The sequence below is a fragment of the Streptomyces sp. NPDC008163 genome (assembly GCF_042956885.1).
Lineage (GTDB): Bacteria > Actinomycetota > Actinomycetes > Streptomycetales > Streptomycetaceae > Streptomyces > Streptomyces drozdowiczii_A.
Genome location: NZ_JBIBHG010000017.1, coordinates 54,597 through 108,704, shown reverse-complemented (window position 1 = coordinate 108,704; position 54,108 = coordinate 54,597). Strand labels below are relative to the sequence as shown.

The window sequence follows — 54,108 nt, the reverse complement described above, 5'->3', positions numbered from 1 at the left end:
CGGCGGACCCGGTGTTCCGGGCGGCGCGGCGGGCGTGGTGCCCGGACGTGTTCTGAGGCGAGTCGGGCGGGACTTCCAGGCCCTAGGGGGCGTCTAGGGGACGGCGGGCAGGTCGTCGCCGTTCCGGAGCCGGTCGAGTTGCAGGCGGTGGGCGAGCGTGCGGCGTACGGACGCGGAGCCGGGGGGCGTGCCGCCGCCCCGTGACGGCACGTCGAGCGCGCGGCTGACCTCGTCGTACGCGGCCCGGTGCGCGGCCAGTTCGCCCCCGTACCGCCGCAGGTCCTCCTCGACGAGCCGGCGCAGCGCGTCGACGTTCTCGGGCGTGAAGCGCTGCCTGCCGCGTGCGAGGGCGTCGACGGTGGGGCGGCAGCGCGCGGCGGAGCCGTACGTCTCCGCGATGTCCTCGGCCACGCCCCACAGCCGCCCCTCCAGCCACGGGGGATCGGCCTGGCCGAGTGCCAGGCCGAGCGGCTGGGGCGGTCCGGCGTCGCGGTGCTTGATCACCTGCTTGGAGACGGCGGGCTGGCTCATGCCGGTGAGGCGGGCGATGCGCTCCTGGGTCCAGCCGAGGTCCGCGAGCACCTTGATCATCTCGGTGCGCAGCCGCCGCATCTCCTCACCGGCGCGGATGGCCTCGTTCATCCCGGCGAGCAAGCGCGCGGCCTGCGCCTCGGAGAGCGCTGGAGTGCCGCTGCCGTGTCTCTGCCTCTGGTCGCCTGCCACGGCCCAGTTATATACCAAGTGCTACAACCTGGTTGTACAACCAGGTTGTAGCTGTCACTCTGCCCTCATGACCACCCACACCTTCACCGCGCCCGACGGCACCCCGCTCGCCTACCGCGTGTACGGGGACGGTCCCGGCGACCCGGTCCTCTGCGTGCCGGGCGGCCCGGCCGACTCCCGGTATCTGGGCGACCTCGGCGGGCTGTCGGCCCACCGCCGCCTGGTCGTCCCCGATCTGCGGGGCAACGGCGCCTCGGCGGTCCCGGAGGACGTCTCCACGTACCGCTGCGACCGCCTGGCCGAGGACGTGGAGGCGCTGCGCCGCCACCTCGGGCTCGCCCGGGTCGACCTGCTCGGCCACTCCGCCGGGGCGAACATCGCGGTGCGGTACGCGGAGCGCCACCCGGACCGGATCGGCGGGCTCGTCCTGATCACCCCGAGTACGCGGGCCGTCGGCATCGACATCACCGGGGACGAGCGGCGGGCGCTCGCGCGGCTGAGGAGCGGTGAGCCGTGGTTCCCGGCGGCCTTCCCCGCGCTGGAGGCGATCACACGCGGGAACGGCACCGACTGGGCGGCCGTCGAACCGTTCTTCCACGGCCGCTGGGACGACGCGGCCCGCCTCCTGCGGGAGCTGGGCCGCCCCGGCGATCCGGAGTCCGTCGCCCTCTTCGGCGCCGAGGGGGCGTTCGACCCACCGGCCACCCGCAAGGCCCTCGCCTCCCTCGCGGCGCCCGTCCTGCTGCTGGCGGGTGCGTACGACCTGAACAGCCCGCCGAGCGCGGTGACCGCCTTCGGCGAGCTGTTCCGGGACGCCGCGCTCGTCGTGCAGCCGGGGGCGGGGCACTACCCGTGGGCGGACGACGCGGAGGCGTTCGGGGCGGCGGTGGCGGGGTTCCTCGGGGGGCGCGGCTGAGGGGAGGGCCGCCCGGGCCGTCGGGGTGCTCACGTTCCGGATGCGGCGGTCGGCACCCCGGGCCACCGTAAGGCAGAACACTTTTGCAAGCGGCTGCTTGCAAAAGTTAGCAAGAGGGGGCAGCATCGAGGCATGGCCTCACTCAACGTCGGCAATCTCGGCGAGTACCTGCGGGAGCAGCGCCGCAGCGCGCAGCTGTCCCTGCGGCAGCTCGCCGATGCCGCCGGGGTGTCCAACCCCTACCTGAGCCAGATCGAGCGCGGGCTGCGCAAGCCCAGCGCCGAGGTGCTGCAGCAGGTCGCCAAGGCGCTGCGCATCTCCGCCGAGACCCTGTACGTACGGGCCGGGATTCTGGACGAGCGGCAGCAGGACGAGCTGGAGACGCGGGCGGTGATCCTCGCCGATCCGTCGATCAACGAGCGTCAGAAGAGCGTGCTGCTCCAGATCTACGCGTCCTTCCGCAAGGAGAACGGGTTGGACGACGAGCCCGAGGCCGGAGCTCCCTTCAATGCCGACGGCAGTGCTGCCGATACAGCTTGAGAGCTCCCTCACCCTCACACCCAGTCTGATGATCCGGGAGGACCACAGTCATGGCCATCACCGATGACCTGCGCAAGACCCTCACCGACCCGACCCCCCTCTACTTCGCCGCCGGCACCGCCGACCTGGCCGTCCGCCAGGCCCGCAAGGTCCCGGCGCTGCTCGAACAGCTGCGGGCCGAGGCGCCCGACCGCATCGAGGCCGTGCGCAACACCGACCCCAAGGCCGTGCAGGAGAAGGTCGCCGAGCAGGCCCGTGAGGCGCAGGCGACGCTCCAGGCCAAGGTCACCGAGGTGATCGGCGCCTTCGACACCGACCTGAAGAAGCTCGGCGAGAACGCCCAGGACCTGGCGCTGCGCGGAGTGGGCGTGGCCGCCGAGTACGCCGTACGGGCCCGGGAGACGTACGAGAAGGTCGCCGAGCGCGGCGAGCGCACCGTGCGGACGTGGCGGGGCGAGACCGCCGACGAGATCGTGGAGATCGCCGTCGTCGTGGAGCCGCGCAAGGAGTCCGAGCCCGCCGCCGCCCCGAAGCCGGCCGCCCCCGCGAAGGCCGCTCCCGCCGCGAAGCCGGCCGCCGCCAAGCCCGCGACCACGGCCAAGCCGGCCGCCGCCGCGAAGCCGAAGCCCGCCGCCGCCAAGCCCGCCGCCGCCAGGAAGACGCCGGTCCGGAAGCCCGCCGCGAAGAAGACCACCCCGCCCTCCGGCAAGTAGCACCGGTGTCCCCGGCAGGTGTGCCGGGGCGGCGGGCGGGCACATTCCGGGTGGCCCGTTCGTTGTCCCGGTACCTTGGCCGCGAGGCGCTTTCCACCTGACTAGGCGGTGCACATCATGTTGCTCGACGGCTTCAACTCGTTCCTCGGGCTGCTCTCCGCGGCCATGCTCGTCCTCGCGGTGGTCGCGCTGGTCATGGCTCTGATGGCACGCGAGGACGCCTACCGCGCCGCGGACAAGCAGAAGAAGTCCTTCTGGCTGATCATTCTCGGCCTCGTGGTCGCGGTGAACCTCTGGCCGATCTTCATCTTCCTGCAGATCGCCGGCCTGATCGCCACGATCGTCTTCCTCGTGGACGTACGGCCCGCCCTCAAGGCCGTCAGCGGCGGGGGCCGCCGACGCGGCGGCTCCAGCAGCGACGGCCCGTACGGCCCCTACAACGGCGGGCGCTGAGCCCTCGCCGGTGAGGCCGGGCGCGGGCGCGGGATGTTCACGCTCCGCGCGCCGCCCGGGGCCGCCCGGTGCCGGGCAATCTCCTGGTCGCGGTCGAGCAGCAGGACCGCGACGTCGTCCGTCAGCTCGCCGCCGTTCAGCTCCCGCACCTGGGTGACCGCCGCCTCCAGCAGCGCCTCGCCGGTCAGCCCCTCGGCGAGCTGCCGGTTGACCATCGCCACCATGCCGTCCTGGCCGAGCCGCTGCGTACCGTCGCCGACGCGGCCCTCGATCAGCCCGTCCGTGTACATCATCAGGCTCCACGACCCGCCCAGCTCCACCTGCCGGCGCGGCCACCGCGCTCGCGGCAGCAGGCCCAGGGCCGGTCCGCCGTCCTCGTACGGGAGCAGTTGCGCCGCCCGTCCGTGGCGGGCGATCAGCGGCGCGGGGTGCCCGGCCAGGCAGAGGCCGGCGCGGCGGCCGTCCGGGGCGATGTCCACCGTGCAGAGCGTCGCGAAGATCTCCTCGCTCTCCCGCTCGTGCTCCAGGACCTCCTGGAGCGTGGACAGCAGCTCGTCGCCGCACAGCCCCGCCAGCGTCAACGCGCGCCACGCGATGCGCAGTTCCACGCCGAGCGCCGCCTCGTCCGGGCCGTGGCCGCAGACGTCGCCGATCATCGCGTGCACCGTGCCGTCCGGGGTGCGGACCGTGTCGTAGAAGTCCCCGCCGAGCAGCGCGCGGCTGCGGCCCGGGCGGTAGCGCGCCGCGAAGCGCAGGTCGGAGCCGTCGAGGAGCGGGGTCGGGAGCAGTCCGCGTTCCAGCCGGGCGTTCTCCTGGGCGCGCAGCCGGGACTCGGTGAGCTGGTTCTGCGCGACGTCGGCCCGTTTGCGTTCGACGGCGTAGCGGACGGCCCGGCTGAGCAGCCTGCTGTCCAGTTCGCCGCGGAAGAGGTAGTCCTGCGCGCCGACCCGGACCGCCTCGGCGGCCAGCTCGGCGTCGTCCTCCGCGGTGAGGGCGAGCACGGCGTGCCGGGGCGCGATCCGCAGGACGTGCTTGAGGGTGGCGAGCCGGTCCTCCTCGCCCTCCCCGTCGCCCCGCGCCTCGGCGCCGGCCGGCAGGGCCAGGTCCAGCAGGATGCAGTCCACGTCGTCGGTGAGGAGCCGGCCGGCCTCGGTGAGGTTCCGGGCGGAGCGGATACGGACCCGGGCACCGGCCGCGGCGGAGAGCTCCGGGGCGGTGAAGGTGCCCGCGGGATCGTCCTCGATGACGAGGAGGGTGAGGCCGGCGCCGGAGCTGGTCTCCGCGGCGGGCGCGGAACACGGCTGCGGTACGGGTACGGGCATCGGTTCGGGTTTCCTTCCCTCCCCCCGAGGGCGCGGCGGAGCGACGAACGACGTCCCGCCAGACGGGGACCATAGCGGTACGGACCAGGGGAACGGAATGCCGACCCGCCCGCCGCGCCTGGCATATGCACCGCCATAAGCCGCGTCCCACCACGGATCAGGCACGGTGGGCCGCGCGTTGGCGGCCGATCCCGACATGACAAAGGTCACGCCACGGTGGCCGTCCCGGGCCGCGCACGCCGACGCCTCCCGGCGCCGGCGCCGCGCCGCCACCGGAGCCAACGCGTCCGGCGCGGCGACGCCCCACCGCATCCGCACCCGCCCTGCCGGGCCGACGGCGTCCGACGCGACGGCGCACCGCTGTATCCGCACCCGCACACGGGCCCACCGGGGCCAACGGCCCCGGCGCCACGGCGCACCGCTGTATCCGCGCCGGGCTCCGCAGCCGCACCCCGCCCCGCCGGGGCCGACGGCGTTCGGTGCGGTCCCGCGTCGCCGGGCCCCGCCGTCCGCCCAAGGACTACGCGTCGGGGCGGACCACGCCGAGTATCTGCATGGAGCCCGCGCCCGCCAGGGTGACGTCGCGGCCGGGGCGGGGGGCGTGGATGATCTGGCCGTTGCCCACGTACATGCCGACGTGGGTGGCGTCGGCGTGGTAGATGATCAGGTCGCCGGGGCGCATGTCCTCGATCGCGATGTGCGGCAGCAGCCGCCACTGCTCCTGCGAGGTCCGCGGGATCGGGCGGCCCGCCGCCGCCCACGCCTGGGACGTCAGTCCGGAGCAGTCGTACGACTTGGGGCCCTCCGCGCCCCACACGTACGGCTTGCCGATCTGCGCGGTCGCGAAGGCCACCGCCTTCTTGCCGAGCGGGCTCGCGTCCCGGTTGATCTCCTTCAGCGCGCCGGAGTCGAGCCACGCGGTCTGCGCCTGCCGCGCAGCTTCCCGCTCCAGTTCGAGGAGGCGGGCCCGCTCCTCCTTCTCCAGCCGCGATTCCAGCTTCTTCGCCGCCGCTATCTGCGAGTTGATCTTCTTCTTGGCCTTGGCCTGCTTGACCCGGTTGGCTTCCAGCTTGGTCCAGTTGGTGCTGGCGTCCTTGGTGTAGGTCTCCAAGTCCTGCTGGGTCCTGGTCAGTTCCTCCAGGAGCCCCTTGGTGGCCTGCTGGCCCTGGTGGGTGCGGCTGATGCCGTCGAGGAAGAGCTGCGGGTCGCCGCTGAGCATGAGGCGCGCGCCCGGTGGGAGCCCGGCGTTGCGGTACTCCTCGCGGGCCTGGGCGCCGGCCCGGTTCTTGAGGGCGGTGATCTTCGCCTGGCCCTCGACTATCGACTGCGCCAGCTCGACCAGCTCGCCCGACTGCTTCTTGGCCTTCTCCTCGGCGAGGTTGTACGCGTCCGTGGCGGCGCCCGCTTCGAGGTACAGCTCATCGATCTCCGCGCGCACCTGTTCCAGGCTCTTCCCGCCGCCGTCGGCGGACCCCGGCGGTGTCGGTGCCGCGAATGCCTGGACCGGCGAGGCGAGGACCGCCAGCGCGCAGACCAGGGTCATCGCGGCGGCGGCACAGTGGCGTCGGTACACGAGCTCCCCCTCCGAGCAGTTCCCAACTGTCCGAGTAGTCCAAAAACTGATCAACCGTCAGTAACATGTGGTGTCGACCAGATCGTGCCATGCCGTACTGAAAAGCAACAGAGGCAGACACACTCCGGCCCTCGGGCGGCACTTCGCTATTCCGTCACTCCCCGCCATCCCCACCCCCACGCCCCCGACGTCCCACCCATTCCGACGAACGATGACCGCCGGCCGTTCCCGCCGCAGGGGTGAATCCCTGACGCGATGACGACGCGCCCTCGCGCATCCCGAGTGCGCCCCCTCACCACCCCACGGGCTCCAGCGCCTCCCACGCCACCGTGACCTCGCCCTGGCGCCACCGCCGCACCCCGTCCGTCAGCGGCCAGTCGCCCGAGAGTGCCCGCACCGCCGTGATCCAGCGCTGCCGGGCCCCCAGCGACGCGTAGGGCGCCGCGGCCGCCCACGCCCGGTCGAAGTCGCGCAGGAAGGCGTGCACCCGCTCACCCGGGACATTGCGGTGGATCAGTGCCTTCGGCAGCCGTTCGGCGAGATCGGACGGCCGGTCCAGCGAGCCCAGCCGGGTCGCGAAGGTCACCGTGCGCGGCCCCTCCGGCCCCAGCGCCACCCACACGTGCCGGCGCCCGATCTCGTCGCAGGTGCCCTCCACCAGCAGCCCGTCCGGCGCCAGCCGCTCGCACAGCCGCCGCCAGACGCCGGCCACCTCGCCCTCGTCGTACTGGCGCAGCACGTTCGCCGCCCGGATCAGGGAGGGCCGCTCCGGCAACGGGATCTCGAAGCCGCCGTGCCGGAAGGTGAGGCCCTCGCGCGCGTACGGCTGCGCGGCGGCGACCCGCTCCGGGGAGATCTCGATGCCGACCACCGCCGTGCGCGGTTCGGCGGTGCGCAGGCGCTCCAGCAGCTCGACGGCGGTCCAGGGCGCGGCCCCGTAACCGAGGTCGACGGCGACAGGGGTCCCGGCGCGGCGCAGGGCGGGGCCGTGCGTGGCGGCGATCCAGCGGTCCATGCGGCGCAGCCGGTTCGGGTTGGTGGTGCCGCGCGTCGCGGTGCCGATCGGGCGCATGACACAGAGCGTAACGATCCGGGCGGATGCGGACGCCGGGCGGGCGGGAGACCACCGGGGCGCCCCGCGTCACCCCCGTAATGATTTGGCAAAGCGGAAATGAAAGGAGGGATTCCGCTGTTCCCCACCTTCGAAGGGACCGTGTGCCCCTTCGGTGCCATGCCGTGAACCGCGTCGGCACCGGGGCCCAGCGAGGAGGACGGACGACGTGACCCAGTACGTCTCTCGGCTCGGCAGCAGCCGTGGCGCACCGCGTCGCAGGTTCCCCGCAGGTCTCACCGGCTCCTTCACCGCCGGTCACCGCAGGCCCCGCCGCATCGCCATGCTCTCCGTGCACACCTCCCCGCTGCACCAGCCGGGGACGGGCGACGCCGGTGGCATGAACGTGTACATCGTGGAGCTGGCCAAGCGGCTCGCCGCGATCAACATCGAGGTCGAGATCTTCACCCGTTCCACCACGGGTGGGCTGCCCTCCGCCGTGGACCTGGCGCCCGGTGTCCTCGTCCGGCACGTCGACGCGGGGCCGTACGAGGGTCTGGCCAAGGAGGAGCTGCCCGCGCAGCTCTGTGCCTTCACGCACGGTGTGATGCAGGCATGGGCCGGTCAGCGCCCCGGTTATTACGACCTCGTCCATTCCCACTACTGGCTCTCCGGACACGTCGGCTGGCTGGCCGCGCAGCGCTGGGGTGTTCCCCTCGTGCACGCCATGCACACCATGGCGAAGGTGAAGAACGCCGCGCTCGCCGAGGGCGACACCCCCGAGCCCGCCGCCCGGGTCATCGGCGAGACCCAGATCGTGGACGCCGCCGACCGGCTGATCGCCAACACCGCCGAGGAGGCGGGGGAGCTGGTCCGGTTCTACGACGCCGATCCGCAGGCCGTGGCCGTCGTCCACCCCGGCGTCAACCTCGACCGCTTCCGTCCCGCTGACGGCCGGGCCGCCGCCCGCGCCCGCCTCGGCCTTCCGCAGGACGCCCTGATCCCCCTCTTCGCGGGCCGCATTCAGCCGCTGAAGGCCCCCGACGTGCTGCTGCGCGCGGTCGCCGTGCTGCTCGACCGGGACCCGTCGCTGCGGTCCCGGATCGTGGTGCCCGTCGTCGGCGGCCCCAGCGGCAGCGGGCTCGCGAAGCCGGAGGGGCTGCAGAAGCTCGCGGCCCGGCTGGGCATCGCGGACGTCGTACGGTTCCACCCGCCGGTCGGGCAGGACCAGCTCGCCGACTGGTTCCGGGCCGCGTCCGTGCTGGTCATGCCCTCGTACAGCGAGTCCTTCGGGCTCGTCGCGGTCGAGGCCCAGGCGGCCGGGACGCCGGTCGTCGCCGCGGCCGTGGGCGGCCTCCCGGTGGCCGTGCGCGACGAGGTCAGCGGCTTCCTGATACCGGGGCACGATCCGGCCGCGTACGCGCGGGCGCTGGAGCGGTTCGCGCAGGCGCCGGAGCTGGTCGACCGGATGGGCGACGCGGCGGCGGAGCACGCCCAGCGGTTCGGCTGGGACACGGCGGCGGCCGCCACGGCGGAGGTGTACACGGCGGCCGTTCAGGAACACCGCAGGCGGACGCGCACCCGCGGGTGACCCCGCACGCCCCCGACCGCGTGCCTTTGCCGCCTGACGTACGCTCGAAACATGGCTGACGCACCCGTACCGGCGAAGAACGAGGCCACCCGGGCCGCCCAGGTCCTCGAAGCGAGCTTCGCCGACGCCGGGCTCGACTGGGAGAGCCCCGCACCGGGCAACTACGTCGTCCAGCTCCCCGGCACCCGCAAGCTGGCGACCACCTGCTCACTGATCGTCGGCGCGCACAGCCTCTCCCTCAACGCCTTCGTCATCCGGCACCCCGACGAGAACGACGCGGCGGTGCACCGCTGGCTGCTGGAACGGAACCTGCGCCTGTTCGCCGTGAGTTACGCGATCGACCAGCTCGGGGACATCTACCTCACCGGCAAGCTGCCGCTGTCCGTGGTGACGCCCGAGGAGGTGGACCGGCTGCTCGGCTCCGTGCTGGAGGCGGCGGACGGAGCCTTCAACTCCCTGCTGGAGATCGGTTTCGCGACCGCGATCCGCAAGGAGTACGCCTGGCGGGTTTCGCGCGGCGAGTCCACCCTTAATCTCGACGCCTTCGCGCACCTCACCCGGCGCCCCGCGGACTGACCTCGCGTCACCCCCGTACGCGCGTCGCGGACTCGATCTCCTCAAGCGTGTCCTCCAGGCGCGGCGCGACCTCGCGCCAGGTCCACTCAAGCTGCTCGCCGGAGGTGCCGCGCGGCACGGTCTCCACCAGCATGATCAGGTACAGATAAGCCCGGTACAGCGCGAGCCGCAGCCGCAGTGAACCGTCGAACTCCACGGGCCCGCCCGGCGCCTCTTCCCCGTAACCGGCGAGGAAATCCTTGTCGTCCGCGATGTCACCCAGCAGGGCGAGCGACACGAAGTCGGCGACCGGGTCGCCCCAGAACATCCGCTCCCCGTCGATGACCCCGCCCACCCGCCGGGCGCCCGGCTCGCCCGTGACCAGGATGTTCCCCTGCCACAGGTCGAAGTGGACCAGGGCGGGCCGCGTCACGTCGTCCAGTACATATGAGGCCGAGGCGAGCGTCGAACGGATCTCCGTGACCGTACGGGGGAGCCGGGCGGCATACGTCCGCGCGTCGGCCAGGACCGCGTCCGTCATCGTGGTGAACGCCTGCCGCCAGGTGGGCGCGAGCGGGCCGAGCGCCTGCGAGGGATAGCCGAAGCCGCCCGGTGCGGGCACACCGTGCAGCCGGCCGACGATCCGCCCGAGCCCGGTGCGCAGCCGCGCCTCCTCGCCGTCGGCCATGGCGCCGGTGAGCTCGTGCCAGGGGCGGCCGGGGCGGGCGGACATGACCACGTACGGGCCGGTGGGAGCGGCCGGATCGAGCTCGGCGCGTACGACGAGGGGCACGGTGGGCTCGTCGGCGGCGGCCCGGTAGAACGTCACCTCGTTGACCAGCAGGCCGTGTTCGTACGACAGGCGGTCCCCGGCGCCCGGCGGCGGCACCTTCACCACCCAGTCCCGCCCGTCCGTCAGCCGGACGCGGCTCACGGCGTTGTACGTGCCCCCGGTGAGCGGTTCACGGGAGGCGACCAGGCCGGGCGGTATGTCCAGCGCGCCGAGGACATCGGAGAGAACGGAATCGATCGGCACGGTGAGCTCCCCCTGAACGGTGTGCGCGAAGTGATCACGACGTCGTCACGATCACGTGCGATGCCCAAGGTAAAGGATTGCCAAACCACAGCGGGCTCATAGAGTTGGCTCACCCCCACGCACCCCCATTTCAGCCGTGCCGAACCCGGCGGGGCTGCTCGCGTGCGGGCGAACACCTTGAGCAGAAGGACGGGCCATGCGACCCACTGTCATACGCCGTACCGCCGTTGCCGCCACCGTGATGTCCCTGGCGCTGTTCACCGCCGCCTGCGGTTCGGACAGCGACGACAAGGGCGCCGACAAGGCGGCCGGCTCCTCGGCCAAGCCCTCGGGGAAGGGCGCCGACAAGGGCGCGGAGGCCCCCGCGAAGGCCCTGTCCGCCGCCGAACTGGAGCAGGTCTCGCTGGCGCAGGGCGACGTCGAGAACCACAAGATCACCAAGGCCGGTCCGGCCGACCTGATCGACGCCAAGGACGTGACGGCGGACAAGGAGTCCTGCGACGTCTTCGGTGACGCGCTGATGGGCGCCAAGGCCGGTACGCCCGTCGCCACCACGCAGCGCAAGGTGGCCAGCGTGCCGAAGAAGGGCGCGGACAAGGACATCGCCGACCCGGAGGAGGCGTTCAAGGCCGCCTTCGACATCACGACCACGATGACGACGCTCGCGTCGTACGACGGCAAGGGCGCCGAGGAGACGCTCGCCGCGCTGCGCACCGCCGCGACGGACTGCGCGGGCGGCTTCACGCTCACCGTCGGCGGGGACAAGCAGAAGGTCGCCAGGATCACGGAGGAGCAGGTCAAGGGCGGCGAGGAGGCGGCGGCCTGGACGGTGACGGTGGAGTCGGACGGCGAGAAGAACTCCCTGAAGCTCACCGCGCTGCGTCAGGGCGCGACGCTCGCCACGCTCAGCTCGATGAACCTCGCGGCGGCGGGCTCCGGCGAGGACTTCGACCTGCCGACCGCGGTGATCGACGCCCAGGCGAAGAAGCTCGCCTGATCGCCCGTCAAGGAAGCGGAACGAGCCGTACGACGGTCACGGTGAGGACCGAACCGGAGACGTAATAGAGCACGATCGCCCCGGCGACCGTCGCCTCCCGGCGATCGTGCTCCCCCTTGACGGCGGTCGACCCGTGACCGTACGGCTCACGCCCCAGGGTCGCCGCCATCTCGTCCCGGAATGTTTCACCGTCCGTCATCTTGGCAAGGGTGTCGTCGGCGGGCGGCGCGTAGGAGATCCGGAAGCTCAAGCGACGCTCCGCCTCTCGGCCTCGTCCCGCGCCAGCCGGTCGAGAATCCGCTCGGCCTCCGGATCGGGCACGGCCTCCAGCATCCAGTGCCGCATCACGGCCTGGATCTCATGCACCCCGGCCTCGTTGATGGCCCGTTCGAACTCCGCCCGCCGCCCCTCCGGCAACGCGTCCCGGATCGCCGGAATGCTGTTGGGCACCTCGACCTCGGCACCCCCGACAAAGGTCTTCAACGGCTCACCCATAACCGCCCTCCCGCTCTTCCCCGCATGGGCCCAGCGTACGGGGCGGGGTGACGCGCGTCACTTCCGGCTGGGGGCTCCGGAGCGCGAAGAAGCCCCCGCCTGACCAAGCAGGGCGGGGGCCTTCGTGAGGGCTGTCGTTACTTCTTGCCCTGGTTCTTCACGGCCTCGATGGCCGCCTTCGCCGCGTCCGGGTCGAGGTACGTGCCGCCCGGGTTCAGGGGGCGGAAGTCCGCGTCGAGTTCGTAGCTGAGCGGGATGCCCGTGGGGATGTTCAGGCCCGCGATGTCGGCGTCGGAGATGCCGTCGAGGTGCTTGACCAGGGCGCGCAGGCTGTTGCCGTGGGCGGCGACCAGGACCGTGCGGCCGGTCAGGAGGTCCGGGACGATGCCGTCGTACCAGTACGGCAGCATGCGCGTGACGACGTCCTTCAGGCACTCCGTGCGCGGGCGCAGCTCCGGCGGGATCGTCGCGTAGCGCGCGTCGCCGCTCTGGGAGAACTCGGTGCCGTCCTCGAGCGCGGGCGGCGGGGTGTCGTACGAGCGGCGCCAGAGCATGAACTGCTCCTCGCCGAACTCGGCGAGCGTCTGCGCCTTGTCCTTGCCCTGGAGCGCGCCGTAGTGGCGCTCGTTCAGGCGCCAGGAGCGGTGGACGGGGATCCAGTGGCGGTCCGCGGACTCCAGCGCGAGCTGGGCGGTGCGGATGGCGCGCTTCTGGAGGGAGGTGTGCAGTACGTCGGGGAGCAGGCCGGCGTCCTTCAGCAGCTCACCGCCGCGGACCGCCTCCTTCTCGCCCTTCTCGGTGAGGTTGACGTCCACCCATCCGGTGAACAGGTTCTTCGCGTTCCACTCGCTCTCGCCGTGGCGGAGGAGGATCAGCTTGTACGGTGCGTCGGCCATGAGTCCGAGCGTAATCGAACCCGTCCGAGCCGCGCGCGGCCGGTCACAGAGCGGACAGCGCCGTCGTTTGACGGTGCGCGTCAATTGAGTGGCAGCCGCGCCCAGCGGGTTCGTAATGTTCGGACCGTCGGTGGACCACTTACTCCCCCGGCCTCATCCGTCGTACGTCCCTGGGGGGAACCCGTATGTCTGCCACCGGTCTCGGACGGGCCACCCGTGCCACCCGGGAAACCGTCTCCGGGCTCCCCAGGGAGTTCTGGTGGCTGTGGACCAGCACCCTGGTCAACCGCCTGGGCGCGTTCGTCGCCACCTTCATGGCCCTGTATCTGACCCTGGACCGCGGCTACTCCGCCTCGTACGCGGGTCTCGTCGCCGCCCTCCACGGGCTCGGCGGGGTCGTCTCCTCGCTCGGAGCCGGGGTGCTGACCGACCGCATCGGGCGACGGCCCACCATGCTCGCCGCCCAGCTCTCCACCGCCGCCGCGGTCGCGGTGCTCGGCTTCATGACGCATCCGGCGGCCATCGCCGGGGTCGCCTTCCTCGTCGGTATGGCGAGCAACGCCTCCCGCCCGGCGGTCCAGGCGATGATCGCGGACATCGTCCCCGCGAAGGACCGGGTGCGGGCCTTCTCCCTCAACTACTGGGCCATCAACCTCGGCTTCGCGGTCTCCTCCGCAGGCGCCGGGTTCGTCGCCGAGTACAGCTACCGCGCGGGCTTCCTCGGCGAGGCCGCGATGACCCTCGTCTGCGCGATCGTCGTCTTCCTGAAGGTGCCGGAGTCCCGCCCGGAGCGCTCCGCACCGGCCGTGCCCGGCGGTGTGCCGGCCGACGACGGCGTACGGCTCTCCACCGTGCTGCGCGACGGACGGTTCATGGGCGTCGTCGGGCTGTCGTTCGTGATCGCGCTGATCTTCCAGCAGGGTTACGTGGGTCTGCCGGTGGCCATGGGCGGGGACGGCCTCAGCAGCTCCGACTTCGGTACGGCGATCGCCGTCAACGGTGTCCTGATCGTCGTGCTCCAGATCCCCGTCACCCGGTTCATCCAGAGCCGCGCCCCGCGCCGGCTGCTCGTCGCCTCCTCGCTGCTCGCGGGGTACGGGTTCGGGCTGACGGCCTTCGCCGGTTCCGTCGGGGTGTACGCGCTGACCATCGGCGTGTGGACGGTCGCCGAGATCATCAACGCGCCCGTGCAGAACGGCCTGGTCGTCCAGCTGTCCCCGGCCCACGGCAGGGGCCGCTACCAGGGGATGTACACCCTGTCCTGGTCGGCCGCAGCGCTCATCGCCCCGCTGATGTCCGGTGTGGTCATCGACCACTTCGGCGCCGGCTGGCTGTGGGGGACCACGGCCCTCCTGGGCACCGTGGCCTCCATCGGCTACTGGCTGCTCATGCGCGGCCTGCCGACGGCGGAGACCGCGGTGGCAGAGACCGCCGTACCGGCGCGGCCGGCCGGGGCACGGGTCACGAAGGCGGAGGCGTCACCTTCGTAACCCGTGCGTCACCCGTACGGACCAGCGGCCGGCGGGGTCAGCCGGAGCAGCCCCCGCACTGGCACGGCGCTCCGGACTGGCAGCCGCACCCGCAGCCCGAGCCGCACCCGCAGGCGCCGAGGACGGTCAGCGGCACCACCTCGGCGGGGGCATCGCGCTCCGGTTCGGTCATGGGGGAATCGGCCATGGTTCCTCCTCAAGGCATACGACAGGGCCGCACGCCCCCGAAGGGACCCGCGACCGGGGCGTACGGACACGTCGTGCCGCCCCGACCCATTGCATGCCCACCCGGACGGGCGCATCAACGGCGCACATGTGCAGGAACGCGTGTGCGAGCCGTGCGCGCGGGCGTGCGCCCGTCCGCCGAGCGCCCCGCCCTTCCCGCGCCGGGGCCCTCCTAAGCCCCTTCGACCGGAGCGGACTGCTGGATCTCGTCCGCGTGCTCACCCGTCACCAGGTAGACGACACGCTTCGCCACCGACACCGCGTGGTCCGCGAACCGCTCGTAGTAGCGGCCGAGCAGCGTCACGTCGACGGCCGTCTCGATGCCGTGCTTCCAGCGGTCGTCCATCAGGTGCTGGAACAGCGCGCGGTGCAGCAGGTCCATCTCGTCGTCGTCCTGCTCCAGCTGGAGCGCGAGGTCGACGTCCTTGGTGACGATCACCTCGGCCGCCTTCGCCATCAGACGCTGCGCGAGCTGGCCCATCTCCAGGATGGTGGCGTGCAGGTCGTGCGGGACCGCGGACTGCGGGAAGCGCAGCCGGGCCAGCTTGGCGACGTGCTGGGCGAGGTCGCCCGAGCGCTCCAGGTCCGCGCTCATCCGCAGCGACGTCACCACGATCCGCAGATCGGTCGCCACCGGCTGCTGGCGGGCCAGGAGCGCGATGGCCCGTGCCTCCAGCTCGTGCTGGAGGTCGTCCACCTTCTGGTCGGCGGCGATCACCGTCTCCGCCAGTTTCAGATCGGCGTCGAGCATCGCCGTCGTCGCCCGGCCTATCGCCGAGCCGACGAGCCGGGCCATCTCGACCAGGCCCTCGCCGATCGAGTCGAGTTCCTCGTGGTACGCGTCACGCATGGGTGTCCCTCTCCAGTCCTTGACCGAGGCCGGGGCCCGCCGACGACCGGCTCCGAACCCCACGGCACCACCGTGACGGGCGTACGCGTCGGATTCCGACCGGCCAAGTGAACCGGCCCTAGCCCCTCGGTGAACTCTGGGCGACGAGTGGCCGAGGAGGCCCCCGGACGGCTGGGAGAGTGTCCGAGGTGCCGCATAACCTGGAGACATGGACGTGAACGCGGCGGTCGCCGCAGCTGCCGCGATCGCCGGTGTCGGTACCGGTGTGATCGCCATGCTGGCGTTCCGCTGGAGCGAGCGCGACCAGAAGAAGCCGACGCGCACCACCCTGCGGTCCGAGAGCGGCGCCCCGCTTCCTCCGGGCGTCGACACGGTCCTGTCGGTGCTCTCCTCCTCCGCGGTGGTGCTGGACGAGAGCGACGGCGTCGTCAAGGCCAGCTCCGCCGCGTATGCGCTGGGGCTCGTCCGGGGCGGCCGCCTCGCCGTCGAGCCGATGCTCAACATGGCGCGGGACACCCGCCGCGACGGCGAGATACGCCAGGTCGAACTGGACCTCCCGCGCCGCGGCACGGGCCGGGGCGAGGCCCTGGCGGTCTCCGCGCGGGTCGCCCCGCTGGGCTCCCGCCTCGTGCTCCTGCTCGTGGAGGACCTGACCGAGGCCCGCCGCATCGAGGCGGTCCGGCGCGACTTCGTCGCCAACGTCAGCCATGAGCTCAAGACCCCGACCGGCGCCCTGTCCCTGCTCTCGGAGGCCGTCCTCGACGCCTCCGACGACCAGGAGGCCGTCGAGCACTTCGCCCGCCGCATGCAGATCGAGGCGACCCGGCTCACCAATCTCGTCCAGGAACTGATCGACCTCTCCCGGGTGCAGAACGACGACCCGCTGGAGGACGCCGAGCCGGTCCGGGTGGACGAGCTGGTCGCCGAGGCCATCGACCGCTGCCGCCAGCAGGCCGGCTCCAAGCAGATCACCATGGCCGCCGGCGGCACCGCCGACCTGCGGATATGGGGGAACCGGGGCCAGCTCGCCGCCGCTCTCGGCAATCTGGTCGAGAACGCCGTCAACTACAGCCCCGCCCGCACCCGCGTCGGCATCGCCGCCCGCCGCGTGGTCGTGCCCGGCGGGGACGAGATCGAGATCGCCGTCACCGACCAGGGCATCGGCATCTCCGAGAAGGACCGGGAACGGGTCTTCGAACGCTTCTACCGCGTCGACCCGGCCCGCTCACGCGCCACCGGTGGTACGGGCCTCGGCCTGGCCATCGTCAAACACGTGGCCGCCTCGCACGGCGGGGAGGTCACCGTGTGGAGCTCGGAGGGACAGGGCTCCACCTTCACCCTGCGGCTGCCCGAAGCGGGCTCCGCACGCGGCCGGGACCGCGCGTCCGGCGGCCCGCTCATCGTCAACGGCGACGCGGCGTCCCATCCGGACGCCGCCCCCGACTCCTTCGATTCCTTCCCTTCCCCGGAGGCCCTTCCGTGACCCGAGTGCTTGTCGTCGAGGATGAGGAATCCTTCAGCGACGTCCTGTCCTACATGCTCCGCAAGGAAGGCTTCGAGGTCGCCATCGCGACCACCGGACCCGACGGCCTGGACGAGTTCGAGCGCAACGGCGCCGACCTCGTGCTGCTCGACCTGATGCTGCCCGGACTCCCCGGCACCGAGGTCTGCCGCCAGCTGCGCAGCCGCTCCAACGTGCCCGTGATCATGGTGACCGCCAAGGACAGCGAGATCGACAAGGTCGTGGGCCTGGAGATAGGGGCCGACGACTACGTCACCAAGCCCTTCTCCTCCCGCGAGCTCGTCGCCCGCATCCGTGCGGTGCTGCGCCGGCGCGGCGAGCCCGAGGAGGTCGCCCCCGCCGCCCTGGAGGCCGGACCGGTCCGCATGGACGTCGACCGGCACGTCGTCACGGTCTCCGGCGGCAAGGTCGACCTGCCGCTGAAGGAGTTCGACCTCCTGGAGATGCTGCTGCGCAACGCGGGCCGGGTGCTGACCCGGATGCAGCTCATCGACCGGGTCTGGGGCGCGGACTACGTGGGCGACACCAAGACCCTCGACGTCCACGTGAAGCGGCTGCGCGCCAAGATCGAGCCGGACCCGGGCGCGCCCAGGTTCCTGGTGACGGTGCGGGGCCTCGGGTACAAGTTCGAGCCGTAGGCCGGCCCGTACGCATGACATGGCCGAGGCGCCTCCCCCCGGTGGGGAAGGCGCCTCGGCCATGTGCGGTGCGGGGTGCGGCTCAGCCGGGCTGGCCGGACTCGGAGGCCGAGGACGAGGCCGACGCCTCGCCGGACGGGCTCCCGGACGCGTCCGGCGACGCGGAGCCGCTCGGGGAGCCCGAGGGGGAACCGGACGGCGAGGCGTCCGGCGTCTCCGAGGGCTTGGGCAGCGCGCTCGGGCCGAAGCCCTTGAAGTAGTGGGACGCCGGGACGACGGAGGCGCTCAGCGAGATGTCGCCGGAGCGGCTGAACTTGAAGACCAGCGGCTGCATGTTGCCGTTCTCCGTGGCCTCGTCGCCGTTCTCGATCACGGCGGAGGCGTTGCCCTGGCCACCCAGGATCACCCGGCCGCCGGCCGGGACGACGACCGGACCCGAGCCCTTGGCGGGGTGCAGCTGCACGGTGCCGCTGCCGCCCTTCAGGGTGATGGAGTCCAGGGTCTCCGGCTTGGAGCCGTTGTTGAACAGCGTGGCGGTGACGACCGCCGGGCCCTTGGCGTCGCGCTCGGGCTGCGTGATGACGTTGGCGTTCTGGATCTTGATGGCGCCGGACCGGGTGGAGGCGTTGTCCGGCCGCACGCCGAGCGTCTGCGCGTTGTTGCCCGCACCGCATGCGGTGAGCGCGGTGATCGAGAACGCGATGGCAGTGGCGGCGAGGGCGCCGTGTCGAAGGCTGCGGCTCACGGCGGCGGCAACTCCTTGAACGAGCGGACGGGTACGGACGGGTCGGGCGCCTGGGGTAAAGCCGCCCTAAGGGTCTGTCAGCCGTCAGGTTACCGAGCCCTTCTCGCCGCCCCGCACCCGACCCGCCCCTGACGCGCCCGTGATCGCCGGGCCCGGACACGTACGGACATTCGCTGTCTCTTCACATAAGGCGCTTGATCAAATTCCGGCCAGGGGTTCGCCCGGGGCTTCCTGGCTGTTCACGGACGGTGGCGCATTCATTGCGCATAATCCCCGCCGGGGCCGTAGGTTGATCAATTTCATTGGCCATCGGTACTTACGTCCGAACGAGTGATCCATCACCGAACGGACTACGGAAAGTTCAGCAAGCGGAACCCGACAAAACGGGACGTTCGGCCCCTTCGGAGGGGCCCGGGGTGCGTGTAACGTCCGCGTTTCTCCGTTGCCGGACAGCCGCTCCGACCTGCGAATACCCCCTCCCGAGGGCCCTTCGCAGCACGTCCCTGTCTCTCTTGTCAAGCCCCGAGATATGCTCTGACCTGCGAAAACGCCATTCAGGAGTGGCGATTCTCGTGTTACGCTTGATAGCCACGGAAGGGGTACCTGTCACATGACGTTCAAGGTTGGCGACACCGTGGTCTATCCCCATCACGGGGCCGCGCTGATCGAGGCTATCGAAACTCGCCAGATCAAAGGCGTGGACAAGACCTACTTGGTGCTCAAGGTCGCTCAGGGCGACTTGACGGTGCGTGTGCCGGCGGACAATGCGGAGTTCGTGGGTGTGCGCGACGTAGTCGGGCAGGAAGGGCTGGACCGCGTCTTCGAGGTGCTGCGCGCACCGTATGCCGAGGAGCCGACGAACTGGTCCCGGCGCTACAAGGCAAACCTCGAGAAGCTCGCGTCCGGCGATGTCATCAAGGTTGCCGAAGTCGTTCGCGACCTGTGGCGTCGTGAGCGTGAGCGCGGACTTTCCGCAGGTGAGAAGCGCATGCTCGCCAAGGCTCGCCAGATCCTGGTGAGCGAGCTCGCCCTCGCGGAGAACACCAACGAGGACAAGGCCGAGGCTCTCCTCGACGAGGTCCTCGCATCCTGAACCGGATGGCGCCGGTCATGACGACCGGCTCGCACCGGCCGTAGATAATGTGCCGCGGTGCCCGCTGACCAGCTGTATCAACGCTGTGTCGTCGGGCGCTGCGGCATGTCCGGACCGCAATCCAACGGCGAATTCCGGCCACGTGCCGATGATCCCCCGGTACGCGTCCCTGGTGCACACGTCCTTGGTACGTTGCTCGCGATCTTGCTGAACCGGCGTGCGAGACCGACCCCGAACGGCCGCGGCGTGTCCCGGCTCGCCCGGGGTCACGGAAAGGGTCCCGGTCGAGTCATGGCGCAGCGCCCCGGCTCGCTTGTGGCCATACCCACGTCGGCCGTGGACACAAACATGCCGAAGCCTCGGAGTGCAACCGATGTCTGAAGAACCGCGTCCTTACCGCACGGCCGCCGTGATCCCCGCGGCCGGCCGCGGCGTACGGCTCGGCCCCGGCGCCCCCAAGGCGCTCCGCGCGCTCGGCGGGACGCCCATGCTCGTCCATGCCGTCCGCGCCATGGCAGCCTCCCGGCACGTGTCCCTGGTTGTCGTCGTCGCCCCGCCCGAGGGCGTCGCCGGGGTCCGCAGCCTGCTGGACGAGTACGCCCTGCCGGAGCGCACCGACTTCCTCGTCGTGCCCGGCGCCGACACCCGCCAGGAGTCCGTGCGCCGCGGCCTGGACGCGCTCCCCGACAACATCTCCGCCGTCCTGGTGCACGACGCGGCGCGGCCCCTCGTCCCGGTGGACACCGTCGACGCGGTCGTCGAGGCCGTACGCGACGGCGCCCCCGCCGTCGTTCCCGCCCTGCCGCTCGCCGACACCGTCAAGGAGGTCGAGCCCGGGGCCCCCGGCGCGCCCGAGCCGGTGCTCTCCACTCCGGTCCGCGCCCGGCTCAGGGCCGTACAGACCCCGCAGGGCTTCGACCGCGCCACCCTGCTCCGCGCCCATGAGCAGGTCGCCGTCAGCGGCGAGGGCGCGACCGACGACGCCGGCATGGTCGAACAGCTCGGCGCGCCGGTCGTCGTCGTCCCCGGGCACGAAGAGGCGTTCAAGGTCACCCGCCCCCTGGACCTGGTCCTGGCCGAGGCGGTTCTCGCACGCAGGAGGGCCAACGATGGCTTCTGAGACCCCCGGGCCCGGCCGGGCCCCCGCGCCGGTGATCCCGCTCGTCGGCATCGGCACCGACATCCACGCCTTCGAAGAGGGCCGCGAGCTGTGGTGCGCCGGGCTGCGCTGGGACGGCGAGGGCCCCGGCCTGGCCGGCCACTCCGACGCGGACGTCGTCGCCCACGCCGCCTGCAACGCGCTCTTCTCGGCCGCCGGCCTCGGCGACCTCGGACAGCACTTCGGCACGGGGCGGCCGGAGTGGTCCGGCGCCGCCGGGGTCACGCTGCTCACCGAGGCCGCCCGCATCGTCCGCGCCGCCGGGTTCGAGATCGGCAACGTGGCCGTCCAGGTCGTCGGCGTACGACCGAAGATCGGCAAGCGGCGCGAGGAGGCGCAGCGGGTGCTGTCCGACGCCGTCGGCGCGCCCGTCTCGCTGTCCGCCGCCACCTCCGACGGGCTCGGTTTCACCGGGCGCGGCGAGGGCATCGCGGGCCTCGCGACCGCCCTCGTCTACCGCACCGGCTGACCCGCGCGGGGAGCGCCCGCACCGGCCCTCGTAACAACTGCGCCCGCAATATCCACAGGGGCGCGGGGCACTGGTGCGGGCCCACTACCCTTGAGGGGTGACTATTCGCCTGTACGACACCAGCGCCCGGCAGATCCGTGACTTCGTCCCGCTCACAGCGGGCTGTGTCTCGATCTACCTCTGTGGCGCTACCGTCCAGGCCGCCCCGCACATCGGGCACATCAGGTCCGGACTGAACTTCGACATCATGCGCCGGTGGTTCGCCCACCGCGGCTACGACGTGACGTTCGTCCGGAACGTCACGGACATCGACGACAAGATCATCGCCAAGTCCGCCGAACAGGGCCGCCCCTGGTGGTCCATCGGTTACGAGAACGAGCGGGCGTTCAACGCGGGCTACGACGCGCTCGGCTGCCTGCCGCCCACCTACGAGCCGCGCGCGACCGGGCACGTCCCGGAGATGATCGAGATGATGCGGGGCCTCATCGAGCGGGGCCACGCGTACGCCGCCGACGGCAACGTCTACTTCGACGTGCGCTCGTTCCCCGGCTATCTGGAGCTGTCCAACCAGGAGCTGGACGATCTGCGCCAGCCGTCCGGCGAGGGCGAGACCGGCAAGCGCGACCAGCGCGACTTCGCCATGTGGAAGGCGACGAAGCCCGGCGAGCCCAGCTGGGAGACGCCCTGGGGCCGCGGCCGTCCCGGCTGGCACCTGGAGTGCTCCGCCATGGCGCACAAGTACCTCGGGACCGCCTTCGACATCCACGGCGGCGGCATCGATCTGATCTTCCCGCACCACGAGAACGAGATCGCCCAGGCCAAGGCGTTCGGCGACGACTTCGCGGGCTACTGGGTGCACAACGGCTGGGTCACCATGTCCGGCGAGAAGATGTCGAAGTCGCTGGGCAACTCCGTGCTCGTCAGCGAGATGGTCAAGACCTGGCGCCCCATCGTCCTGCGGTACTACCTGGGCACCCCGCACTACCGGTCCATGATCGAGTACAGCGAGGAGGCCCTGCGCGAGGCCGAGTCCGCGTTCGCCCGGATCGAGGGCTTCATCCAGCGCGTCACCGAGAAGGCCGGCGAGACCGTCGCGCCCGCCGCCGAGGTGCCGCCCGCCTTCGCCGAGGCCATGGACGACGACCTCGGTGTGCCCCAGGCGCTCGCGATCGTCCACACCACGGTCCGTCAGGGCAACTCGGCCCTCGCCGCCGACGACAAGGAGGCCGCCGTCGCGCGCCTCGCCGAGGTGCGCGCCATGCTCGGCGTCCTCGGCCTGGACCCGCTCGACGACCACTGGGCCGGTGAGAGCGACCGCGGCGACGACCTCCACGGCGTCGTGGACACGCTCGTCCGCCTCGTCCTCGACCAGCGGCAGTCCGCGCGCGCCCGCAAGGACTGGGCCGCCGCCGACGCCATCCGCGACCAGCTCAACCAGTCCGGACTCGTCATCGAGGACAGCCCGTCGGGTCCCCGGTGGACACTCGGCCCGCGCCAGTAGCCACCACATGCCGCCCGGTCCGCCGGGCGGCACACTGCACTTATACGTACGCACGACCGAAGCAACGAAACAGGTAGGTCATGGCCGGGAACAGCCAGCGCAGGAACCGCCGCACGTCCAACAAGAAGGGCGCCACGGTCGGCAGCGGTGGCCAGCGACGCCGGGGCCTCGAAGGCAAGGGCCCCACCCCGCCCGCCGAGCAGCGCAAGAAGCACAAGAAGAACCGCATCGCGACCGCCAAGGCCAAGCAGGCCGCCAACCGCCGCCCGGCCCCCCGGCGCGGCGGCGTGAAGGGCACCTCGGAGATGGTCGTCGGCCGCAACCCGGTGTTCGAGGCCCTGCGCGACGGCGTCCCCGCCACCACGCTCTACGTCCAGCAGTACATCGACAACGACGAGCGCGTCCGCGACGCCCTCCAGCTCGCCGGTGAGCGCGGCAACATCAACCTCATGGAGGCGCCGCGCCCCGAGCTCGACCGCATGACGGGCGGGCTCAACCACCAGGGCCTCGTCCTCCAGGTCCCGCCCTACGAGTACGCCGACCCGCAGGACCTCCTCGAAGCCGCGTACGACAACGGCGAGGACCCGCTGATCGTCGCCCTCGACGGCGTCACCGACCCGCGCAACCTCGGGGCGATCGTCCGCTCCGTCTCCGCCTTCGGCGGTCACGGCGTCGTCGTCCCCGAGCGCCGCGCGGCCGGGATGACCGCGGGGGCCTGGAAGTCCTCGGCAGGCACCGCCGCCCGTACCCCGGTCTCCAAGGTCACCAACCTGACCCGGGCCCTCGAAGCCTTCAAGAAGGAGGGCGTCGCGGTCGTCGGCCTCGCCGCCGACGGCGAGCACACCGTCGAGGACCTCGAAGCGCTCGGCGGGCCCGTCGTCATCGTCATCGGCAGCGAGGGCAAGGGCCTCGGCCGCCTCGTCGGCGAGACCTGCGACTACCGCGTCCGCATCAACATGCCGGGCGGCGCCGAGTCGCTCAACGCCGGTGTCGCCGCCGGCATCGTCATGTACGAGGTCGCGCGCCGCCGCGCCTGATCCCAGGGGCCCTTATCGGGCCGCGTGGGGGCGCGTACGCACGTGCACGCGCCCCCGCGCGACCCCCCACCACCTGTTGACGGGTCTCGGACACCTTCGACACGGTCAAGGCAGTGTCCTAATCACACATCACTCGGTTAGATGAGTGTGGACACCAGAACGCCTCGGTTCGACGAACTACCCGCCCTGAGCATGACCAAGGTGGACTGCGACCCTGCGCAGGTCATCGTCAACCACGCCAGCTTCCGGGTGCAGCTCGCCCCCGGCCAGCGCGCACGGCTGCGCGGTGTGACCCCCGCCGGCGCGCCCAGGATCCCCGCCATGAGCGCCCCCGGAGCCGGACGCGGCCGGCGCGCCCCCGTCGTCTGGAGCGGCAAGTCCGCCCCCGGCGACCCCGGCGCCACCGGACTCCTCCAGGCCGTACGCAACTCCACCGCCGGCCGCCCCGACACCGCGTACGACCCCTACGATCCGTACGCCTCCTACGAGTTCGACCAGGGACGCGGCGGCGCCGGCACCCAGGTCATCCCGCGCCTCGACGAGTCCCAGCTCGAAGAGACCCAGCCCAACCCCGTCATCGGCGCACCCCGCTCCGGCGGTCCCCTGCTGCCTCCCATGCGGCGCGCGGTCGGCGCCTACGACCCGGTCGGCCCCGGCCCGTACGACCCGGACGGCTACGACGAGCGGGGCCCGTACGACGACGAGCCCGCCGTCGACCTCACCGACGAGGAGGACCGCGGCCGTCGTCAGGGCGCGCCCGACGACGTGCGCCACGCGTACTACCCGGGCCGCCGGATGAACCTCGGCGTCGTGCTCCTGCCGATGCGGGTCTTCCTCGGCTTCATCTCCATCTACGCCGGCATGGGCAAGCTCTGCGACCCCGTCTACTTCGACGGCGGCGAGCGCGGCTCGATGGTCAAGTGGCTCAACTCGCTGCACCCGTGGGCGCTGGCCGAGCCGCTGCGCGAGTTCGCCCTGTCGCACCCGGTCGGTGCCGGGCTCTCGATCGCCTTCCTCCAGGTCGTCGTCGGCGTCCTCACCGTCCTCGGGCTCTGGCAGCGCGTCGCCGCGACCGTCGGCGCCCTGCTGTCCGCCGCCCTCCTGGTCACCGTGAGCTGGCGCACCGTCGCCGCCTACGACGCGCCGGACATCATCTACCTCGCCGCCTGGAGCCCGCTTATCATCGCGGGCGCCCCCGTCTACTCCATCGACGGGCGGCTCGCCGGGGAAGCCTGGCGCAAGCTCGGCCCGCGCTCCGAGATCTGGGACCTGCGCCGCCGCGTCCTGCGCCGGGGCGCGGTCGTCGCCAGCGTCGTCGTCGGCCTCACCCTGCTGATCGGCTCCGTCCTCGGCGGCGCCGTCCGCTCCACGGAGGTCGTCACCGTCCCGGGCCCGCACGGCGTCCCCACCAACCAGCTGCCCGGCTCGCCCCTCCCCGACAAGTCCCGCAAGGGCAAGGCGTCCAAGAGCCCGGCCGGCCGGCAGCCCACGCCGTCGCACAGCACCGCACCGCACACCCCGTCCGCCGACGCCTCGACCCCCTCGTCGGACAGCGTCCGGGAGACGGGCCAGGCGGCGGGCGCGAGCACCGGCCAGCCCAGCCAGACCCAGGGCACCGGCCAGCAGCCCCCGCAGCAGACCACCCCCCAGCAGCCCCCCGCCACCAGCTCCGGCCCCAGCTCCTCCGGGACCACCGGCACCGGTGGCGGCTCCACCACCGGCGGCTCCGCCCCCGACCCGGGCGCCTCCTCGGGCGGCGGCGGCGACGGCGGCAGCGGTGCCGGCGGCAGCGGCCGCAACCCGATCGGCGGCCTCCTCGGCTGACGGCGGGCGCCCGTACAGGAACGGGGCGGGCCCGGAGGGAATCCTCCGGGCCCGCCCCGTTTCCGTACGTCCTACCGCGCGTCCAGCTCCTTGGCGGCCTCCGTCAGGTCCTTCGCGGTGTCGATCGCCCGCCAGTACGCCCCGTGCGGCAACGGATAACCGGCCAGCCGGCGTTCGCGGGCCAGCCGGGGGAACGTCGTCCGCTCGTGGTCGCCGCGGTCCGGCAGCATTCCCGTGAACGCGGGGGAGAACACGTACACCCCCGCATTGATCAGATACGGCGAGGGAGGGGCCTCGATGAAGTCCGTGATGTGGCCGAACGCGTCCGTCTCGACCGCGCCCCACGGAATCCGGGGACGGGCCAGGGCCAGGGTCGCGGTCGCGTCGCGCTCCGCGTGGAACGCCGCCATCTCGCGCAGCGAGAACCGCGTCCAGATGTCCCCGTTGGTCGCGTACCACGGCTCGTCCGGCTCGGGGAGCCGCGCCGCCGCGTACTTCAGGCCGCCGCCGCGCCCCAGCGGCTCGGACTCCACGACCGTCGTCACGCGCAGCGGCAGCACCGCGTCGGCCAGCCACTCCTGGAGCACCTCGGCCAGGTGCCCGCACGACACCACGGCGTCGGTCACGCCCTCGGCGGCCAGCCAGGAAAGCTGATGGCCGATGATCGGCGTCCCGGTGCCCGGGATCTCGACCATCGGCTTGGGGCGGTCATCGGTATACGGGCGCAGCCGTGACCCCTGGCCACCCGCCAGGATCACGGCCTGCGTCGGAAACGTATGCATGCCAGGCACGATAGGCCGTGCCCGGCAGCGGGGAGTGTCGCGTCGGTCAGCTGAACTGGGCGACGCCGGAGGCGAACGAGGTGTCGCAGACGGGGCGCGAGAAGCGGTGCGCGCGCGTCGGGCCGTACTTGTCGACGGCGGCCTTGCCCAGGGTCTTCGCGATGGACATGCAGTGCTTGGCGAGTGACGGGCGTCCCTCGACGGCGCGCTGGAGGTCCGTCAGCGCGACACCCGGGTCCTTGGCGCGCAGCTCCTGGAGCAGCCGGTCGCGCAGGACGTCCTGCGGGGCGCGCGGCTTGACGGCGGCCTCGGCACCCTTGGCGTCGGAGACGGTGCGGGCCGACGCGGCGAGGAGCTGCGAGTCGGAGTTGCTGGCTGCCCACGGCACGGCGGTGACCGCGAGGGTCCCGGACAGCACCATGACGACGGGCAGTACGAAAGCGAGAGTTCGGCCGATACGGCGCACGGTGTGGGTCACGCAGCGAGCGTAGCGGCCGGTGACGGCAGGGCGACATTACGTCACTCTGGCGAGGGACGGTTCGAGTGTGCTTTTCGAATCGCGTGTTGACGAACGGAAGCGAAATGACCGTTCTGACGGGGAATTCGCCTTCGCCGTTTCAAACGCGTCCGCCGCTTCGAACCCTGCCCGGGACGCGCGGTGGCCCCGCACGAAGATCGTGCGGGGCCACCGTACAGCGTGTGCGACGTCAGTCGGTGAGGCGCTCACCGGTCGACGTGGCGAAGACGTGCAGCTCGTCCGGGCGGGGCACGACGTGCAGCTTGGTGCCCTTCTCCGGGACGGCGCGGCCGCCGACGCGGACGACCAGGTCCTTGTGCTCGCCACCGACCTCGGCGGCACCGTAGACGAAGCCGTCGGCGCCGAGCTCCTCGACCACGTTGACCGAGACGGCCAGGCCGGCCGGGGCGTCCGAGGAGTCCTTGGTGAGGGTCTTCGCGGCGGCGCCGCCGTGCTCGACGATGTCGAAGTGCTCGGGGCGGATGCCGACCGTGACGGTGGTGTCGCCGCGGTTCGCGGCGGCGGTCAGCGCCTCGCGGGAGACCGGGACGACGCTGTTGCCGAACTTCACGCCGCCGTCGGTGATCGGGACCTCGACGAGGTTCATCGCGGGGGAGCCGATGAAGCCGGCGACGAAGAGGTTCGCCGGGCGGTCGTACATGTTGCGCGGCGAGTCGACCTGCTGGAGGAGACCGTCCTTGAGGACCGCGACGCGGTCGCCCATGGTGAGGGCCTCGACCTGGTCGTGGGTGACGTACACGGTCGTGATGCCCAGGCGGCGCTGGAGCGAGGCGATCTGCGTACGGGTGGAGACACGGAGCTTGGCGTCGAGGTTCGACAGCGGCTCGTCCATGAGGAAGACCTGCGGCTCACGCACGATCGCGCGACCCATCGCGACACGCTGGCGCTGACCACCGGAGAGCGCCTTCGGCTTGCGGTCCAGGTAGTCGGTGAGGTCCAGCATCTTGGCGGCCTCTTCGACCTTCGCCCGGATGTCGGTCTTGTTCACACCGGCGATCTTGAGCGCGAAGCCCATGTTGTCCGCGACGGTCATGTGCGGGTACAGGGCGTAGTTCTGGAACACCATGGCGATGTCCCGGTCCTTCGGGGGCAGGTGCGTGACGTCGCGGTCACCGATGCGGATCGCACCGCCGTTGACGTCCTCAAGACCCGCGAGCATGCGGAGCGAGGTGGACTTGCCGCAACCGGAGGGACCGACGAGGACGAGGAACTCACCGTCCGCGATGTCGATCTCGAGCTGGTCGACCGCGGGCTTCGTGGAGCCGGGGTAGACGCGGGACGCCTTGTCGAACGTGACACTGGCCATGCTGATTCTTCTCCTCCACCGGCAGGAACGTGCCGGACGATCCGTTGTAAGGGAGTGGTCTGGTCCAAACGAGTGAACCTGCAAGGACGCTACCTGGAGGTTTCGAATCTGTCAGTAGTTCACCGGCTGCGAAATTTCTGCACGGCACCGGGGGCCGGGTTGGTTAGACTGCTCCGGCACGCCTCCTTAGCTCAGCTGGCCAGAGCAACGCACTTGTAATGCGTAGGTCGTCGGTTCGAATCCGACAGGGGGCTCCACCGCCAGGCCGGTCTTCCCCGGCCTGGTTTTTTTTCATGCCTCCGTTCCGCGTCGCGTCAGCGGATAGCACCCCAGTCCGATCAGTGCCGCTGTCAGGTGGCCGACATCCGTGAAGGTCGGGCTGGTGATCAGGGGGACCGTGTAGATCACCAGGACCGCGAAGAGGTAGGCCGGGCGCCAGGGGCGGGGGACGTAGTAGGTGAGGACCGCGACCACGCCGGCGAGGGCGTAGCTGACGCCCACGTCGAGGGTGTTGGCGGCCGCGGCCGGGGCGTGGCCCCGGCTGATGGCCCAGGCGAGGACGGACTCGCTGACCAGGGTGGCCAGGACGTGCGCGGTGGCGGCGACGGCGAGCCAGCGCAGGGTGCCGAGGCGGCGTTCGGCGGGGGCGTGGAAGACCGTGTAGAGGACCGCGTAGGGGAGCCACTGTCCGCTGTCGATCCAGAAGGCGCTGGTGATGAGGACGCGGACCGGGTTGCGCGAGAGTTCGTGGATGTTGGTGGAGCGCTGGCGCAGGAACTCCTCCTCGAAGGCCGGTGACATCTGGTGGACGATCACTGTCGTGACGAAGAGGACGGTCAGCCAGAGGTACGTGCCGGGGGCGCTGCGGATCCAGGAGCCGAGGGCGCGGAGCAGCCGCCCGGCGGGGGCGGTGGGGGGCCGGGCGGGCGGGGCTGGGCGGCCGGAGGGCATGCCCGATTGACGCACGCTCCTACGATCGGGGGCGTGATCGACATTCCGGATGCGCTCATCGCTACTCAGTCCGCATACAACGGGGAGGCGGGCCGGGCGTTCGTGGCCGCGCTGCCGGGGCGGGCGGCGGAGTTCCTGGAGCGGTGGGGGCTGCGCCGGGACGGTGCGGCGATGTACGGGGTGTGCGCGCTGGTCCTGCCGGTGGTGCGGGCGGCGGACGGGCGGCGGGCGGTGCTGAAGTTGCAGCCGGTGGACGCGGAGACGGCGGGGGAGCCGGTCGCGCTGCGGCTGTGGGGTGCGGCGGGGGCCGGGGCGGTGCGGCTGCTGGAGCACGATCCGGAGACCGGGTCGATGCTCCTGGAGCGGCTGGACGGACACCGCGCGCTGGCGGGCGAGCCGGACGCGGACCGGGCGGTCCGGGTGATCGCGGGGCTGCTGGCGGAGCTGACGGCGGTGCGGCCGGGGGAGGTGGCGGGCGCGACAGGATCCGGGGCCGGGCTGCGGGGGCTCGGGGAGGCCGCCGCGCGGATGCTGGCCGCCGCACCGGATGTCGTGGCGGGTCTGGTGGACGAGGAGGAGCGGGCGCTCGTACGGGACTGTGCGGCGGCGGTGCGTGAGGTGGCGGGGGAGCCGGGGGACCGGCTGCTCCACTGGGACCTGCACTTCGGGAACGTGCTGGCGCGGGAGGACGGCGGCGGGTGGGTGGCCATCGACCCGAAGCCGTTGGTGGGGGACCCCGGGTTCGAACTGCTGCCCGCGCTGGTGGACCGGTTCGACGCGGGCGCGGTGGGGAAGCGGTTCGACGCGATGACCGGGGTGCTGGGGCTCGACCGGGGGCGGGCGGCGGCGTGGACGCTGGGGCGGGTGCTCCAGAACGCGTGCTGGTCGGCGGAGGGCGGGGCGCGGCGGCTGGCGCCGGAGCAGGCGGAGATCGCGCGGGTGGTGCGGGGGTCCGTCCGACCGATGGGCCGGGGGTGAGGGCCGGCGGGGCGATGTTTACGCTGCACGCATGATTCGTACCGCTACCCCCGCTGATGTCCCCGTCATCCACGCCATGGTGCGTGAGCTGGCCGATTACGAGAAGGCGTTGCACGAGGTGCGTGCGACGGAGGAGCAGTTGCGGGAGGCGCTGTTCGGCGAGCACCCGGCCGCGTTCGCGCACATCGCGGAGTCGGACGAGGACGGCGAGGTCGTCGGCTTCGCGATCTGGTTCCTGAACTTCTCGACGTGGCGCGGGGTGCACGGCATCTACCTGGAGGACCTGTACGTACGCCCGGAGCGGCGGGGCGGCGGGCACGGGAAGGCGCTGCTGAGGGAGCTGGCGCGGACCTGCGTGGAGCGGGGTTACGAGCGCCTGGAGTGGTCGGTGCTGAACTGGAACGCCCCGTCGATCGCGTTCTACGAGTCGCTGGGCGCGCGTCCGCAGGACGAGTGGACGGTGTACCGGCTGACCGACGGGGCGCTGGCGGAGCTGGGCGGGGCGTGAGGCGGGGCCCGAGGCGGGGCGGTCGCGTGACCGGGTCCGCCGTGTGGAGCCGGTCGGTGACGGCGAGTTCGGCGTAGCCGCCGGGGACGTTGCCGAGGTGGGCGACGACGTCGCGGCCGAGCCGGGCGGGATCGGTGCCCTCGCCGAGGGCGTCGACGGTGCCGACGACCTCGCGCCCGGGGATGGTGGGCAGCGGGGTGGGGACCGGGTTGGGGCCGGGGAGCCCTTGGCGCAGTGCGGGGTCCAGGAGGTGTACGCCGGCGGCGCGGACGGCGATGCGGACCTGGCCGGGTGCGGGTGCGGGGGCGGGGTCCTCGGTCCGCTCGTAACGGAGGTTCTCGGCGGGGCCGAAGGCGTGGAGGCGTACGGCGTGCAGGGCGGGGTCCCCCGGGTGGTGTGGGCGCTGGTGGCCCCAGCCTTCGGCCTCAAGCGCGGTTGAGGTCAAGTGCGGACGGGGTGTTGTCAGTGGCGTGCGTCACGATGGGGGGCATGGTGCGCAGTGGTGGTCGGAGCGGTGGTGTGAAGGCGGCGCGGCGGCCGGAGGTGCGGTTGCCGCCGCTGGTGGATTTCGGGGAGGGCGGCCTCGAACCGGACGGGGATTACGACGGGGTGCGGTTCGGCGCGTCCGTGGACCTGGCGGACGCGTCGGGGCGGGGCGCGCGGTTCATGGACTGCGCCCTGGAGGGCTGCGCCCTGGACCGGGCGGAGCTGGTGCGGGCGCGGTTCATCGACTCGGTGCTGACGGGCGTACGGGGCGTGGGCACCGATCTCGCGGAGGCGTCGCTGCGGGACGTGGAGGTGGTGGACGCGCGGCTGGGCGGGACGCAGCTGCACGGCGCGGTGCTGGAACGGGTGGTGGTGCGGGGCGGGAAGGCCGACTACCTGAATCTGCGGGAGGCCCGGCTGACGGACGTCGTCTTCGAGGGCTGTGTGCTGGCGGAACCGGACTTCGGGGGTGCGCGGCTGACGCGGGTGGAGTTCCGGGACTGCGTGCTGAAACGGGCGGACTTCAGCGCGGCGCGGATGGAGTCGGTGGACTTCCGGGCGGTCGCGGAGCTGGACATCGCGCGAGGGGTGGAGCGGCTGGCGGGTGCGGTGATCAGCCCGGTGCAACTGATGGAGCTGGCGCCGGCGTTCGCGGCGCAGATCGGGGTGCGGGTGGAGGCGTGAGGTGCGGGCCGGGCCCGGTCAGAGGCGGGGGAAGCGGGCCTGGAGGTCCCAGACGGCCGGGTTGTCCGCCAGGCCCTCATGCATGTCGGCCAGGTCGGCGATCAGGTCGTGCAGGAAGTCGCGGGCCTCGCGGCGCAGGAGGGAGTGGCTGAAGGTCAGCGGCGGTTCCTCGGGGTCCATCCAGTCGGCCTCGATGTCGACCCAGCCGAAGCGGCGCTCGAAGAGCATGCGGTCGGTGGACTCGGTGAAGTCGAGTTCGGCCTGCTGGCGGCGGTGCGAGCGGCTGCCGCGCGGGTCCTGGTCGATCTGCTCGACGATGTCGCACAGCGCCCAGGCGAAGTCGAGCACCGGCACCCATCCCCAGGCTGTGGACACTTCGCGGTCCGCCTTGGTGTCCGCGAGGTAGACGTCCCCGGAGAACAGGTCGTGCCGCAGCGCGCGGACGTCCGCGCGGCGGTAGTCGGTCTGCGGGGGGTCCGGGAAGCGGGGGGAGAGGGAGTAGCCGATGTCGAGCACGGTTCGATGGTGTCATGCCCGGCGTGTCACCCGTTACGGCAGCAGGCGCTGCTCCTTGGCGACGGCGACGGCGCCCGCGCGGGTGTCGACGCCGAGCTTGTCGTAGATGCGGCCGAGGTGCGTCTTGACCGTGGCCTCGCTGATGAACAGGGCGCGGGCGATCTCGCGGTTGCCGAGGCCCCGGGAGAGCTGGCCGAGGATGTCGCGTTCGCGGTCGGTGAGGGTAGGCAGGGGTGCGCGCATGCGGGCCATCACGCGGCTGGCGACGGGCGGCGAGAGCGTGGTGCGGCCCTGGGCGGCGGAGCGGATCGCGGCGAACAGTTCCTCGGGGCGTTCGGCCTTGAGCAGATAGCCGGTGGCGCCGGCCTCGATGGCGCGCGTGATGTCGGCGTCGGTGTCGTACGTGGTGAGGACGAGGACGTGGGTGCCGGGGCCGGCCACGATGCGGCGGGTCGCTTCGACGCCGTCGATGCCGCTGCCGAGCTGGAGGTCCATCAGGACGACGTCCGGGGTGAGCCGGGCGGCGAGCGCGACGGCTTCCTCGCCGCTGCCCGCCTCGCCGACGACCTCGATGTCGGGTTCGCTGCCGAGGAGGGCGAGGAGCCCGGCGCGTACGACGGCGTGGTCGTCGCAGAGCAGGATGCGGATGCGGTCTCCGGTCGTGTCGGCGGTCGTGTCCGGGGTCGGGTCGGCGGTCATGCGGGGTCCTGGGGTGTGGGGGCGACGGGGACGGTGGCGGTGACGACGGTGCCTTCGCCGGGGGCCGATTCGATGGTGAGGGTGCCGCCGAGCTGGTGGAGGCGGGCGCGCATGGCGGGCAGTCCGTGGCCGCGCACCCCGCCGGGGGCCGCGGCGGCGGGCGTGAAGCCGTGGCCGTTGTCGGCGATGTCGAGGACGGTGCGGTCGTCCAGGTGCGTGAGCGTGAGGGCGGCCTCGGTGGCGCCCGCGTGCTCGGTGACGTTGGCCAGGGCGCCCTGGGCGATCCGCAGCAGGGCGGACTGGGTGCGGTCGGGCAGGACGGTGTGCGGGGCGCCCTCGATGTGGCAGCGGACGGTGAGCCTGCCCTGCGCCTGGGCCGTTTCGCGGGCGGCGAGTGCGTGCAGGGCGGCGTCGAGGCCGCCGCCCTCGGCGAGGTCGGCGGGGGCCAGGTCGTGGACGAAGCGGCGGGCCTCGGCGAGGTTGCGTTCGGCGATGCCTCCGGCGGTACGGATGTGGCGTCGGGCGGCGGCCGGGTCGGTGTCCCAGGTGCGGTCGGCGGCCTGGAGGAGCATCTGCTGGCTGGACAGGCCCTGGGCGAGGGTGTCGTGGATCTCCATGGACAGCCGCTGGCGTTCGGCGAGGGTGCCCTCGCGGCGCTCGGTGGCGGCGAGTTCGCGGCGGGTGCGGAGCAGGTCGTCGATGAGCCTGCCCTGCCGTACCGCCTGGCGCCGCATGTGGACGAACACGGCGGTGGCGACGGCGGCCACGGCGGGCGGGGCGAGCACCAGGTTGGGGTCGAAGCCGTGCGCCAGGCGGAGCTGCGCGGCGACGACGAACAGCGTCAGCAGGGCGACGAGCGCGTAGGCGGCGCGCGGCGGCAGGATGCGCAGCCCGGTGTAGAAGAGCGGCACCGCGCACCAGGCGAAGCTGGGCGCGAGGACGACCACCACCATCCACACGACGACGAGCGCGCCGAGCCAGACGAGACTGCGGGCGGTCGGGCGCGACCCGAGCACGGGCCCGACGACGTAGAGCACGGCCAGGGCGACCGAGAGACCGATGATCCAGGGCGTGCGGGCCTCACCCGGGTGCCGCAGCAGGAACCGGGTGAGCGAGGCGCCGAGGAGCAGGAAGAACGCGGCGTGCATGAGGAGGGCGAGGGAGCGGCTGTCCCCGTCGTCGGTGCCCCGCTCCGGTACGGGCCGGAGCCCGTCCTCGTACCGCTGCTCCACCTCGTACCCCTGCTCTCCGGTCCCGGAGGGAACCCCGCTGACCTGCGTGGACATTCCATCGTCCCCCCGGACGGGCGCCCGCGCATCAACCGATCGGCCGATGGGGACGTCAGCCGTCCCGGGCGCCGGGTCGAGCCGGTACGACGACCGTCCGGAGGCGGTTGCGGGCCAACGATGGATGCAGGACGCGGGAACCACCCGCTTCCGCCCCCCCGCTGAGGAGCCCCTGATGAAGAAGATGTCGCTGCGCACCCGTGTCCTGACCGGTGCCGTCGCCGCCGCCGCCCTCGGGGCCGGCACCTTCGGCGCGATGTCCGCGAACGCGTCCACCCCGGGCGCCGCCCCCGCGACCACCGTCAAGGCGGACACCGCGAACCGCGACCTCCAGCAGACGACGCACCTGACGCTCGACGCCGCGACGAAGGCCGCGAAGGCCGCCCTGGACGCGGCGAAGAAGGAGAACCAGCGCGTCGCCGTCTCGGTGGTCGACCGCAACGGCACCACGATCCTGACGCTGCGCGGCGACGGCTCGGGCCCGCAGGCGTACGAGTCGGCCGAGAAGAAGGCGTACACCGCCGTGTCGTGGAACGCCCCGACCTCCGAGCTGGCCAAGCGGCTCGCCCAGGCCCCGAACCTGAAGGACATCCCTGGCACGCTGTTCCTCGCGGGCGGCGCCCCCGTGCAGGCCAAGGGTGCCCCGGTGGCGGGCATTGGTGTCGCGGGCGCCCCGAGCGGCGACCTGGACGAGAAGTTCGCGCAGGCCGGCGTCGCCGCGCTCGCCAAGTAGTACGTACGCACACCTCCCCGGGAGACGGACATGAACGCCCTCGATCACCAGCTGCTCGACGCCGCGCGCACCGGCGACACCGACGGAGTGCGGACCGCGATCGAGGGCGGCGCCCGGGTCGGCGTCCGCGACGAGGAGCTGCGCACCCCGCTGCTCCTGGCCGTCCACGGGGACCACGTCGGGGCCGCCCGGCTGCTCGTCGCGGCGGGCGCCGACCCGGATGCGCAGGACCGGCGCGAGGAGAGCCCGTGGCTGGCCACCGGCGTCACGGGCAGCGTGGCGATGCTGCGCGTCCTGCTGCCGGCCGGGCCGGACCTGAAGCTGCGGAACCGGTTCGGCGGGATCGCGCTGATCCCGGCGAGCGAGCGCGGTCATGTCGCGTACGTACGGGAGCTGCTGAAGGTCACCGACATCGACGTCGACCACGTCAACCGGCTCGGCTGGACCGCCCTGCTGGAGGCCGTGATCCTCGGCGACGGCGGCCGGGCGCACCAGGAGATCGTGGAGCTGCTGCTCGCGGCGGGCGCGACGCCGGGTCTCGCGGACGGCGACGGAGTGACGGCGCTGGAGCACGCGGAGCGGCGCGGGTTCGCGGAGATCGCGGCGCTGCTGCGGGACGCGCGCGGCGCGGAGGCGCCGGACGGCGGGGGCACGCGGTGAGCGCCCGCCGAGCCGGGCGTCCGGGCCGCCGCACCGGGGACCGCGCCCGACGCCCCCTCCCCGTCCTCCTGACCGCCGTCGCGGCGGCGGCCGTGCTCGCCGGATGCGCCGCGCCCGACGCTCCCGCGTCCCCCGCCACCTCGCCCGCCGCGCGGGCGCACGCCCCCACCGCCACGCCCGCCCCCGGCACCACCCCCGAAGGGACGTTGCTCGTCGCCGACTTCGGGGCCGACACCGTGTCCTTCGTGGACCCGGTACGGGGTGCCTTCGACCGGGTGAAGGCCGGCACCGCCCCCTATGGCGTCGCCGTCGGCGCGGACGGGCGGGCCTGGGTCACCACCGCCGAGGGCGTCGCGGTCGTGGACACCGGGAAGCGGACGCGGACGGCCCTGATCCCGTACCGGACACGGACCGGTCCGGTGACCACCGGTGAGTACCGGGGCGGCGGAATGGGTATCGCGCTGGCCCCCGACGGCCGGCACGCGTACGTCGGCGTCAACGTGCCGGACGGCAACGGGGTCCTTGAGGTCATCGACACCGCGACCCGGAAGGTCACCGGCACGGTGCCCGTCGGGCGTCGGCCCTTCGACGTCGACGTGTCGCGCGACGGCTCGGAGGCGTACGCCACCGGGCACGACTCGTTCGACGTGACGTCCGTCCGTACGGACACGCTCCGCGCGCGGCGCATGGAGGTCGCCCCGTACGGCACCGAGGGCGGGCTCGGGTCCTGGCTGAAGCCGCACTACGCGGTGGTCCGCCCGTCCGACGGGAAGCTGCTGCTGCCGTTCGAGGGCGAGCGGCTCGCGGTCCTCGACCCGCGCACCGGGAAGGTCGCCGTCGAGCGGATGACGGCCAACACCCACCAGCACGGCGCGGCGCTCGCCCCGGACGGCACGCTGCTCGTCGTCGGCACCGGCCCGATCGCCTCCGACGACGAGGAGGCGTCGCTGACGATCCGTGAACCGGACGGTTCCGAGCGCGTCGTGGAGCTGGACGGCCCGCACGAGAACGTCGCCGTGTCGCGGGACGGCCGTACGGCGTACGTCACAGGGGGCTTCACCCGGGACGGCTACTGGAACGGCATCACGGTCGTGGCTCTCGACGGGAGGACGCCCCCGGTCCGTGTGGTGGCGGGCGAACGGCCGCTGGGGATCGCGGTGCTGTGAGCCCGGCGCACCACCCCCGGATTACGACATTCCGCACATAGGATCATCGGTGTGGATCATCGAACCCCGGCTCGTCGCAGGGCGGCCCGCGCCGCCCTCCCCCTGCTCGCTCTCGCCCTCCTCGCGCCCGCCTGCACGGGCGGGGTGGAGGGCAAGCCGGGTGCGTCCGGGGTGCGCGATCCGTACTTCCCGAAGCTGGGCAACGGAGGCTACGACGTCACGCACTACGCCCTCACGCTGGATGTGGACCCGGACGAGCAGACGCTGCGCGGGAGGGCCGAGATCACCGCGCGGGCCACGCAGGATCTCAGCTCGTTCAATCTGGACCTGGCCGGGCTGACCGTGGACGCGGCGACCGTGGAGGGGCGTCCGGCCGCCGTGAACCGGGCGGGAAACGAGCTGACGCTCCGTACGGACGCGAAAGTCGAGGACCGGCTGCGGAAGGGCGAGACGTTCCGCGTCGTCGTGCGCTACTCCGGATCGCCGAAGACGATCACCGACGCGGACGACTCCGAGGAGGGCTGGCTGCCGACCGACGACGGGGCGCTGGCCCTCGGTGAGCCGACCGGTTCGATGGCCTGGTTCCCGGGCAACCACCACCCGAGCGACAAGGCCGCGTACGACCTGACGGTCACCGTTCCGAAGGGGCTGACGGCGGTCTCCAACGGGGTGATGGCCGGTCCGCCGGTCACGGAGAAGGGCCGCACGATTTTCCGCTGGCACACCGCCGAGCCGATGGCGAGCTATCTCGCGACCCTGGCCGTCGGGGAATTCGAGACGAAGACGTCCACGATGGCGGGCGGCATCACGGTGTTCACGGCCGTGGACCCGGAGGTGGCGAAGGCGAGCGCGCGGACGGTCGCCCGGGTCCCGGAGGTCGTGGCGTGGGAGGCGGAGCACTTCGGCCCGTATCCGTTCTCCGCGACCGGCGCGATCGTGGACCGGAAGGACGACGCGGGGTACGCGCTGGAGACGCAGAACCGGCCGTTCTTCCCCGGCCCGCCGAGCGTCGGGCTGCTCGTGCACGAGATGGCGCACCAGTGGTTCGGCGACTCGGTCACGCCGGAGAGCTGGCGCGACATGTGGCTGAACGAGGGTCTGGCGACGTACGCGGAGTGGCTGTGGGAGGAGGAGAAGAACGGCACCCCGGCCGAGGAGTCGTTCGCCGACGCCTACGAGGACGAGGACAACTGGGCGTTCCCGCCCGCCGATCCGCCGTCCGCCGCCGCCATCTCGGACGATCCGGTGTACGGGCGCGGGGCGATGGTCATCCACAAGATCCGCGAGGCGGTGGACGACGACGAGGAGTTCTTCGCGCTGCTGAAGGGCTGGACGAAGAAGTACCGGCACCGCAACGCGTCGACGGCCGACTTCACGGCGTACGTGGAGGAGGAGACGGGCCAGGACCTGTCGGACCTGTGGAAGGCGTGGCTGTACGGCAGGAGCCGGCCCGCCGCGGACGGCTGACCGGCTCCCGCTCCCCGGGTGCGGGTTACTTCACGTTGACGCCGCTCCAGGCCGCGTCGACGGCCTTGAGCTCGGCGCTGTCGGCGCCGTAGAGGTCGGTCGCCGCCTTCTCGGTGGCGGTGCGGGCGTCCGCGTAGTCGGTGGTGGAGGTCATGTACTCGGACAGGGCCTTGTACCAGATCTGGACGGCCTTGTCCCGGCCGATGCCGGTGACGGTGGAGCCGTCGGAGGTCGGGGAGTCGTAGTCGACGCCGTTGACGGTCTTCGCGCCGCTGCCCTCGGACAGCAGGTAGAAGAAGTGGTTGGCGACGCCGGAGGAGTAGTGGACGTCGAGGTCGCCGACGCCGCTGTCCCAGTAGTCGGCCGAGCCGCCGTCCTTGCTGGGCTTGTCCATGTAGCGCAGCGGGCTGCCGTCGCCGTTGATGTCGATCATCTCGCCGATGAGGTAGTCGCCGACGTCGGTCGCGTTGTCGGCGGAGAACTCGACGGAGGTGCCGAGGATGTCGCTGGTGGCCTCGTTGAGCCCGCCGGACTCGCCGGAGTAGTTGAGGTTGGCGGTGGAGGAGGTGAGGCCGTGGCTCATCTCGTGACCGGCGACGTCGAGGGCGGTGAGGGCGCTCTTGTTGTCGGCGCCGTCGCCGTACGTCATGCAGAAGCAGCTGTCGTCCCAGAAGGCGTTGACGTACGCGTCGCCGTAGTGGACCCGGGAGTACGCGGCCTTGCCGTCGCCCGCGATGCCGTCGCGGCCGAAGGCGGACTTGTAGAAGTCCCAGGTCTGCGCGGCGCCGTAGTGGGCGTCGACGGCGGCGGTCTGGCGGTCGTTGCCGGTGCCGTCGCCCCACGTGTCGTCGTCGTCCGTGACGAGGGCGCCGGTGCCGCTCTCGCCCTGGTTGAGGTCGTACGTCTTGTGGCCGCCGCGGTCGCCGTCGGTCAGCTCGAAGCCGGAGCCGGACGTGGTGGTGGAGAGGTCGACCTTGCCGCTGTACTGGCTGTTGCCGACGCCGGCGGTCTCGATCTCCTCGTAGCTCTGGAGGACCTTGCCGGTGGTGGCGTCGGTGATGACGCGTTTGCGGCTGGGGGTGCCGTCCTTCTGGACGCCGGTCTTCACGGACTCCAGGGCGAGGACGGGGGTGCCGTCACCGGCCCAGATCACCTTGCGGGCGCTCGCCACGGTCTTGATCTTCGGCGTGATGGACGGCACGGATATGCGGGCGGTGGTGGCCTTGGTGACGCTCTTGAGCTTGCCGTTGGCGGCGGTGTGGGTGACGAGGTCGCCGCCGAGGACGGGCAGCCCGGCGTAGGTGCGCTCGTAGCGGGTGTGGACGGTGCCGTCGGCGTCCTTGATCACGTCCCGCGCGATCAGCTTCTCCTTGGCGCCGAGCTTCAGCGTGGAGGCGGTGGAGGAGGCGTCGGACTGGGCGGACTTGAGGGCGGCGGTGCGGGCCGAGGCGCTGCTGAAGGCCGGGGTCGCGGAGGCGGAGGAGGAGTCGCCGGGGGTGTTCGGGTGGGCGTTCGCCGCACCGGTCTGCATTCCGACGACGACCATCGCGGCCACGGCGGCCAGGGCTGCGGCGCGACGGGTGTTCATGTGGGGGGTCATGCAAACTCCGTTGCTCGTTCCGTGGGGGGTTACGAGCCGGGAGCCTGCCACCGAATCGGCGCTATTGACGGTGTACCAACAAATGCCTCACATTTCTTTGACCAGTTCTTGTCCGACTGAGGGGCTGTCATGTCCGTTATTCGGCGGCCTTCGACCGGTCGTGACCGGATGTCCGGACACGCGGGAGCCCCCGGCCGCAGGACGTTCGGCCGGGGGCTCCCTGTGAGGGCTTGGTGGCGTCAGAGGGTGACGCCGAAGTCCTGGGCGATGCCGCGCAGGCCGGAGGCGTAGCCCTGGCCCACGGCGCGGAACTTCCAGTCGGCGCCGTTGCGGTACAGCTCGCCGAAGACCATGGCGGTCTCGGTGGCGGCGTCCTCGCTCAGGTCGTAGCGGGCGATCTCGGCGCCGCCGGCCTGGTTGAGGATGCGGATGTACGCGTTGCGCACCTGGCCGAAGTTCTGGCTGCGGGTCTCGGCGTCGTAGATGGAGACCGGGAAGACGATCTTGTCGACGTCGGCCGGCAGGCCCGCCAGGTTGACGTTGATCTGCTCGTCGTCGCCCTCGCCGGCACCCGTGAGGTTGTCACCGGTGTGCACGATGGTCTGGTCCGGGGTCGCCTTGTTGTTGAAGAAGACGAAGTGGCCGTCGGAGTAGACCTTGCCGCCCGCGTTGACCGCGATCGCCGAGGCGTCGAGGTCGAAGTCGGTGCCGGTGGTGGTACGGACGTCCCAGCCGAGGCCGACCGTGACGGCGGTGAGGCCGGGGGCCTCCTTGGTGAGGGAGACGTTGCCGCCCTTGGACAGGCTTACTGCCATGGGAAGTCCCTTTCATCTGTCGGGTGCGGGCTTCGCGGTCACGAAGCTACCGTCACAGGTCTTAACGCCGACAGGGGACCGAGAGGTTCCGTCCGCCTTTACTTTCTTTGCCGAAGGGGCGTCGGGGCAGCGCAAAAAGAGGTGACGAACAGCTGGTGGGGCGGGGAACATGGGTGTCATGTCCGGGCCCTATGTCATCCGAGGTTCGGTCTCCCTGCCGGAGGCCGAGCTCATGTGGCGTTTCTCGCGGTCCTCCGGGCCCGGCGGGCAGCACGTCAACACCAGTGATTCGCAGGTCGAACTGCGCTTCGACCTCGCCGCAACCGAGGCGCTGCCCGAGGTGTGGAAGGCGCGCGCGCTGGAAAGGCTGGAGGGCCGCCTGACCGGCGGTGTGATCGCGGTACGCGCGTCCGAGCACCGCTCGCAGTGGCGCAATCGCGAGACGGCCGCCGTACGCCTCGCGGCCCTCCTGGCCGAGGCGTCCGCCCCGCCGCCCAGGCCGCGCGTGAAGAAGAAGGTCCCCCGCGGGATCAACGAACGACGGCTGCGCGAGAAGAAGCAGCGCAGCGACACGAAACGGGGCCGCTCGGGGCGCGACTGGTAGGGACGGCCTCCTGGCCGGGCTTGCCGGCTCAGCCCAGCTGCCGGTACTTCCCCCGGAAGTACGTCAGCGGCCCGCCGTCCCCGCTCGGCACCCGTGCCCCCAGCACGCGGCCGATCACCAGGGTGTGGTCGCCCGCGACCACCCGCTGCTCCGTGCGGCACTCCAGCGTCGCGAGCGCGCCGCCCGCCAGCGGGGCACCGGTCACCTCGCCACGTACGTACGGGATGTCCTCGAAGAGCAGCCGGTCGCTGATCCGGCCCTTCATCGCGAACCGGCCCGCGATGTGCCGCTGGCTCTCCGCCAGCACGGACACCGCCCACAGCGGCTGCTCCGCGAGCAGGTCGTCCATCCGGGAGTCGTTGCGCAGGCTCACCATGACCAGCGGCGGGTCCAGGGACACGGACATGAAGGCGGTCGCGGTCATGCCGACGTCCTCACCGCGTCCGCCCTCGTCGAGCGGCGGCTCCTGAGCGGTGACCAGCACCACACCGGCCGCCAGGCGGGACAGGGCGGCACGGAACTCTTCGTTGCTCACCCCCTCAGCATGGGGGACGGGCTCGGTACGCGGGGTGGGGGGTTTCGTCTGCAACACACAGGGAACGCTAGCCGCGCCCCAGGAGCCACCGCATCGGGCCAGGGGACCAGCCGGGTCCTAGGACCGCCCGCTTCCGTCACCCCTCTGACCTGCCGTGACCACTTACCGCTCGTTTGTGACTTGAGTCACAGAGTGCAATATTTGCTGACCCTGTGTACCGGGTGCACAGCTCGCTGTGATTCAGTGGCCGTGACACTGCAGTAAGTACGTCACGTACGTCGATATGAATTCTGGAGTGCTGTCGAGGTCTCGGGGAGTGCGAGCGATGGACGCCGAGTCGGAGCCCTACGTCCGTCTCGCGACGATGCGGCAGCTGCACCAGGCCGTCGCCGATCTCAACACGGCGCGGAGCCTGGCCGACACCCTGCAGACGGTGGCCGACGGGATCGTCGCCAATCTCGGCTACGAGCTTGCCTGCGTCAACCTCGTCCGTCCCGACGGCGACCTCGTCGTCGCCGCCCTCGCCGGGAACCACGCCGCCGAGGCCCTGATCACCGGCCGGGTCGGCTCCCGCGCCTCCTGGGAGCGCCGGCTCCTCATGGGCGAGGCATGGGACGGGCTGCGGTTCATACCGCACACCGAGGGCTGGGTCCTGCTCGACGACGACGTACCGCAGTGGCACACGGAGGGCCCCGAGCCCCGCTTCGAGGACGAGTGGCACCCCCAGGACCGGCTGTACGCCCCGATGTACGCGTCCGGCGGCGGCTCGGACCTCCTCGGCGTCATATCCGTCGACCGGCCGCGCAACGGACGCCGCCCGGGCGCCTGGGGCCGCGAGGCGCTCCACATGTACGCTTCGCAGTCCGCCATCGCGATCAGCAACGCCCGGCTCCGGGCCAACATGCAGCGGGCCCTGGTCCGGCTGGAGCGCGAGCAGCAGGCGCTCCGGGCCAGTGAGGAATCCTTCCGCCAGGCATTCGAGTACGCCCCCAGCGGCATGGCGATCGCCGAGCTGGGCGGCGACCAGCAGGGGCGGCTGCTGCGGACGAACGACGCGCTGTGCCGGCTGCTCGGCCGCCCCGCGTCGGTGCTGCGCCGCTACTCCTTCGCCGACCTGGTCCACCCCGAGGACATCGGCACCCTGCTCCGTACCTCCGCCGAGGGCGGCCGGGCCGAGCTGCGGCTGGGCCGGCGCGACGGCTCCTACCTGTGGGTGTCGCTGCGGAACTCCGTCGTCGCGGACACGGCGGACGGGCCGCGCTTCCTGCTGACGCACGTGGAGGACATCGAGGAGCGCAAGCGCCATGAGCTGAACCTCGCCCACCGTGCCTCGCACGACGCGCTCACCGGCCTGCCCAACAGCGCGGAGCTGCGGACCCGGCTCGGCGCCCGGCTGTGCGCCCGCCCGGACGCGGCGGCGACGACGGACGTGGAGGCGGTGGACGCGGCGTACGGGGACGTGGACGAGACGCGGGGGCACTATCCGGTCGGCGGTCCGGGTGCGCATCCGTTCGACCACCATGTGCACGCCGTGGCGCCGGACACATCGCGGGACGACGGGGCGAAGGGGCTCGCGGTCCTCTTCTGCGACCTGGACGGCTTCAAGTCGATCAACGACCGCTTCGGGCACCACACCGGGGACGCGGTGCTCATCGAGGTGGCCCGGCGGCTGACCACCTGTGTCCGGGACGGGGACACGGTGGCCCGGCTCGGGGGTGACGAATTCGTCGTCCTCGCGGACGGCCTGGGCGCGGCGGACGCCGCTGACCTGGCCGTTCGCCTGCGGAATGCCATCATTCCGCCCATTCGTGTCGACGGGCGCGCGGTGCGCGTGGGGGCCAGTTTCGGCATCGGCTGGGCGGCCTGCGGGATGACCGCGGAAGAGGTGCTGCGCTCCGCCGACCAGCGGATGTACGTGGAGAAGCGGTCGCGGTCGAAGGTTCACCGCAGAGCCGGCTGACGTTCTTTTGCGCGTCCCCGCCCGGGTCCCCGCCGAGGTCCTTGTCAATTCTTGACATCGTCCATTCGAGGTAGGCTCGGCCGGTCGGCGACGGCCGGCGCTATTCGGCGACGGCTGACGACATGGTGAGGAGTGACCCAGGGATGGCCGGGAACAACGGCGCGAGCACACCCGAGGACGACGATCCGTTCGGCTACCTCTACGCGGACGGGCAGGCGGCCGGTGCGCAGCCGCCGGGGCAGGGCGGCTACGGCTACCCGGGTCCCGCCGCCCAGCCGGGTGTGCCCCGGACCTCGTACAACCAGGTGCGGACCGTCGGCGAGCGCCAGTACGGGCAGCAGGTGCCGCAGCAGCACGCGTACGGCTACCCGCCGCAGGCGCCCCAGGGTCAGTACGGTCAGCCCAGCCCGCAGTACGCCGCTCCGGAGACGTATCCCGGAGGCGCGGCCACCACGACGCAGGTGCCGCAGCAGGGCGGTCGCGGCGGCGGTTCCGGCAAGGGCGGCCCGAACACCAAGGGCCTGCTGATCGCCGCGGTCGCGGTGGTCGCGGTGGTGCTCATCGGCATCGGCGCGGCACTGATGACGAGCGACGGCGACAAGGACAAGAAGGCCGAGGCGAACTCCTCGCAGGAGCCCGGCTCGAAGGTCGAGGAGTCCCCCACGCCGGAGACGTCCCCGTCCGCCTCGGCCCCGGCGGAGCTGCCGAAGCAGGACGCGGCCTCGCTGCACCTGGGCGGCACGGCGCAGCTCGACAACACCGTGAAGGGTGCCAAGAGCGCGAACGGGCAGTACATCAACCTCAACGAGGTGGGCCGTTCCGCGACCTGGACGGTCGAGGTGCCGGACGCCGGTGAGTACACGCTGTTCGTGACGTACGGAGTGCCGGGCAAGGACGCCAAGACCTCGCTGACGGTCAACCAGGAGGACCCGCGCGCCATCAACATGAAGAACTTCGCCAACGCCCCCGAGGGTGATCTGGAGAAGGGCTGGACGACGACGTACGCCTACGTCAACCTCGTCAAGGGCCAGAACACGCTGATGATCTCGTGCAACGAGGGCGATCAGTGCGACGCCAACCTGGACCAGCTGTCGCTGAAGGCCGGTCACCAGACCCGCTGACCGTACGGCGTACGACGTACCGGCCCCCTCGCCTCCGGGCGAGGGGGCCGGCGCGTTCCCGGGTCCGCTCAGCCCATCAGGGCGAGGAAGGCGGCGACCGTCGCGGCCATGGCCTCGCGGCCGGGGGCGATGTACTTGCGGGGGTCGACGCCCGTGGTGTTCTCGGCCAGGTGGGCGCGGACGGCGCCGGTGAACGCGGTGTTCAGGGCGGTGCCGACGTTGATCTTGACCATGCCGGAGGTGGCGACGGCCTGGCGGATCTCGTCGTCCGGGACGCCGCTGGAGCCGTGCAGGACGAGCGGGACGGGGACGGCGGCGCGGAGCCGGCCGATCAGCTCGTGGTCGAGGGCGGCGGTGCGCTCGGTCATGGCGTGCGAGGAGCCGACCGCGACGGCGAGGGCGTCCACGCCGGTCGCGGCGACGTACGCGGCGGCCTCGTCCGGGTCGGTGCGGACGCCGGGGGCGTGGGCGTCGAGCGGGGCCTCGCCCTCCTTGCCGCCGACCTTGCCGAGCTCGGCCTCGATCCAGATGCCGCGCTCGTGGCCCCAGGCGACGGCCTCGGCGGTGGCCCGGACGTTGTCCTCGTAGGACAGCTTGGACGCGTCGAACATCACGGAGCCGAAGCCCTCGTCGTGGGCCTGGTGGAGCAGGTCCACGGACTCGACGTGGTCGAGGTGGAGGGCGAGCGGCGCGGAGGAGGTCCGGGCGACGGCGGCGGCGGCCGCGGCTATGGCGGTGAGCCGGCCGCCGTGGAACTTCACGGCGTTCTCGGAGACCTGGAGGATGGCGGGCGCGCCGGCGCGTTCGGCGCCGGTGGCGATGGCCTCCGCGTGTTCCAGGGTGATGACGTTGAAGGCGGCGATCCCGCGTCCCTGGGCCTGGGCGGCCGAGACGAGTTCACCGGTGCTGACGAGCGGCATGGCTGACCTCTGTTGTTTCTCCGGACCCGGCGGGCGGGTCCGGTGCGGGGCGGGGCGCGGCGCTCAGGCCGCCCCCGCTGCGTGTTCCTCGATGGCGACGCGCGGCAGCAGCTCCTCGTACGCCGTGCGGTCGAAGTCGCCCGCGGTGGGGGCCAGCACGGTCGCCGTCGACAGTGCCACCGCCCGGCGCAGCCGGTCCGGCCAGCTCAGGGACTCCACGAGTCCGGAGAGCAGCCCGGCCACGGCGGAGTCGCCCGCCCCGGTCGGGTTGCCCTTGACGGGTGCGGGCGGCGAGGCCCGCCAGACGCCGTCCGGGGTGACGGCGAGCATGCCGTCCGGGCCGAGCGAGGCGATGACGCCGTGGGCGCCCCGGCGGCGGGCGTCGCGGGTGGCGCGCAGCGGCTCGCGGGAGCCGGTGAGCTGGGCGAGCTCGTCGGCGTTCGGCTTGATCAGGTCGGGGCGGGCGGCGATGCCCCGGCGCAGCGGTTCGCCGCTGGTGTCCAGGAGGACGGGGACGCCGGCGGTGCGGGCGAGCCGGACGAGCTCGCCGTACGCGCCGACGTGGATGCCGGGCGGGAGGCTGCCGCACAGGGCGACGGCGTCGGCGGTCTTCAGCAGCTCCGCGTACGCGCCGAGGAAGGCGGTCCACTCGTCGGCGGTGACGTGCGGTCCGGCCTCGTTGAACTGGGTGGTGTCGCCGGTGGCCGCGTCGACCACGGCGAGGGTGCGGCGGGTGTCGCCGGAGACGGGGACGAGCGCGTCGGTGAGGGCGGCCCGCTGCCGGGGGAGCGCGGCGAGCAGGTCGCGCAGGACGGTCCCGGTGGCGCCGCCGGCGAAGCCGGTGACGACGGTGTCGTGGCCGAGTGCGGTGAGGACGCGGGCGACGTTGAGGCCCTTGCCGCCGGGGCGCTCGGAGAGGTCGGTGACCCGGTGGCTGGAGTGCGGTACGAGGGCGGGGACGGAGTAGGTGAGGTCGAGTGCCGTGTTCAGCGTGACCGTGAGGATCACCGCGGCCGCCCTTTCGCGTTCGTTCCGTGCTGCGCGCTGTTTCCTTGCCGGAACGCGCTTTCCGTGCTGGTTTCCCAGGCGATCATGCCAAAGAGGTGGCGGTCGGCCCAGTCCTCGGGGCCAACCGCCGTCTCTTCGTTACGTGGGAGTCAGTTCGCGGAGGTGTCTGGGCGGACGATCCACTCGCCCTTGCGCATGACGCCCTTGAGGCGGAAGTCCTCGTCCAGAACGACCAGGTCGGCGTCCTTGCCGGGCTCCAGCGAGCCGACCTTGTCGTACACGCCGAGGAGCCGCGCCGGGTTGGCGGAGATGGAGGTGACCACGTCCTCGACCGGGATGCGGTCGATGGTCACGGCGCGGTGGAAGGCGGTGTCCAGGGTGAGGGTGGAGCCGGCGATGGAGTTGCCCTCGACCAGCCGGGCGACGCCGTTCTCGACGTTCACGGCGAGCGGGCCGAGCTGGTAGCGGCCGTCGCCGAAGCCGGCCGCGTCCATGGCGTCGGTGATGAGGGCGACACGGTCGGCGCCCGCGTGGTGGTAGGCCAGTTCGAGCGCGGCCGGGTGCAGATGCGTGCCGTCGTTGATCAGCTCGACGGTGACCCGCTCGTCCTCCAGGAGGGCGGCGATCGGGCCGGGCGCGCGGTGGCCGATGGCCGGCATCGCGTTGTAGAGGTGCGTGGCGACGGTGGCGCCGGCGTCGATCGCCTCGACGGTCTGCTCGTACGTGGCGTCGGTGTGGCCGATGGCCGCGATGACGCCGTGCTCGGCGAGCAGTCGTACGGACTCGATGCCGCCGGGCAGTTCGGTCGCGAGGGTGAACATCTTCGCTGTGCCGCGTGCGGCGTCCATCAGCTTGCGGACCTCGGCCGGGTCCGGGTGGCGCAGCAGGGCCTCGCTGTGGGCGCCCTTGCGGCAGGGGGAGATGAAGGGGCCCTCGAAGTGGATGCCCGCGAGATCGCCCTGTTCGACCAGTTCCGAGAGGATGCCGGCGCGCTCGGCGAGGAAGTCCATCTCGCCGGTGACGGTGGAGGCGACGAGGGTGGTGGTGCCGTGCTCGCGGTGGGTGCGGACGCCGGTCAGGACCTCGTCCACGGTGCCGGAGGTGAAGGACGCGCCGCCGCCGCCGTGGTTGTGCATGTCCACGAAGCCGGGGACGATCCAATGCCCGGAGAGGTCCAGGACCGGGGCGTTCTCGGCCTGGGTGCCGGAGATGCGGGTGCCTTCGACGGTCACCCGGCCGTTCTCGACGGTGCCGGTGGGCAGTACCACCCGGGCCCCTGCGAGAACGGTGCTTTCTGCGCGTCCGGCCATCAGGCGGATACCTCCGTGGAGAGAAGATCCCAGGCGAGCAGCCCTGCGCCCAGGCATCCGGCGGTGTCCCCGAGGGCCGCCGGGACGATGTGGGGCAGCTTCTGGAACGTGACGCGTTCCTCGACGGCCGCACGGAGTGGTGTGAACAAGGTTTCCCCGGCCTCGGCGAGCCCGCCACCGATGATGAGCGTGCGCGGGTCCAGCAGGGTGAGCGCGGTGACGAGTCCGGCGGCGAGCGCGTCGACGGCGTTCTGCCAGACCTCGACGGCCTTCGGGTCGCCGGATTCGACGGCCTTGGCGCAGTCGGCGGCGTCCGCCTTCGGGTCGCCGGACGCGGCCGCCCAGGCGCGGCTGACGGCGGAGGCGGAGGCCAGGGTCTCCAGGCAGCCGCGCTGGCCGCAGCCGCAGTCCGGGCCGTCCGGCCGGATCACGATGTGGCCGATCTCGCCCGCGTAGCCGTGGGCGCCCTCCTCGATCGCACCGGCGATGCCGATGGCTCCGGCGATCCCGGTGCCGAGCGGGATGAAGAGGAAGCGATCGGCGCCCCGGCCTGCGCCGATCCGGCCCTCGGCGAGCCCGCCGGTGCGGACGTCGTGGCCGAGTGCCACGGGCACGCCTCCGAGGCGCTCGCCGAGCAGCTGCCGCATGGGTACGTCGCGCCAGCCCAGGTTCGCCGCGTAGACGGCGATGCCCTTCTCCGCGTCCACGATGCCGGGCACGGCGACGCCGGCCGCGAGGGCGCTCTCGCCGAAGTGCTCCTCGCCGTACGCGCGCAGGTCGGCGGCGAAGGCGAGGATCGACTCCACGACGGCGTCAGGACCGCGCTCTCTGCCGGTCGCGCGCCGTGCCTCGTGGAGCAGGGCGCCGTCGGCCCCGACCAGTGCGGCCTTCATCCCGGTGCCGCCCACATCGAGGGCGATGACGTGTTTCACGTGGAACAGTTTCGCCCGAGCGACCCAAAAGGTCTAGTCCACTAGTGCTGTTTGTTGCGCATCCATACAAAATCCCGGTACCGGTTACGGGGATGGGCCCGGTTTGTCGAGGAGACCGCCCGGGAAGGGCCCGGCGCCTGCCCGATCCCGGGTCCGTTCCCCGTCCGTACGGGCCCTACTCCGGCAGGATCACGCTGCGCGAGAGATTGCGCGGGTGGTCGGGGTCGTACCCCTTCGACTCGGCCAGGACCACCGCGAGCCGCTGCGCGCGGATCAGGTCCGCCATCGGGTCCGCCGTGCCGTGGGCGACCAGCGTCCCGCCGACCGCCGCGACCTCGCCGGCCAGCCCCTCGGGCAGGGCGCCGAAGATCCAGGCCACCCGGTTCGGACCGGTGATCGCGATCGGGCCGTGGCGGTACTCCATCGCCGGGTACGACTCGGTCCAGGCGCCCGCCGCCTCGCGCATCTTCAGCCCGGCCTCCTGGGCGAGGCCGTAGGTCCAGCCGCGCCCCAGGAACGTCCACTGCTCGGCCGCGACCACCGCCTCGGCCAGCGGCTCGGTCACCGCCAGCTCCGCGTCCACCGCCGCCTCGGCCACGGTCTTCACCCCCGCCGGAAGCGGACCGGCCGCCTCCAGGCCCGCCCGGAGGAAGGCGAGCGCGGTCGTCGCGAACCGGGTCTGGACGACGGACTCCTCGTCCGCCCAGTCCAGCACCGCGACCGCGTCGGCCGCCGCCATGACGGGCGTCTTCGGGTCGCCGGTCAGTGCGACGGTGGGGACGCGCCCGCGCAGCTCGCCGAGGAGCGCCAGCACCTCGCTCGTCGTACCGGAGCGGGTGATCGCGACGACCCGGTCGTACGGCCGCCCCACCGGGAATTCCGAGGAGGCGTACGCGTCCGTCTCGCCCTGCCCCGCGGCCTCCCGCAGGGCCGCGTACGCGATGGCCATGAACCACGAGGTGCCGCATCCCGTGACGGCGACGCGCTCGCCCGGCTTCGGCAGTCCCTCGAACTCCGCGCCCGCCTGTGCGGCACGCCGCCAGCAGCTGGGCTGGGTGGCAATCTCAGATGCGGTACGCGACATGCGGAGCGGCTCCTTGCGGCTGGGCGCGGTCGGGGCGACGGGGCGGAGTGGTACGGGAACTGACGCACCGTCGGCTAAAGGTCTGGACCAATAAGGCCCGTACGTCGAGACCTACTTAGCAGCCGTCGCGGGCCCCGTGCAATGCTGCTGCGTTGTGGAAGCGATACCTCCGTGGTGTAGACCTCTATGCCGGTGGCGGGCAAAATCGCAGCTCACCCGGAGTGCCCCGCGCGAATGCGGGAGCTGTGGGCAGTGCAATCGACGAGGACGGACTGAGCTGTGCAGCGGCGTTACTTGGGACTGACGGCGGCTGTCGCCGTACTGGGGATGACGGCCACGCTGTCGGGCTGCGGCACGAGCGGCGGCTCCGGCGATGTGACGCTGAAGCTGGTCGCGGCCGACTACGGCACGAGCGCGGCGAACAAGTCCGACAAGTACTGGGACGACGTCGCCCGCGGCTTCGAGTCGTCCCACCCCGGCATCAAGGTCGACGTGACCGTCCTGCCCTGGACCGACATCGACCGCGAGGTCGCCAAGATGGTCAAGGACGGCAAGGCCCCCGACATCGCGCAGATCGGCGCCTACGCCGACTACGCGAAGGCGGGGAAGCTCTACTCCGCCGACGAGATGCTGAGCATCCCCACCCAGGCCAACTTCCTGCCGAAGCTCATCGACGCGGGGCAGGTCAACCGCATTCAGTACGGGCTGCCGTTCGTCGCCTCCACCCGGCTGCTCTTCTACAACAAGAAGCTCTTCTCGCAGGCCGGCCTCGACGCCCCCAGGACCTGGAGCGACATAGCCTCCGACGCCGCCGCGCTCAAGCAGCGCGGGGTGTCCTACCCCTTCGCGCTGCCGCTCGGGCCGGAGGAGTCCCAGGCCGAGACCCTGATGTGGATGCTCAGCGGAGGCGGCGGCTACACCGATGAGGTCGGCTCGTACGACATCGCCTCCGAGGAGAACGTCAAGACGTTCGACTGGCTGAAGTCGAACCTCGTGGACAAGGGCCTCGTCGGACCGGTCGCTCCCGGCAAGCTCAACCGCGCCCAGGCGTTCGAGGAGTTCTCGAAGGGGAAGGTCGGCATGCTCAACGGCCACCCCACGCTGATGGAGGAGGCGCAGAAGCAGGGCGTCAAGGTCGGCATGGTCCCGCTGCCCGGCGAGCAGGGGCCCACCGAGGGCTCGATGGGCGTCGCCGACTGGATCATGGGCTTCAAGCAGAACGATCACCGGGTCGAGATCGGCAAGTTCTTCGACTACCTGTTCACCGACAAGAACGTGATCGAGTTCGCCGACATGTACGACCTGCTGCCGCCCACGAACAGCGCGTCCGCGGCGATGGAGGACGACGCGAAGTACAAGCCGCTGCACCAGTTCCTGGCAGCGCTGCCGGAGTCGGAGTTCTACCCGTTCGGCAAGACGTCCTGGGCGGCGGCGAGCGAGTCGATCAAGGAGAACATCGGCAAGGCCGTGGAGCCGGGGGCGAGCCCGCGGAGCGTGCTGGAGCGGATCGCTCGCGATGCGACGCAGGCGGAGGCGGCGGAGTAGCCTCCGCGTTCCGTGGGGGCGGGGAGCGCCATATATTGGCTGATATGACCGCCCACCCCCCGAACGGCCCCGCCGAGTCCGCGCCGCTGTCCGACCGCGACCGAGCGGTCCTTGCGGTGGAGCGGCAGTCGTGGGCGGGGGCGGGGGCGAAGGAGCGGGCGATCCGGGAGCGGCTTGGGCTGTCGCCGACGCGGTATTACCAGCTGCTGAATGCGTTGCTGGATGATCGGCGGGCGCTGGAGGAGGATCCGGTGACGGTGAATCGCCTTCGGCGCGTGCGGGACGCTCGGCGCGGGCGGCGGTAACCGGGGCGCTGCCCCGGGCCCCGCGCCTCAGGCGCCGGCGGGGCTGGACGGTGTGGCGGCCAAATCAAGCCCCTGCGGCGATTGAGCAGCGGGGGTGCGGGGGCAGCGCCCCCGCAACGAGGTGCGCGGGGATACGCTCACCGCATGGGCACCCCACAGACAACCGCAGGCCGTACCGGGCTGGAAGCCCTCCTCGCCCGGCCGGCCGAGGCCCTCGTCGCGCTCGACTTCGACGGGACGCTGGCGGACATCGTGCCGGATCCGGAGCAGGCGCGGGCGCACCCCGGAGCCGTGGCGGCGCTCGCCGCCCTCGCGCCGAAGGTCGCGGCCGTGGCCGTGATCACCGGCCGCCCCGCCGACGTCGCCGTGCGGTTTGCCGGGGTCGCCGGAGTGGAAGGGCTCGACCATCTCGTCGTCCTCGGGCACTACGGGGCCGAGCGCTGGGACGCCGTGACCGGGGCCGTGCACGCCCCCGAACCGCACCCGGGCATCGCCGCCGTGCGCGCCGAACTCCCCGGCGTACTGGCGGAGTACGAGACCTGGACCGAGGACAAGGGCCACGCCCTCGCCGTGCACACCCGACGCGCCGCAGACCCGCAGGCCGCGTTCGACGCGCTGCGCGGGCCCCTCGGCGAACTGGCCGCGCGCCACGGGCTGATCGTGGAACCGGGGCGCCTGGTACTGGAGTTGCGCCCCCCGGGCATGGACAAGGGTGTCGCGCTCACCGAGTTCGTGCGCGAGATCGGCGCGACGTCCGTGCTGTACGCGGGCGACGACCTGGGCGACCTCGCCGCGTACGCGGCCGTGGAGAAGCTCCGGACACAGGACGAGGACGCCGTCCCGGGCCTGCTCATCTGCAGCGGCAGCGAGGTGCCGGAGCTCGCCGACCGCGCCGACCTGGCCCTGCCCGGGCCCGGCGCGGTCGTGGCGTACCTGCGGGACCTCGCCGACCGGCTCGCCTAGTCGCTAGTCGCGCCGCAGCGCGTCCAGCTGGTCCAGGAACCACTGCTGCGGGGGCAGCGCCGTGGCGGCCTCGGCCAGGCGTTCCGTGCGGGCGGCCCGCACGTCGTCCGGGAGCGTCAGCGCTTCGTGCAGCGCGTCGGCCGTGGCGGAGACGTCGTACGGGTTGACCGTGAACGCGTGCTCGCCGAGCTCCTCGTACGCACCGGCCTCCCGCGACAGGACCAGCGCGCAGCCCTCGTCGGAGACGACCGGGACCTCCTTGGCGACCAGGTTCATGCCGTCCCGGATCGGGTTGACGAGGGCGACGTCGGCCAGCCGGTACGCGGCGAGCGAGCGGGCGAAATCGTCCTTGACGTGCAGGACGACCGGGGTCCAGCCCGCCGTGCCGTACGTCTTGTTGATCGCGTCGGCGACCTGCTGGACCTCCGCGGTGTACTCCCGGTAGACCGCGAGGTCCTGGCGCGAGGGATAGGCGAAGGCGACGTGCACGACGCGTTCGCGCCATTCGGGGTGCTCGTCCAGCAGGGTGCGGTAGGCGTGCAGGCCCCGGACGATGTTCTTGGACAGCTCCGTGCGGTCGACCCGGACGACGGTCTTCCGGTCGGGCCCGATCTGCTCGCGCAGGGCCGCCATCCGCTCGTCCACGTCCGCCTCGTGCGACCGGCTCCGCAGGAATCCGGCGTCGGCGCCCAGGCCGTGGACCCCGACGCGGGTGCCGCCGGTGCCGCCCAGGATCTCCGCGCAGCAGCCGATGAAGGCGTCCGCCCAGCGGCGGGTCAGGAAGGCGGCGCGGTCGGCGCCGAGGATGCCGCGCAGCAGCTGCTCGGCGATGTCGTCGGGGAGCAGCCGGAAGTAGTCGACGGGCGCCCACGGGGTGTGCGAGAAGTGGCCGATCCGCAGGTCGGGGCGGAGCTCGCGGAGCATGCCGGGGACCAGCGAGAGGTGGTAGTCCTGCACGAGGACGGCCGCGCCCTCGCCCGCCTCCTCGGCCAGCGCCTCGGCGAAGGCCCGGTTGTACGTCTCGAAGGAGGCCCACTGCCTGCGGAACTCCGCGTCGAAGACGGGCTCGACGGGCGTCTGGTACAGCATGTGGTGGACGAACCACAGCACGGAGTTGGCGATGCCGTTGTACGCGTCGGCGTGCACCGCGGCGTCGATGTCGAGCATCCGGACGCCCGGCTCGCCGACTCCCCGGCGCACCGCCTCGCGGTCGCCGTCGCCGAGGGCGGCGC

At 72.2% G+C, this 54,108-nt stretch carries 57 protein-coding genes, 1 tRNA gene and 1 pseudogene (2 of these 59 running past the window's edge); 31 read left to right on the top strand and 28 right to left on the bottom strand.

Annotated features, from left to right (window positions below; translation table 11 throughout):
- Window positions 1–56, top strand: partial view of a GNAT family N-acetyltransferase gene (locus ACFZAT_RS30705; protein ID WP_391268764.1) — the 3' end only. The gene continues 1,198 nt to the left of window position 1, outside the view; 56 of the gene's 1,254 nt are visible here — the last part of the coding sequence; the start codon falls outside the window, past its left edge; the stop codon is at window positions 54–56.
- A 37-nt stretch (window positions 57–93) separates the two neighbouring features.
- Here the strand turns inward: ACFZAT_RS30705 and ACFZAT_RS30700 are convergent, their stop codons facing one another.
- Window positions 94–723 carry a sigma-70 family RNA polymerase sigma factor gene (locus tag ACFZAT_RS30700; protein WP_391268763.1) on the bottom strand — a complete coding sequence of 210 codons (630 nt, stop codon included), beginning with the start codon at window positions 721–723 and terminating at the stop codon, window positions 94–96.
- 67 nt (window positions 724–790) lie between these two features.
- Here ACFZAT_RS30700 and ACFZAT_RS30695 point away from each other — a divergent pair, with 67 nt between their 5' ends.
- From ACFZAT_RS30695 to ACFZAT_RS30680, 4 genes are all read left to right on the top strand, one after another.
- A complete protein-coding gene (locus ACFZAT_RS30695) occupies window positions 791–1,639 on the top strand; it encodes an alpha/beta fold hydrolase (RefSeq protein WP_391268762.1) in 849 nt (282 codons plus the stop codon).
- A 132-nt stretch (window positions 1,640–1,771) separates the two neighbouring features.
- Window positions 1,772–2,179 (top strand): helix-turn-helix domain-containing protein, encoded by a 408-nt coding sequence (locus tag ACFZAT_RS30690; protein ID WP_391268761.1) that lies wholly within the window; start codon window positions 1,772–1,774, stop codon window positions 2,177–2,179.
- A 50-nt stretch (window positions 2,180–2,229) separates the two neighbouring features.
- The gene (locus tag ACFZAT_RS30685) at window positions 2,230–2,892 is read left to right on the top strand and encodes a hypothetical protein (protein ID WP_391268760.1); all 663 of its coding nucleotides are present in this window, start codon (window positions 2,230–2,232) and stop codon (window positions 2,890–2,892) included.
- Between the two features lie 117 nt (window positions 2,893–3,009).
- Window positions 3,010–3,345 (top strand): DUF2516 family protein, encoded by a 336-nt coding sequence (locus tag ACFZAT_RS30680; protein WP_391268759.1) that lies wholly within the window; start codon window positions 3,010–3,012, stop codon window positions 3,343–3,345.
- On the opposite strand, the gene ACFZAT_RS30675 is transcribed toward ACFZAT_RS30680, so the two are convergent.
- The 3 genes from ACFZAT_RS30675 to ACFZAT_RS30665 form a co-directional block, all read right to left on the bottom strand.
- The gene (locus ACFZAT_RS30675) at window positions 3,327–4,667 is read right to left on the bottom strand and encodes a SpoIIE family protein phosphatase (RefSeq protein ID WP_391268758.1); all 1,341 of its coding nucleotides are present in this window, start codon (window positions 4,665–4,667) and stop codon (window positions 3,327–3,329) included. The genes ACFZAT_RS30680 and ACFZAT_RS30675 overlap by 19 nt on opposite strands.
- A gap of 520 nt (window positions 4,668–5,187) precedes the next feature.
- Window positions 5,188–6,240 carry an NlpC/P60 family protein gene (locus ACFZAT_RS30670; RefSeq protein ID WP_391268757.1) on the bottom strand — a complete coding sequence of 351 codons (1,053 nt, stop codon included), beginning with the start codon at window positions 6,238–6,240 and terminating at the stop codon, window positions 5,188–5,190.
- 292 nt (window positions 6,241–6,532) lie between these two features.
- Entirely contained in the window at window positions 6,533–7,312 is a 780-nt protein-coding gene (locus ACFZAT_RS30665) for a class I SAM-dependent methyltransferase (protein WP_391268756.1), read from the bottom strand.
- Window positions 7,313–7,520: 208 nt separating this feature from the next.
- On the opposite strand from ACFZAT_RS30665, the gene mshA reads away from it, so the two are divergent.
- Together mshA and ACFZAT_RS30655 are read left to right on the top strand one after the other, a co-directional pair.
- On the top strand, window positions 7,521–8,882 hold the full coding sequence (gene mshA, locus ACFZAT_RS30660; protein ID WP_391268755.1) for a D-inositol-3-phosphate glycosyltransferase: 1,362 nt from the start codon (window positions 7,521–7,523) through the stop codon (window positions 8,880–8,882).
- 51 nt (window positions 8,883–8,933) lie between these two features.
- A complete protein-coding gene (locus ACFZAT_RS30655) occupies window positions 8,934–9,458 on the top strand; it encodes a YbjN domain-containing protein (protein ID WP_391268754.1) in 525 nt (174 codons plus the stop codon).
- Window positions 9,459–9,465: 7 nt separating this feature from the next.
- Here ACFZAT_RS30655 and ACFZAT_RS30650 read toward each other — a convergent pair whose 3' ends face one another.
- Complete coding sequence (locus ACFZAT_RS30650) at window positions 9,466–10,473, bottom strand: phosphotransferase (RefSeq protein WP_391268753.1); 1,008 nt, start codon at window positions 10,471–10,473, stop codon at window positions 9,466–9,468.
- Window positions 10,474–10,669: 196 nt separating this feature from the next.
- On the opposite strand from ACFZAT_RS30650, the gene ACFZAT_RS30645 reads away from it, so the two are divergent.
- Window positions 10,670–11,470 (top strand): hypothetical protein, encoded by an 801-nt coding sequence (locus tag ACFZAT_RS30645; RefSeq protein WP_391268752.1) that lies wholly within the window; start codon window positions 10,670–10,672, stop codon window positions 11,468–11,470.
- Window positions 11,471–11,477: 7 nt separating this feature from the next.
- On the opposite strand, the gene ACFZAT_RS30640 is transcribed toward ACFZAT_RS30645, so the two are convergent.
- From ACFZAT_RS30640 to ACFZAT_RS30630, 3 genes are all read right to left on the bottom strand, one after another.
- A complete protein-coding gene (locus tag ACFZAT_RS30640; RefSeq protein WP_073964764.1) occupies window positions 11,478–11,720 on the bottom strand; it encodes a hypothetical protein in 243 nt (80 codons plus the stop codon).
- Window positions 11,717–11,965 (bottom strand): hypothetical protein, encoded by a 249-nt coding sequence (locus tag ACFZAT_RS30635; protein WP_073964763.1) that lies wholly within the window; start codon window positions 11,963–11,965, stop codon window positions 11,717–11,719. The genes ACFZAT_RS30640 and ACFZAT_RS30635 overlap by 4 nt, the downstream gene beginning before the upstream one ends.
- A gap of 137 nt (window positions 11,966–12,102) precedes the next feature.
- Complete coding sequence (locus ACFZAT_RS30630) at window positions 12,103–12,861, bottom strand: phosphoglyceromutase (protein WP_391268751.1); 759 nt, start codon at window positions 12,859–12,861, stop codon at window positions 12,103–12,105.
- A 185-nt stretch (window positions 12,862–13,046) separates the two neighbouring features.
- Between ACFZAT_RS30630 and ACFZAT_RS30625 the strand changes: the two genes are divergently transcribed.
- Entirely contained in the window at window positions 13,047–14,351 is a 1,305-nt protein-coding gene (locus ACFZAT_RS30625) for an MFS transporter (protein ID WP_391268750.1), read from the top strand.
- A gap of 37 nt (window positions 14,352–14,388) precedes the next feature.
- Here the strand turns inward: ACFZAT_RS30625 and ACFZAT_RS30620 are convergent, their stop codons facing one another.
- Together ACFZAT_RS30620 and phoU are read right to left on the bottom strand one after the other, a co-directional pair.
- Complete coding sequence (locus ACFZAT_RS30620; protein WP_391268749.1) at window positions 14,389–14,538, bottom strand: hypothetical protein; 150 nt, start codon at window positions 14,536–14,538, stop codon at window positions 14,389–14,391.
- Between the two features lie 210 nt (window positions 14,539–14,748).
- The gene (gene phoU / locus ACFZAT_RS30615) at window positions 14,749–15,426 is read right to left on the bottom strand and encodes a phosphate signaling complex protein PhoU (RefSeq protein WP_391268748.1); all 678 of its coding nucleotides are present in this window, start codon (window positions 15,424–15,426) and stop codon (window positions 14,749–14,751) included.
- A gap of 208 nt (window positions 15,427–15,634) precedes the next feature.
- On the opposite strand from phoU, the gene ACFZAT_RS30610 reads away from it, so the two are divergent.
- Window positions 15,635–16,909 (top strand): ATP-binding protein, encoded by a 1,275-nt coding sequence (locus tag ACFZAT_RS30610; protein WP_391268747.1) that lies wholly within the window; start codon window positions 15,635–15,637, stop codon window positions 16,907–16,909.
- Window positions 16,906–17,586 (top strand): response regulator transcription factor, encoded by a 681-nt coding sequence (locus ACFZAT_RS30605; protein ID WP_239221456.1) that lies wholly within the window; start codon window positions 16,906–16,908, stop codon window positions 17,584–17,586. Before ACFZAT_RS30610 ends, ACFZAT_RS30605 begins: the two co-directional genes overlap by 4 nt.
- 82 nt (window positions 17,587–17,668) lie before the next feature.
- Here ACFZAT_RS30605 and ACFZAT_RS30600 read toward each other — a convergent pair whose 3' ends face one another.
- Window positions 17,669–18,331, bottom strand: a complete 663-nt coding sequence (locus tag ACFZAT_RS30600; RefSeq protein WP_391268746.1) for a DUF461 domain-containing protein — start codon at window positions 18,329–18,331, stop codon at window positions 17,669–17,671.
- Between the two features lie 610 nt (window positions 18,332–18,941).
- Here ACFZAT_RS30600 and ACFZAT_RS30595 point away from each other — a divergent pair.
- The 6 genes from ACFZAT_RS30595 to ACFZAT_RS30570 all read left to right on the top strand — a co-directional run bounded on the left by ACFZAT_RS30595 (window position 18,942) and on the right by ACFZAT_RS30570 (window position 25,414).
- Window positions 18,942–19,424, top strand: coding sequence for a CarD family transcriptional regulator (locus ACFZAT_RS30595; RefSeq protein WP_006380568.1), 483 nt, complete (start codon window positions 18,942–18,944; stop codon window positions 19,422–19,424).
- 373 nt (window positions 19,425–19,797) lie between these two features.
- Complete coding sequence (ispD, locus tag ACFZAT_RS30590) at window positions 19,798–20,544, top strand: 2-C-methyl-D-erythritol 4-phosphate cytidylyltransferase (RefSeq protein WP_391268745.1); 747 nt, start codon at window positions 19,798–19,800, stop codon at window positions 20,542–20,544.
- Window positions 20,534–21,052, top strand: a complete 519-nt coding sequence (gene ispF, locus ACFZAT_RS30585) for a 2-C-methyl-D-erythritol 2,4-cyclodiphosphate synthase (protein WP_365679239.1) — start codon at window positions 20,534–20,536, stop codon at window positions 21,050–21,052. The genes ispD and ispF overlap by 11 nt, the downstream gene beginning before the upstream one ends.
- A gap of 97 nt (window positions 21,053–21,149) precedes the next feature.
- The gene (gene cysS / locus ACFZAT_RS30580; protein ID WP_391268744.1) at window positions 21,150–22,553 is read left to right on the top strand and encodes a cysteine--tRNA ligase; all 1,404 of its coding nucleotides are present in this window, start codon (window positions 21,150–21,152) and stop codon (window positions 22,551–22,553) included.
- 80 nt (window positions 22,554–22,633) lie between these two features.
- Window positions 22,634–23,590, top strand: a complete 957-nt coding sequence (gene rlmB / locus ACFZAT_RS30575; RefSeq protein WP_391268743.1) for a 23S rRNA (guanosine(2251)-2'-O)-methyltransferase RlmB — start codon at window positions 22,634–22,636, stop codon at window positions 23,588–23,590.
- Window positions 23,591–23,782: 192 nt separating this feature from the next.
- A complete protein-coding gene (locus tag ACFZAT_RS30570) occupies window positions 23,783–25,414 on the top strand; it encodes a DoxX family membrane protein (protein ID WP_391268742.1) in 1,632 nt (543 codons plus the stop codon).
- Between the two features lie 71 nt (window positions 25,415–25,485).
- Here ACFZAT_RS30570 and ACFZAT_RS30565 read toward each other — a convergent pair whose 3' ends face one another.
- The 3 genes from ACFZAT_RS30565 to ACFZAT_RS30555 all read right to left on the bottom strand — a co-directional run bounded on the left by ACFZAT_RS30565 (window position 25,486) and on the right by ACFZAT_RS30555 (window position 28,040).
- Window positions 25,486–26,196 carry a sugar phosphate nucleotidyltransferase gene (locus ACFZAT_RS30565; RefSeq protein WP_391268741.1) on the bottom strand — a complete coding sequence of 237 codons (711 nt, stop codon included), beginning with the start codon at window positions 26,194–26,196 and terminating at the stop codon, window positions 25,486–25,488.
- Between the two features lie 46 nt (window positions 26,197–26,242).
- Window positions 26,243–26,674, bottom strand: coding sequence for a hypothetical protein (locus ACFZAT_RS30560; RefSeq protein WP_391268740.1), 432 nt, complete (start codon window positions 26,672–26,674; stop codon window positions 26,243–26,245).
- Window positions 26,675–26,903: 229 nt separating this feature from the next.
- A complete protein-coding gene (locus ACFZAT_RS30555) occupies window positions 26,904–28,040 on the bottom strand; it encodes an ABC transporter ATP-binding protein (protein WP_018101603.1) in 1,137 nt (378 codons plus the stop codon).
- Window positions 28,041–28,220: 180 nt separating this feature from the next.
- On the opposite strand from ACFZAT_RS30555, the gene ACFZAT_RS30550 reads away from it, so the two are divergent.
- Window positions 28,221–28,297 (top strand) — tRNA-Thr (locus tag ACFZAT_RS30550).
- Window positions 28,298–28,331: 34 nt separating this feature from the next.
- Here the strand turns inward: ACFZAT_RS30550 and ACFZAT_RS30545 are convergent.
- The gene (locus ACFZAT_RS30545; RefSeq protein ID WP_391268841.1) at window positions 28,332–28,991 is read right to left on the bottom strand and encodes a rhomboid-like protein; all 660 of its coding nucleotides are present in this window, start codon (window positions 28,989–28,991) and stop codon (window positions 28,332–28,334) included.
- Window positions 28,992–29,024: 33 nt separating this feature from the next.
- Between ACFZAT_RS30545 and ACFZAT_RS30540 the strand changes: the two genes are divergently transcribed.
- Both ACFZAT_RS30540 and ACFZAT_RS30535 read left to right on the top strand, forming a co-directional pair.
- Window positions 29,025–29,969: an aminoglycoside phosphotransferase family protein gene (locus tag ACFZAT_RS30540; protein WP_391268739.1), complete on the top strand. Its 945-nt coding sequence runs from the start codon at window positions 29,025–29,027 to the stop codon at window positions 29,967–29,969.
- 31 nt (window positions 29,970–30,000) lie between these two features.
- The gene (locus ACFZAT_RS30535; RefSeq protein WP_391268738.1) at window positions 30,001–30,477 is read left to right on the top strand and encodes a GNAT family N-acetyltransferase; all 477 of its coding nucleotides are present in this window, start codon (window positions 30,001–30,003) and stop codon (window positions 30,475–30,477) included.
- A 43-nt stretch (window positions 30,478–30,520) separates the two neighbouring features.
- On the opposite strand, the pseudogene ACFZAT_RS30530 reads toward ACFZAT_RS30535, so the two are convergent.
- Window positions 30,521–30,853: pseudogene (locus tag ACFZAT_RS30530) on the bottom strand (alcohol dehydrogenase catalytic domain-containing protein); the annotation flags it as partial.
- A 104-nt stretch (window positions 30,854–30,957) separates the two neighbouring features.
- Here ACFZAT_RS30530 and ACFZAT_RS30525 point away from each other — a divergent pair.
- Window positions 30,958–31,647: a pentapeptide repeat-containing protein gene (locus tag ACFZAT_RS30525; RefSeq protein WP_391268839.1), complete on the top strand. Its 690-nt coding sequence runs from the start codon at window positions 30,958–30,960 to the stop codon at window positions 31,645–31,647.
- A gap of 18 nt (window positions 31,648–31,665) precedes the next feature.
- Here ACFZAT_RS30525 and ACFZAT_RS30520 read toward each other — a convergent pair whose 3' ends face one another.
- The 3 genes from ACFZAT_RS30520 to ACFZAT_RS30510 are packed head-to-tail and all read right to left on the bottom strand — an operon-like array spanning window position 31,666 to window position 34,094.
- Window positions 31,666–32,163: a hypothetical protein gene (locus ACFZAT_RS30520; protein WP_391268737.1), complete on the bottom strand. Its 498-nt coding sequence runs from the start codon at window positions 32,161–32,163 to the stop codon at window positions 31,666–31,668.
- A 33-nt stretch (window positions 32,164–32,196) separates the two neighbouring features.
- Window positions 32,197–32,862: a response regulator gene (locus ACFZAT_RS30515; RefSeq protein WP_391268736.1), complete on the bottom strand. Its 666-nt coding sequence runs from the start codon at window positions 32,860–32,862 to the stop codon at window positions 32,197–32,199.
- Window positions 32,859–34,094: a histidine kinase gene (locus ACFZAT_RS30510; protein ID WP_391268837.1), complete on the bottom strand. Its 1,236-nt coding sequence runs from the start codon at window positions 34,092–34,094 to the stop codon at window positions 32,859–32,861. Before ACFZAT_RS30510 ends, ACFZAT_RS30515 begins: the two co-directional genes overlap by 4 nt.
- Before the next feature lie 229 nt (window positions 34,095–34,323).
- On the opposite strand from ACFZAT_RS30510, the gene ACFZAT_RS30505 reads away from it, so the two are divergent.
- The 4 genes from ACFZAT_RS30505 to ACFZAT_RS30490 are packed head-to-tail and all read left to right on the top strand — an operon-like array spanning window position 34,324 to window position 38,174.
- Entirely contained in the window at window positions 34,324–34,881 is a 558-nt protein-coding gene (locus ACFZAT_RS30505; protein WP_391268735.1) for a heme-binding protein, read from the top strand.
- 30 nt (window positions 34,882–34,911) lie between these two features.
- Window positions 34,912–35,541, top strand: coding sequence for an ankyrin repeat domain-containing protein (locus tag ACFZAT_RS30500; RefSeq protein ID WP_391268734.1), 630 nt, complete (start codon window positions 34,912–34,914; stop codon window positions 35,539–35,541).
- Window positions 35,538–36,707 (top strand): hypothetical protein, encoded by a 1,170-nt coding sequence (locus tag ACFZAT_RS30495; RefSeq protein ID WP_391268733.1) that lies wholly within the window; start codon window positions 35,538–35,540, stop codon window positions 36,705–36,707. Before ACFZAT_RS30500 ends, ACFZAT_RS30495 begins: the two co-directional genes overlap by 4 nt.
- Window positions 36,708–36,758: 51 nt before the next feature.
- Window positions 36,759–38,174, top strand: a complete 1,416-nt coding sequence (locus tag ACFZAT_RS30490; RefSeq protein WP_391268732.1) for a M1 family aminopeptidase — start codon at window positions 36,759–36,761, stop codon at window positions 38,172–38,174.
- Window positions 38,175–38,199: 25 nt separating this feature from the next.
- On the opposite strand, the gene ACFZAT_RS30485 is transcribed toward ACFZAT_RS30490, so the two are convergent.
- Window positions 38,200–39,774, bottom strand: a complete 1,575-nt coding sequence (locus ACFZAT_RS30485; protein ID WP_391268731.1) for a M4 family metallopeptidase — start codon at window positions 39,772–39,774, stop codon at window positions 38,200–38,202.
- 239 nt (window positions 39,775–40,013) lie between these two features.
- On the bottom strand, window positions 40,014–40,589 hold the full coding sequence (locus ACFZAT_RS30480; protein WP_018101589.1) for a TerD family protein: 576 nt from the start codon (window positions 40,587–40,589) through the stop codon (window positions 40,014–40,016).
- Window positions 40,590–40,758: 169 nt separating this feature from the next.
- Here ACFZAT_RS30480 and arfB point away from each other — a divergent pair, with 169 nt between their 5' ends.
- Window positions 40,759–41,193, top strand: a complete 435-nt coding sequence (arfB, locus tag ACFZAT_RS30475; RefSeq protein WP_391268730.1) for an alternative ribosome rescue aminoacyl-tRNA hydrolase ArfB — start codon at window positions 40,759–40,761, stop codon at window positions 41,191–41,193.
- Window positions 41,194–41,221: 28 nt separating this feature from the next.
- Here arfB and ACFZAT_RS30470 read toward each other — a convergent pair whose 3' ends face one another.
- Window positions 41,222–41,728 carry a flavin reductase family protein gene (locus ACFZAT_RS30470; protein WP_073964736.1) on the bottom strand — a complete coding sequence of 169 codons (507 nt, stop codon included), beginning with the start codon at window positions 41,726–41,728 and terminating at the stop codon, window positions 41,222–41,224.
- Between the two features lie 325 nt (window positions 41,729–42,053).
- Here ACFZAT_RS30470 and cdgB point away from each other — a divergent pair, with 325 nt between their 5' ends.
- Both cdgB and ACFZAT_RS30460 read left to right on the top strand, forming a co-directional pair.
- Entirely contained in the window at window positions 42,054–43,688 is a 1,635-nt protein-coding gene (cdgB, locus tag ACFZAT_RS30465) for a diguanylate cyclase CdgB (RefSeq protein WP_391268729.1), read from the top strand.
- Window positions 43,689–43,831: 143 nt separating this feature from the next.
- Entirely contained in the window at window positions 43,832–44,809 is a 978-nt protein-coding gene (locus tag ACFZAT_RS30460) for a carbohydrate-binding protein (protein WP_391268728.1), read from the top strand.
- Window positions 44,810–44,877: 68 nt separating this feature from the next.
- On the opposite strand, the gene ACFZAT_RS30455 is transcribed toward ACFZAT_RS30460, so the two are convergent.
- The 5 genes from ACFZAT_RS30455 to ACFZAT_RS30435 all read right to left on the bottom strand — a co-directional run bounded on the left by ACFZAT_RS30455 (window position 44,878) and on the right by ACFZAT_RS30435 (window position 50,063).
- Window positions 44,878–45,729 (bottom strand): ketose-bisphosphate aldolase, encoded by an 852-nt coding sequence (locus ACFZAT_RS30455; RefSeq protein ID WP_391268727.1) that lies wholly within the window; start codon window positions 45,727–45,729, stop codon window positions 44,878–44,880.
- Window positions 45,730–45,792: 63 nt separating this feature from the next.
- Window positions 45,793–46,737, bottom strand: coding sequence for a hexose kinase (locus ACFZAT_RS30450; protein WP_391268726.1), 945 nt, complete (start codon window positions 46,735–46,737; stop codon window positions 45,793–45,795).
- A gap of 149 nt (window positions 46,738–46,886) precedes the next feature.
- Complete coding sequence (gene nagA, locus ACFZAT_RS30445) at window positions 46,887–48,047, bottom strand: N-acetylglucosamine-6-phosphate deacetylase (RefSeq protein ID WP_391268725.1); 1,161 nt, start codon at window positions 48,045–48,047, stop codon at window positions 46,887–46,889.
- Window positions 48,047–48,979 (bottom strand): ROK family protein, encoded by a 933-nt coding sequence (locus ACFZAT_RS30440; protein WP_391268724.1) that lies wholly within the window; start codon window positions 48,977–48,979, stop codon window positions 48,047–48,049. Before ACFZAT_RS30440 ends, nagA begins: the two co-directional genes overlap by 1 nt.
- Before the next feature lie 175 nt (window positions 48,980–49,154).
- Entirely contained in the window at window positions 49,155–50,063 is a 909-nt protein-coding gene (locus ACFZAT_RS30435; protein WP_391268723.1) for an SIS domain-containing protein, read from the bottom strand.
- A 327-nt stretch (window positions 50,064–50,390) separates the two neighbouring features.
- Here ACFZAT_RS30435 and ACFZAT_RS30430 point away from each other — a divergent pair, with 327 nt between their 5' ends.
- From ACFZAT_RS30430 to otsB, 3 genes are all read left to right on the top strand, one after another.
- Window positions 50,391–51,608, top strand: coding sequence for an extracellular solute-binding protein (locus tag ACFZAT_RS30430; protein WP_391268722.1), 1,218 nt, complete (start codon window positions 50,391–50,393; stop codon window positions 51,606–51,608).
- 44 nt (window positions 51,609–51,652) lie between these two features.
- Window positions 51,653–51,913 carry a DUF3263 domain-containing protein gene (locus ACFZAT_RS30425; protein WP_018101578.1) on the top strand — a complete coding sequence of 87 codons (261 nt, stop codon included), beginning with the start codon at window positions 51,653–51,655 and terminating at the stop codon, window positions 51,911–51,913.
- Between the two features lie 144 nt (window positions 51,914–52,057).
- Window positions 52,058–52,876 carry a trehalose-phosphatase gene (gene otsB / locus ACFZAT_RS30420; RefSeq protein ID WP_391268721.1) on the top strand — a complete coding sequence of 273 codons (819 nt, stop codon included), beginning with the start codon at window positions 52,058–52,060 and terminating at the stop codon, window positions 52,874–52,876.
- 3 nt (window positions 52,877–52,879) lie between these two features.
- On the opposite strand, the gene ACFZAT_RS30415 is transcribed toward otsB, so the two are convergent.
- Window positions 52,880–54,108, bottom strand: partial view of a trehalose-6-phosphate synthase gene (locus ACFZAT_RS30415; protein WP_391268720.1) — the 3' portion only. The gene runs 163 nt beyond the window's last position; only the last 1,229 of its 1,392 coding nucleotides appear in the window; its start codon lies beyond the right edge, outside the window — the gene reads right to left on this strand; it ends in the stop codon at window positions 52,880–52,882.

Excerpts from the sequence above, each read along its gene's own strand:
- ACFZAT_RS30695 (WP_391268762.1), top strand. The coding sequence starts at position 791 with ATGACCACCCACACCTTCACCGCGCCCGACGGCACCCCGCTCGCCTAC.
- ACFZAT_RS30690 (WP_391268761.1), top strand. The coding sequence starts at position 1,772 with ATGGCCTCACTCAACGTCGGCAATCTCGGCGAGTACCTGCGGGAGCAG.
- ACFZAT_RS30685 (WP_391268760.1), top strand. The coding sequence starts at position 2,230 with ATGGCCATCACCGATGACCTGCGCAAGACCCTCACCGACCCGACCCCC.
- ACFZAT_RS30680 (WP_391268759.1), top strand. The coding sequence starts at position 3,010 with ATGTTGCTCGACGGCTTCAACTCGTTCCTCGGGCTGCTCTCCGCGGCC.
- ACFZAT_RS30675 (WP_391268758.1), bottom strand. The coding sequence starts at position 4,667 with ATGCCCGTACCCGTACCGCAGCCGTGTTCCGCGCCCGCCGCGGAGACC.
- ACFZAT_RS30665 (WP_391268756.1), bottom strand. The coding sequence starts at position 7,312 with ATGCGCCCGATCGGCACCGCGACGCGCGGCACCACCAACCCGAACCGG.
- ACFZAT_RS30655 (WP_391268754.1), top strand. The coding sequence starts at position 8,934 with ATGGCTGACGCACCCGTACCGGCGAAGAACGAGGCCACCCGGGCCGCC.
- ACFZAT_RS30645 (WP_391268752.1), top strand. The coding sequence starts at position 10,670 with ATGCGACCCACTGTCATACGCCGTACCGCCGTTGCCGCCACCGTGATG.
- ACFZAT_RS30635 (WP_073964763.1), bottom strand. The coding sequence starts at position 11,965 with ATGGGTGAGCCGTTGAAGACCTTTGTCGGGGGTGCCGAGGTCGAGGTG.
- ACFZAT_RS30630 (WP_391268751.1), bottom strand. The coding sequence starts at position 12,861 with ATGGCCGACGCACCGTACAAGCTGATCCTCCTCCGCCACGGCGAGAGC.
- ACFZAT_RS30625 (WP_391268750.1), top strand. The coding sequence starts at position 13,047 with ATGTCTGCCACCGGTCTCGGACGGGCCACCCGTGCCACCCGGGAAACC.
- ACFZAT_RS30620 (WP_391268749.1), bottom strand. The coding sequence starts at position 14,538 with ATGGCCGATTCCCCCATGACCGAACCGGAGCGCGATGCCCCCGCCGAG.
- phoU (WP_391268748.1), bottom strand. The coding sequence starts at position 15,426 with ATGCGTGACGCGTACCACGAGGAACTCGACTCGATCGGCGAGGGCCTG.
- ACFZAT_RS30610 (WP_391268747.1), top strand. The coding sequence starts at position 15,635 with ATGGACGTGAACGCGGCGGTCGCCGCAGCTGCCGCGATCGCCGGTGTC.
- ACFZAT_RS30595 (WP_006380568.1), top strand. The coding sequence starts at position 18,942 with ATGACGTTCAAGGTTGGCGACACCGTGGTCTATCCCCATCACGGGGCC.
- ispD (WP_391268745.1), top strand. The coding sequence starts at position 19,798 with ATGTCTGAAGAACCGCGTCCTTACCGCACGGCCGCCGTGATCCCCGCG.
- ispF (WP_365679239.1), top strand. The coding sequence starts at position 20,534 with ATGGCTTCTGAGACCCCCGGGCCCGGCCGGGCCCCCGCGCCGGTGATC.
- rlmB (WP_391268743.1), top strand. The coding sequence starts at position 22,634 with ATGGCCGGGAACAGCCAGCGCAGGAACCGCCGCACGTCCAACAAGAAG.
- ACFZAT_RS30570 (WP_391268742.1), top strand. The coding sequence starts at position 23,783 with ATGACCAAGGTGGACTGCGACCCTGCGCAGGTCATCGTCAACCACGCC.
- ACFZAT_RS30565 (WP_391268741.1), bottom strand. The coding sequence starts at position 26,196 with ATGCATACGTTTCCGACGCAGGCCGTGATCCTGGCGGGTGGCCAGGGG.
- ACFZAT_RS30555 (WP_018101603.1), bottom strand. The coding sequence starts at position 28,040 with ATGGCCAGTGTCACGTTCGACAAGGCGTCCCGCGTCTACCCCGGCTCC.
- ACFZAT_RS30545 (WP_391268841.1), bottom strand. The coding sequence starts at position 28,991 with ATGCCCTCCGGCCGCCCAGCCCCGCCCGCCCGGCCCCCCACCGCCCCC.
- ACFZAT_RS30535 (WP_391268738.1), top strand. The coding sequence starts at position 30,001 with ATGATTCGTACCGCTACCCCCGCTGATGTCCCCGTCATCCACGCCATG.
- ACFZAT_RS30525 (WP_391268839.1), top strand. The coding sequence starts at position 30,958 with ATGGGGGGCATGGTGCGCAGTGGTGGTCGGAGCGGTGGTGTGAAGGCG.
- ACFZAT_RS30515 (WP_391268736.1), bottom strand. The coding sequence starts at position 32,862 with ATGACCGCCGACCCGACCCCGGACACGACCGCCGACACGACCGGAGAC.
- ACFZAT_RS30505 (WP_391268735.1), top strand. The coding sequence starts at position 34,324 with ATGAAGAAGATGTCGCTGCGCACCCGTGTCCTGACCGGTGCCGTCGCC.
- ACFZAT_RS30500 (WP_391268734.1), top strand. The coding sequence starts at position 34,912 with ATGAACGCCCTCGATCACCAGCTGCTCGACGCCGCGCGCACCGGCGAC.
- ACFZAT_RS30485 (WP_391268731.1), bottom strand. The coding sequence starts at position 39,774 with ATGACCCCCCACATGAACACCCGTCGCGCCGCAGCCCTGGCCGCCGTG.
- ACFZAT_RS30480 (WP_018101589.1), bottom strand. The coding sequence starts at position 40,589 with ATGGCAGTAAGCCTGTCCAAGGGCGGCAACGTCTCCCTCACCAAGGAG.
- arfB (WP_391268730.1), top strand. The coding sequence starts at position 40,759 with ATGGGTGTCATGTCCGGGCCCTATGTCATCCGAGGTTCGGTCTCCCTG.
- cdgB (WP_391268729.1), top strand. The coding sequence starts at position 42,054 with ATGGACGCCGAGTCGGAGCCCTACGTCCGTCTCGCGACGATGCGGCAG.
- ACFZAT_RS30460 (WP_391268728.1), top strand. The coding sequence starts at position 43,832 with ATGGCCGGGAACAACGGCGCGAGCACACCCGAGGACGACGATCCGTTC.
- ACFZAT_RS30455 (WP_391268727.1), bottom strand. The coding sequence starts at position 45,729 with ATGCCGCTCGTCAGCACCGGTGAACTCGTCTCGGCCGCCCAGGCCCAG.
- nagA (WP_391268725.1), bottom strand. The coding sequence starts at position 48,047 with ATGGCCGGACGCGCAGAAAGCACCGTTCTCGCAGGGGCCCGGGTGGTA.
- ACFZAT_RS30435 (WP_391268723.1), bottom strand. The coding sequence starts at position 50,063 with ATGTCGCGTACCGCATCTGAGATTGCCACCCAGCCCAGCTGCTGGCGG.
- ACFZAT_RS30430 (WP_391268722.1), top strand. The coding sequence starts at position 50,391 with ATGACGGCCACGCTGTCGGGCTGCGGCACGAGCGGCGGCTCCGGCGAT.
- ACFZAT_RS30425 (WP_018101578.1), top strand. The coding sequence starts at position 51,653 with ATGACCGCCCACCCCCCGAACGGCCCCGCCGAGTCCGCGCCGCTGTCC.
- otsB (WP_391268721.1), top strand. The coding sequence starts at position 52,058 with ATGGGCACCCCACAGACAACCGCAGGCCGTACCGGGCTGGAAGCCCTC.